This is a genomic window from Treponema denticola (genome assembly GCF_024181605.1).
Classification (GTDB): Bacteria; Spirochaetota; Spirochaetia; order Treponematales; family Treponemataceae; genus Treponema_B; species Treponema_B denticola_B.
On the sequence record NZ_CP054477.1, the window covers coordinates 57,672 to 115,342 of the forward strand.

53 protein-coding genes and 1 tRNA gene (2 of these 54 cut by a window edge) are annotated in these 57,671 nt (G+C 38.1%); 29 read left to right on the forward strand and 25 right to left on the reverse strand.

Annotated features, from left to right (window positions below):
• From E4N80_RS00290 to E4N80_RS00310, 5 genes are all read right to left on the reverse strand, one after another.
• Positions 1-690, reverse strand: partial view of a leucine-rich repeat domain-containing protein gene (locus E4N80_RS00290; protein WP_253701071.1) — the 5' portion only. The gene continues 585 nt to the left of window position 1, outside the view; the window shows 690 of its 1,275 coding nt (coding positions 1-690); the start codon lies at positions 688-690; the stop codon falls past the left edge of the window.
• Between the two features lie 584 nt (positions 691-1,274).
• Complete coding sequence (locus E4N80_RS00295) at positions 1,275-2,129, reverse strand: IS3 family transposase (protein WP_253698524.1); 855 nt, start codon at positions 2,127-2,129, stop codon at positions 1,275-1,277.
• Positions 2,130-2,176: 47 nt separating this feature from the next.
• The gene (locus E4N80_RS00300) at positions 2,177-2,455 is read right to left on the reverse strand and encodes a transposase (RefSeq protein ID WP_253698525.1); all 279 of its coding nucleotides are present in this window, start codon (positions 2,453-2,455) and stop codon (positions 2,177-2,179) included.
• 76 nt (positions 2,456-2,531) lie between these two features.
• Positions 2,532-3,242, reverse strand: coding sequence for a DNA-binding domain-containing protein (locus tag E4N80_RS00305; RefSeq protein WP_253699612.1), 711 nt, complete (start codon positions 3,240-3,242; stop codon positions 2,532-2,534).
• Between the two features lie 195 nt (positions 3,243-3,437).
• Positions 3,438-4,520 carry a leucine-rich repeat domain-containing protein gene (locus tag E4N80_RS00310; RefSeq protein ID WP_253699613.1) on the reverse strand — a complete coding sequence of 361 codons (1,083 nt, stop codon included), beginning with the start codon at positions 4,518-4,520 and terminating at the stop codon, positions 3,438-3,440.
• A gap of 784 nt (positions 4,521-5,304) precedes the next feature.
• On the opposite strand from E4N80_RS00310, the gene E4N80_RS00315 reads away from it, so the two are divergent.
• The 8 genes from E4N80_RS00315 (at position 5,305) to E4N80_RS00350 (ending at position 13,116) form a co-directional block, all read left to right on the forward strand.
• Positions 5,305-6,363, forward strand: coding sequence for a pyridoxal phosphate-dependent aminotransferase (locus E4N80_RS00315; protein WP_366797052.1), 1,059 nt, complete (start codon positions 5,305-5,307; stop codon positions 6,361-6,363).
• Between the two features lie 69 nt (positions 6,364-6,432).
• Positions 6,433-7,773, forward strand: coding sequence for a flagellar biosynthesis GTPase FlhF (gene flhF, locus E4N80_RS00320; protein WP_253699615.1), 1,341 nt, complete (start codon positions 6,433-6,435; stop codon positions 7,771-7,773).
• Between the two features lies 1 nt (position 7,774).
• The gene (locus E4N80_RS00325) at positions 7,775-8,668 is read left to right on the forward strand and encodes a MinD/ParA family protein (protein ID WP_253699616.1); all 894 of its coding nucleotides are present in this window, start codon (positions 7,775-7,777) and stop codon (positions 8,666-8,668) included.
• Positions 8,669-8,709: 41 nt separating this feature from the next.
• Positions 8,710-9,384: a hypothetical protein gene (locus E4N80_RS00330; protein ID WP_253699617.1), complete on the forward strand. Its 675-nt coding sequence runs from the start codon at positions 8,710-8,712 to the stop codon at positions 9,382-9,384.
• Between the two features lie 25 nt (positions 9,385-9,409).
• The gene (gene whiG, locus E4N80_RS00335) at positions 9,410-10,198 is read left to right on the forward strand and encodes an RNA polymerase sigma factor WhiG (protein WP_253699618.1); all 789 of its coding nucleotides are present in this window, start codon (positions 9,410-9,412) and stop codon (positions 10,196-10,198) included.
• 8 nt (positions 10,199-10,206) lie between these two features.
• Positions 10,207-12,177, forward strand: coding sequence for a FapA family protein (locus E4N80_RS00340; RefSeq protein ID WP_253699619.1), 1,971 nt, complete (start codon positions 10,207-10,209; stop codon positions 12,175-12,177).
• On the forward strand, positions 12,158-12,496 hold the full coding sequence (locus E4N80_RS00345; protein ID WP_253699620.1) for a hypothetical protein: 339 nt from the start codon (positions 12,158-12,160) through the stop codon (positions 12,494-12,496). The genes E4N80_RS00340 and E4N80_RS00345 overlap by 20 nt, the downstream gene beginning before the upstream one ends.
• Entirely contained in the window at positions 12,493-13,116 is a 624-nt protein-coding gene (locus E4N80_RS00350) for a hypothetical protein (protein WP_253699621.1), read from the forward strand. Before E4N80_RS00345 ends, E4N80_RS00350 begins: the two co-directional genes overlap by 4 nt.
• Here the strand turns inward: E4N80_RS00350 and E4N80_RS00355 are convergent.
• Positions 13,113-14,003 (reverse strand): DUF4349 domain-containing protein, encoded by an 891-nt coding sequence (locus E4N80_RS00355; protein WP_253699622.1) that lies wholly within the window; start codon positions 14,001-14,003, stop codon positions 13,113-13,115. The genes E4N80_RS00350 and E4N80_RS00355 overlap by 4 nt on opposite strands.
• Positions 14,004-14,181: 178 nt before the next feature.
• Between E4N80_RS00355 and E4N80_RS00360 the strand changes: the two genes are divergently transcribed.
• A complete protein-coding gene (locus E4N80_RS00360; RefSeq protein WP_253699623.1) occupies positions 14,182-17,766 on the forward strand; it encodes an alpha-amylase family glycosyl hydrolase in 3,585 nt (1,194 codons plus the stop codon).
• Here E4N80_RS00360 and E4N80_RS12900 read toward each other — a convergent pair.
• The 3 genes from E4N80_RS12900 to E4N80_RS00370 are packed head-to-tail and all read right to left on the reverse strand — an operon-like array spanning position 17,763 to position 20,127.
• On the reverse strand, positions 17,763-17,897 hold the full coding sequence (locus tag E4N80_RS12900) for a hypothetical protein (RefSeq protein ID WP_002673521.1): 135 nt from the start codon (positions 17,895-17,897) through the stop codon (positions 17,763-17,765). The two genes, E4N80_RS00360 and E4N80_RS12900, sit on opposite strands and share 4 nt — an antisense overlap.
• A gap of 5 nt (positions 17,898-17,902) precedes the next feature.
• Positions 17,903-19,216, reverse strand: coding sequence for a PALP domain-containing protein (locus E4N80_RS00365; RefSeq protein WP_253699624.1), 1,314 nt, complete (start codon positions 19,214-19,216; stop codon positions 17,903-17,905).
• Positions 19,217-19,236: 20 nt separating this feature from the next.
• Entirely contained in the window at positions 19,237-20,127 is an 891-nt protein-coding gene (locus E4N80_RS00370) for a DUF2156 domain-containing protein (RefSeq protein ID WP_253699625.1), read from the reverse strand.
• A gap of 145 nt (positions 20,128-20,272) precedes the next feature.
• Between E4N80_RS00370 and E4N80_RS00375 the strand changes: the two genes are divergently transcribed.
• Both E4N80_RS00375 and E4N80_RS00380 read left to right on the forward strand, forming a co-directional pair.
• A complete protein-coding gene (locus E4N80_RS00375; protein WP_253699626.1) occupies positions 20,273-21,094 on the forward strand; it encodes a DUF2715 domain-containing protein in 822 nt (273 codons plus the stop codon).
• An 86-nt stretch (positions 21,095-21,180) separates the two neighbouring features.
• Positions 21,181-21,888: a DUF2715 domain-containing protein gene (locus E4N80_RS00380; protein ID WP_253699627.1), complete on the forward strand. Its 708-nt coding sequence runs from the start codon at positions 21,181-21,183 to the stop codon at positions 21,886-21,888.
• A 118-nt stretch (positions 21,889-22,006) separates the two neighbouring features.
• On the opposite strand, the gene E4N80_RS00385 is transcribed toward E4N80_RS00380, so the two are convergent.
• Positions 22,007-23,347 (reverse strand): tetratricopeptide repeat protein, encoded by a 1,341-nt coding sequence (locus tag E4N80_RS00385; RefSeq protein WP_253699628.1) that lies wholly within the window; start codon positions 23,345-23,347, stop codon positions 22,007-22,009.
• A 135-nt stretch (positions 23,348-23,482) separates the two neighbouring features.
• Here E4N80_RS00385 and E4N80_RS00390 point away from each other — a divergent pair, with 135 nt between their 5' ends.
• The 4 genes from E4N80_RS00390 (at position 23,483) to E4N80_RS00405 (ending at position 28,806) form a co-directional block, all read left to right on the forward strand.
• Positions 23,483-25,468, forward strand: coding sequence for a DUF4139 domain-containing protein (locus E4N80_RS00390; protein ID WP_253699629.1), 1,986 nt, complete (start codon positions 23,483-23,485; stop codon positions 25,466-25,468).
• A 72-nt stretch (positions 25,469-25,540) separates the two neighbouring features.
• Positions 25,541-26,323 (forward strand): CDP-alcohol phosphatidyltransferase family protein, encoded by a 783-nt coding sequence (locus E4N80_RS00395; protein WP_253699630.1) that lies wholly within the window; start codon positions 25,541-25,543, stop codon positions 26,321-26,323.
• Between the two features lie 93 nt (positions 26,324-26,416).
• A complete protein-coding gene (locus E4N80_RS00400; protein ID WP_253699631.1) occupies positions 26,417-27,937 on the forward strand; it encodes a glycine hydroxymethyltransferase in 1,521 nt (506 codons plus the stop codon).
• 137 nt (positions 27,938-28,074) lie between these two features.
• Positions 28,075-28,806: a carbon-nitrogen hydrolase family protein gene (locus E4N80_RS00405; protein WP_253699632.1), complete on the forward strand. Its 732-nt coding sequence runs from the start codon at positions 28,075-28,077 to the stop codon at positions 28,804-28,806.
• Positions 28,807-28,887: 81 nt separating this feature from the next.
• On the opposite strand, the gene E4N80_RS00410 is transcribed toward E4N80_RS00405, so the two are convergent.
• Positions 28,888-30,402 carry an IMP dehydrogenase gene (locus E4N80_RS00410; RefSeq protein ID WP_253699633.1) on the reverse strand — a complete coding sequence of 505 codons (1,515 nt, stop codon included), beginning with the start codon at positions 30,400-30,402 and terminating at the stop codon, positions 28,888-28,890.
• Positions 30,403-30,551: 149 nt separating this feature from the next.
• Here E4N80_RS00410 and ileS point away from each other — a divergent pair, with 149 nt between their 5' ends.
• Genes ileS through E4N80_RS00430 form a run of 4 tightly spaced genes read left to right on the forward strand, consistent with a single transcriptional unit; the run spans position 30,552 to position 35,309 of the window.
• Positions 30,552-33,854 (forward strand): isoleucine--tRNA ligase, encoded by a 3,303-nt coding sequence (gene ileS, locus E4N80_RS00415; RefSeq protein WP_253699634.1) that lies wholly within the window; start codon positions 30,552-30,554, stop codon positions 33,852-33,854.
• Positions 33,838-34,683: a TP0453 family lipoprotein gene (locus tag E4N80_RS00420; RefSeq protein WP_253699635.1), complete on the forward strand. Its 846-nt coding sequence runs from the start codon at positions 33,838-33,840 to the stop codon at positions 34,681-34,683. The genes ileS and E4N80_RS00420 overlap by 17 nt, the downstream gene beginning before the upstream one ends.
• A gap of 14 nt (positions 34,684-34,697) precedes the next feature.
• Positions 34,698-34,943, forward strand: coding sequence for an FmdB family zinc ribbon protein (locus E4N80_RS00425; RefSeq protein ID WP_253699636.1), 246 nt, complete (start codon positions 34,698-34,700; stop codon positions 34,941-34,943).
• Between the two features lie 6 nt (positions 34,944-34,949).
• A complete protein-coding gene (locus tag E4N80_RS00430) occupies positions 34,950-35,309 on the forward strand; it encodes a zinc ribbon domain-containing protein (protein ID WP_253699637.1) in 360 nt (119 codons plus the stop codon).
• 4 nt (positions 35,310-35,313) lie between these two features.
• On the opposite strand, the gene E4N80_RS00435 is transcribed toward E4N80_RS00430, so the two are convergent.
• From E4N80_RS00435 to E4N80_RS00455, 5 genes are all read right to left on the reverse strand, one after another.
• On the reverse strand, positions 35,314-36,567 hold the full coding sequence (locus E4N80_RS00435; RefSeq protein ID WP_253699638.1) for an HD domain-containing phosphohydrolase: 1,254 nt from the start codon (positions 36,565-36,567) through the stop codon (positions 35,314-35,316).
• Between the two features lie 65 nt (positions 36,568-36,632).
• Entirely contained in the window at positions 36,633-37,922 is a 1,290-nt protein-coding gene (locus tag E4N80_RS00440; RefSeq protein ID WP_253699639.1) for a cobyrinic acid a,c-diamide synthase CobB, read from the reverse strand.
• 3 nt (positions 37,923-37,925) lie between these two features.
• The gene (locus E4N80_RS00445) at positions 37,926-38,594 is read right to left on the reverse strand and encodes a precorrin-2 C(20)-methyltransferase (RefSeq protein WP_253699640.1); all 669 of its coding nucleotides are present in this window, start codon (positions 38,592-38,594) and stop codon (positions 37,926-37,928) included.
• Between the two features lies 1 nt (position 38,595).
• Entirely contained in the window at positions 38,596-39,351 is a 756-nt protein-coding gene (locus tag E4N80_RS00450; RefSeq protein WP_253699641.1) for a sirohydrochlorin cobaltochelatase, read from the reverse strand.
• Positions 39,352-39,498: 147 nt separating this feature from the next.
• Entirely contained in the window at positions 39,499-40,743 is a 1,245-nt protein-coding gene (locus E4N80_RS00455) for an MFS transporter (RefSeq protein ID WP_253699642.1), read from the reverse strand.
• Positions 40,744-40,884: 141 nt separating this feature from the next.
• Here E4N80_RS00455 and E4N80_RS00460 point away from each other — a divergent pair, with 141 nt between their 5' ends.
• The 8 genes from E4N80_RS00460 to lplA all read left to right on the forward strand — a co-directional run bounded on the left by E4N80_RS00460 (position 40,885) and on the right by lplA (position 47,539).
• A complete protein-coding gene (locus E4N80_RS00460; protein WP_044957574.1) occupies positions 40,885-41,250 on the forward strand; it encodes a GntR family transcriptional regulator in 366 nt (121 codons plus the stop codon).
• A 17-nt stretch (positions 41,251-41,267) separates the two neighbouring features.
• A complete protein-coding gene (locus tag E4N80_RS00465; RefSeq protein WP_253699643.1) occupies positions 41,268-42,137 on the forward strand; it encodes an ABC transporter ATP-binding protein in 870 nt (289 codons plus the stop codon).
• Between the two features lies 1 nt (position 42,138).
• Positions 42,139-42,831 (forward strand): hypothetical protein, encoded by a 693-nt coding sequence (locus E4N80_RS00470; protein WP_253699644.1) that lies wholly within the window; start codon positions 42,139-42,141, stop codon positions 42,829-42,831.
• A 167-nt stretch (positions 42,832-42,998) separates the two neighbouring features.
• A complete protein-coding gene (locus E4N80_RS00475; protein WP_253699645.1) occupies positions 42,999-43,199 on the forward strand; it encodes a hypothetical protein in 201 nt (66 codons plus the stop codon).
• A 55-nt stretch (positions 43,200-43,254) separates the two neighbouring features.
• Entirely contained in the window at positions 43,255-43,992 is a 738-nt protein-coding gene (locus E4N80_RS00480) for a DUF6895 family protein (protein WP_253699646.1), read from the forward strand.
• 123 nt (positions 43,993-44,115) lie between these two features.
• Positions 44,116-44,712, forward strand: coding sequence for a hypothetical protein (locus E4N80_RS00485; RefSeq protein WP_253699647.1), 597 nt, complete (start codon positions 44,116-44,118; stop codon positions 44,710-44,712).
• A gap of 62 nt (positions 44,713-44,774) precedes the next feature.
• Positions 44,775-46,475, forward strand: a complete 1,701-nt coding sequence (locus tag E4N80_RS00490; protein WP_253699648.1) for an ABC transporter ATP-binding protein — start codon at positions 44,775-44,777, stop codon at positions 46,473-46,475.
• 68 nt (positions 46,476-46,543) lie between these two features.
• On the forward strand, positions 46,544-47,539 hold the full coding sequence (gene lplA, locus E4N80_RS00495) for a lipoate--protein ligase (protein WP_253699649.1): 996 nt from the start codon (positions 46,544-46,546) through the stop codon (positions 47,537-47,539).
• A 1-nt stretch (position 47,540) separates the two neighbouring features.
• On the opposite strand, the gene E4N80_RS00500 is transcribed toward lplA, so the two are convergent.
• Genes E4N80_RS00500 through E4N80_RS00515 form a run of 4 tightly spaced genes read right to left on the reverse strand, consistent with a single transcriptional unit; the run spans position 47,541 to position 51,306 of the window.
• Positions 47,541-48,143 carry an ATP-binding cassette domain-containing protein gene (locus E4N80_RS00500; RefSeq protein ID WP_253699650.1) on the reverse strand — a complete coding sequence of 201 codons (603 nt, stop codon included), beginning with the start codon at positions 48,141-48,143 and terminating at the stop codon, positions 47,541-47,543.
• Entirely contained in the window at positions 48,127-48,519 is a 393-nt protein-coding gene (locus E4N80_RS00505) for a DUF1667 domain-containing protein (RefSeq protein WP_253699651.1), read from the reverse strand. Before E4N80_RS00505 ends, E4N80_RS00500 begins: the two co-directional genes overlap by 17 nt.
• A complete protein-coding gene (locus tag E4N80_RS00510; RefSeq protein WP_253699652.1) occupies positions 48,512-49,840 on the reverse strand; it encodes an NAD(P)/FAD-dependent oxidoreductase in 1,329 nt (442 codons plus the stop codon). Before E4N80_RS00510 ends, E4N80_RS00505 begins: the two co-directional genes overlap by 8 nt.
• The gene (locus E4N80_RS00515) at positions 49,837-51,306 is read right to left on the reverse strand and encodes an NAD(P)/FAD-dependent oxidoreductase (RefSeq protein WP_253699653.1); all 1,470 of its coding nucleotides are present in this window, start codon (positions 51,304-51,306) and stop codon (positions 49,837-49,839) included. Before E4N80_RS00515 ends, E4N80_RS00510 begins: the two co-directional genes overlap by 4 nt.
• 114 nt (positions 51,307-51,420) lie before the next feature.
• Here E4N80_RS00515 and E4N80_RS00520 point away from each other — a divergent pair.
• Positions 51,421-51,493, forward strand: a tRNA-Lys gene (locus tag E4N80_RS00520).
• Between the two features lie 9 nt (positions 51,494-51,502).
• On the opposite strand, the gene E4N80_RS00525 is transcribed toward E4N80_RS00520, so the two are convergent.
• From E4N80_RS00525 to E4N80_RS00540, 4 genes are all read right to left on the reverse strand, one after another.
• Positions 51,503-52,486: a Fic family protein gene (locus E4N80_RS00525; protein ID WP_253699654.1), complete on the reverse strand. Its 984-nt coding sequence runs from the start codon at positions 52,484-52,486 to the stop codon at positions 51,503-51,505.
• A 50-nt stretch (positions 52,487-52,536) separates the two neighbouring features.
• Positions 52,537-53,454 carry a M28 family peptidase gene (locus E4N80_RS00530; RefSeq protein ID WP_253699655.1) on the reverse strand — a complete coding sequence of 306 codons (918 nt, stop codon included), beginning with the start codon at positions 53,452-53,454 and terminating at the stop codon, positions 52,537-52,539.
• 22 nt (positions 53,455-53,476) lie between these two features.
• Entirely contained in the window at positions 53,477-55,315 is a 1,839-nt protein-coding gene (gene pepF / locus E4N80_RS00535) for an oligoendopeptidase F (protein ID WP_253699656.1), read from the reverse strand.
• An 80-nt stretch (positions 55,316-55,395) separates the two neighbouring features.
• Positions 55,396-56,235, reverse strand: a complete 840-nt coding sequence (locus E4N80_RS00540; RefSeq protein ID WP_253699657.1) for an SH3 domain-containing protein — start codon at positions 56,233-56,235, stop codon at positions 55,396-55,398.
• 115 nt (positions 56,236-56,350) lie between these two features.
• Between E4N80_RS00540 and E4N80_RS00545 the strand changes: the two genes are divergently transcribed.
• Positions 56,351-56,932 (forward strand): 2'-5' RNA ligase family protein, encoded by a 582-nt coding sequence (locus E4N80_RS00545; RefSeq protein ID WP_253699658.1) that lies wholly within the window; start codon positions 56,351-56,353, stop codon positions 56,930-56,932.
• A gap of 133 nt (positions 56,933-57,065) precedes the next feature.
• Here E4N80_RS00545 and E4N80_RS00550 read toward each other — a convergent pair whose 3' ends face one another.
• Positions 57,066-57,671, reverse strand: partial view of a S8 family peptidase gene (locus E4N80_RS00550; RefSeq protein ID WP_253699659.1) — the 3' portion only. The gene runs 1,953 nt beyond the window's last position; only the last 606 of its 2,559 coding nucleotides appear in the window; the start codon falls outside the window, past its right edge; the stop codon is at positions 57,066-57,068.

The window sequence follows — 57,671 nt, forward strand, 5'->3', positions numbered from 1 at the left end:
TTCAGGCGCTTGGGTTAAGCCTTCGCAGTTGTAAAAGCAGCTTTTCATATTTGTAACGCCTGCAGGAAGCACAGGCGCTTGGGTTAAGCTTTGGCAGTCTCTAAAGCAGGCTTCCATATTTGTAACGGCGGGCAGTTTGCCGAACTTAAGCGCAACTTTTTTAGCCGGGTTATCGTTTAGGACTTTTCCGAGCGGGCTCGGGCGATAGGGCGAGTGGGTAGCCTCTCCTTTTAAGTGTTCCGCCTTAAGACCGGTTACTTTGATGTAATAGTTGCCGTCGCCTGCCGGTGTACCGCTGTTTAGATAAGCAGCCAAGGTTGCGCCGTCTGTGCCGAACGCAACGCTTTTATACCGGCTAAAGTTTACCTTTACCTCCGTTTCGCCGGTAATTTGTACCGTTGCGGTAGTATCGCCGTCCTTGCCTCCTGTTTTAAACGAACCGCCTTTAATAGTCCATTCATCGGCGTAATGCTCGGCAGCCGTTACCGTTGCCGTAAAGGTTACGGTTGTGCCGTACGGAACCTTGCTGCCCGAAGTAATTTCGGTACTGCCGGCCATTGCTTTAAGCTCGCCGTTTGCAGGTGTGCCTTCTACGCTAAAGGTTACCTTTTGCGGTCCCGGAGGCGGTTCCTCCGCTTTAGGTTTTGCCCTTTGCGGGCAGGCTGTAAATATAAGTGCGATGAGCAGCATAAAAGCCGCTCCCAAAAAGGCGTGTGCCTTATGTTTTGTTTTAAACTTTGTCATATTTTAACTCCTTAAAAGTTATCTTTTTCATTGTTTTAAGGGGGTGTTCCCCCTTGAACCCCGTGTTATAAGGGGAGCTGCGCCCCCCTTAGACCCCCGGCTTTTTGTAGGGCGGTTTTTTTTCTTTTTTATCGAGAAAAAGAAAAAAAGCCCCCTACAACCCCAAAAAAAGAAAAAACGCGACCAAAGGGGACACCCCTTTGGAATCCCCGTTTATAGGCGGGGTTCTTAGGGGCAGAGCCCCTAAGCGGTTCTTTTGAAGATGGGTGGGGTCATAGGGGAGGGAAAGAAACTTGATCCGAAAAAGTGTCTTCCCTCCCCTAATTTGACTAGTCCCAATCCAAAAGGACTTTATCATTACATTGGTAGACCGGCTACCATTATGCTGGTAGACTGCCCACCATTATGTTGGTAGACTGCCCACCATTACGCTGGTAGGGTGTCTACCATTATGCTGGTAGACTGTCCACCATTATGACGGTTGAAAAAGTCAATAATAGTGCAGACCCTAAATCCCCTAAAGTTGTAGTTTAAGCTGCCGGTTTTAATAAGCCGGCTTCAAACAGTTCCCGATAAATCATAGGAGGATAACCTTGCAGATTCATTGTGGTAATCCTTCGTCGGTTGTAGTAGACAATAAACCTCCAGACGATTTTCTTTACTTCTTCCCTTTTTAATTTTGTTGTATCTATGCGGTATAGTTTCTCCTTCTTCAGCGTCGCAAAAAAGGATTCCATCCTCGCATTATCATAACACTTTCCCACACCGCTCATGCTTTGAATTGCATGACGGCGAGCCAATTCGCTTTTATATGCCTCGCTCGTGTATTGAGAGCCTGCGTCACTGTGATGTATGAGCCCATCATCCGGCTTTCTTAATTCGTATGCCTCCTTTAGAGCTCTTATACAAAGCTCTTTTTTCATGTTATCGTCCATTGCAACTGTGATTATCTCTCCTGCAAAGCAGTCCATTATCGGTGCAATATACAGTTTTCCGTCTTTGCACGGAACCTGCGTTATGTCGGTCAGCCATTTCTTGTTAGGCGCATCTGAACTAAAGTCTCCTTTCAGAAGATTTTCAGGCCGTTGCGCCTTTCTGTCGGCTTTGGTAAGCCCATCGGGACTTCTTCTGCTCTTATGCAGCAGGTTTCCCTTCCTCATCGCTCTTATTACAGTCGAGCGAGAAACTTTTATACCTCGCTGCTCAAGTGCCAATCGTATCCTTTCTATCCCGTAGTTATCGTTTTCAGGATCCTCTGAAAGAATCTTGTGTATTTCGACCAGAAGAAGTTGCCAGCTTTTTATTTTGTTACGGTTCCGTTTCCACTTGTAAAAGCCCGTCTCGCTCACCTTTAGGGTACTGCACATCTTCACAATTGACCACATTTTTTCCTTTGCGTTTTCCAAAATGTAGCTGAATAACCCTTGCGTGCTTACTTCTTCCGGTCTACGACGAAAAAACCGAGAGCGTCCTTGAGGATTTCATTCGCTTTTTTCAGCTCCTGTATTTCCCGCTGCATCTCAAGTTCCCGCTCGTTCAACGGACTTTTGTCCGATGCGATTCTTTCTTCCTTCGCCTTTCGGCTTCTCACTTTTCTCCAGTCTGCAATCGTGTGATAACTGATTCCCAGCTGCTCGGCTGCCTTTTTCACTCCTATCTCTTCCGACAATAGCAGTGCCTGTTCTTTAAATTCTTTACTGTACTTGACCATATTTTCCCTTCCTTTATTTTTCGGGTTTTTAGGTCTGCACTTTTATGATAACGGATCAGGTAGACCGGCTATGTTTTTATGCGGTAACGGTAAGCGGTTTGGCAAACCGTCCGGTTTTGAGCGTTTTCAGTTTTTTACCGCCCATATCTATTTTCGTCCTTACCTCTATGTAGTAGGTGCCGGCTTTAAGGCCCGCGGGGATGATGGCCATGAGGCGGGCGGGTTTGTTTTCGGCTATTACTGTTGCCCTCACCGCTTCTCCCGTTTCGGGTACAAAGAAGATGCCTTGAGCCGCGTCTTTTGCATCGAATTTAAGGCGGCTTCCTACCAGCTGGACGACCCCGCCTTTGGTAAGTATTTCGTTTACCTTGCCCGATACGACGTCGGTAACTTCCGTGATATACGGGTCGGTGCTGGCTCCTTCGGTTTTTTCGCATTTGACTTTTGAAGCAGCATCGCGAAGGAGCGTGCCGGCGGTTATGTTCAAGTTTACCGTGTGCCGCTTTTTATCGAAGCTGTCGTTTGCTCCGTCAAATACGCCGGATATGCTCATCGAGGTGTTCATAAGCGGTGTGTTAACGGCCGAGCCGTCTTTGATAATGGCACTTACTACCTCTCCGTAGACTTGCAAGGTTGCCGCCACATCCGCACGCGTGAGCGTGGTACCTTTTTCCATCATCAGGTCGATAATCTCGTCAAGAGTGTACGAGCGCACATCAGCTGCCTGCGCCATGTAGTCATCGGGTGCAGGCGTCAGTAAGTTTTCGCGTAAAGAATATTTAAGCATAAAATCTCCTTAGTTTAAGGGGGTGTTCCCCCTTAAAAATCCCCCGGGTTAGGGGTGCTTTTTTCTTTTTTCCGACAAAAGAAAGAAGCACCCCTATGACCCCGAAAAAAGAAAAGTGCGGCTTAAGGCTCCGCCTTAAGAATCCGGCTTGTTCAAGGTTCGGGGGTTATTCTGTATTTTTTGGATTGACGGGTCTCAATCCGTAACCCCTTCAAACTTTTTTCTTTTTTCCTCATCGTCGGCACCGGGAACAGCCATACTATTAAGCGCGTCAGCTGTAGTGTAGTTGCCGTAATACGCTTGCGGTACTTTTATGCTCTTTTCGCGGAGGGCAATGCAGTCCTTGAATGCACTGCGAAACTTACCGGCACCATAATTGCATTTAAGCGTAACGGAGGTAAGCACTTTACAGTTGAAAAAGCAGCCTGACATCTCCGTAACGCTTGCCGGTATTGCCGGCGCCTTTGTAAGACTTGTGCAGCCCCGAAAGCAGCCTGCCATGTTCTCAACGCCTTCCGATATTGCCGGTACCTGCGTAAGACTTGTGCAGTTTTGAAAGCATTGGCTCATATCTTTAACACTTGCCGATATTGATGCCGGAGCCTCTGTAAGACTTGTGCAGTTTTGAAAGCATTGGCTCATATTTTCAACACTTGCCGGTATTGATGCCGGAGCTTTTGTAAGAGTTGTACAGTTTTGAAAGCAGTAGCTCATATCCTTAACGCCTTTCGGTATTGCAGGCGCCTTTGTAAGGCTTGTACAGTCTCGAAAGCAGTCGCTCATCTTCGTAACGCCTTCCGGCAGTACCGGCGCCTGCGTAAGGCTTGTACATGAGTCAAAGCAGCTGGTCATATCCTTAACGCCTTTCGGTATTGCCGCTACTCCTACAAGGCTTGTGCAGCTGTAAAAGCAGAAGGGCATATCCATAAGAGCTGATATGCTTCCGCCTAATTTGAGTGCAACCTTTTTAGTCTGGTGGGCTTGCAGGATTGCTCCGAGCGGGCTCGGTTTAGTGGTATGTCCGGAATCATCCCCTATTAAGTGCTCCGGTTTAAGACCGGTTACTTCGATGTAGCTTACCTCTGTAGCAGAAGCAGTGTTTGTAAGGTATTCTGCAAGTTTGTCGTAGGCGACGGGTGTGTACTTAGGCGGTGCCGACGGTTCGGCCGGTTTAGGTTTTGCCTTTTGCGGGCAGCCGGTAAACAGCAGTGCGATGAGCATCACAAAAGCGGCTCCCAAAAAGGCTTTTGCCTTATTCTTTGAATTAGTTGTTTTCATTTTGAAAACCTCCATAAAAAGTTGTTTGTTTTTCAATTTTAATCGAATTATCCAATTACCCAATTAATAATTATCCATCATAATATTACAATTTTAGTATCTTATCCATAAAAACCAGTTTATACGGGTAAAAAGAACCAAAGTTACCAAAAAAGAACTTTGGTTACCCGCTGAAAAATGTACATCCGTGTACATTTTTCAGCTTCGAGTTTGCGTTGCAAACTCGTAAGGCGTGGAACCAGCGGCATCCGTGCCGCTGAAGGATCGTACATCCGTGTACATTCTTGAGCATCGAGTTTTGCCTTACGGCAAAAAAAACGCACAAGGGCGGTAATCCTGTCCTTGTGCGTGTCAAGTGTTTTACTTCACTTTTACGATAACGGTTCAGTTTGAGAATTGTTTGTAACTGCTATGGGTGAGCTTCTCTGTTATTAAGTGTACGGTATAGCATGGTTTTACTTTGCGGGCTTCGTGTTTTTTTTGAATCTACTCCGCCTATTTGCAAAAAGGCTATTCAAAAATTGCCGGGTATCTGCCGTATTCCCCAACGGTTGACATTATTATCAAAAAAATACTAAAATGTTCTCTAACAAAATTATAAAGCGAGAAAAGGTTATTATAATAAAAACAACCATATTTTTAAGGGGCACACCCCTTAAACTACAGGTGGAAATGTTAAATCTTCAAACTTCTTAATACTTTGCTCTCTTTGCAGTTCAAGTTATTTGCCATTCTCTTAAAAATCTGTTATAATCCTTAAAGATAATTTAAAAGGCGGTATGGTTTGGAACACGGCGGGGTTTTGTCCTATAAAAAAAAGGACGAAGTTTTAATCGATTTTAGCAGTAATATAAATCCTCTGACGGCACCTAAGGGCTTAAAAAAGGCCTTAAGTGCATCTTTTAATAATCTTTTGGTTTATCCCGATATCCGTTACCGCTCGTTAAAAAAGATAACGGCTCAATACTTAAAATGCAGACCTGAAAATATTGTTTTGGGGAATGGGGCTGTAGAAATAATCGATAATTTTTGTTCAATGTTTAAACGAGTTGTTTTATGCACGCCTTGTTTTTCGGAATACGGATTAAGGGCCCTTGTTCATAATAGACCGGTTTTAGAGCTTCCTTTTCTTCCGGATTTTTTGCCCGATATTGCCGGTCTTGAAAAAAAACTGAAAGCAGGTGACCTTCTCATATTGGGGAATCCGAATAATCCCACAGGCTTAAGAATAGAAAAAACGGCTCTTTTACAAATTTATTCTCTCGTACAAAAAACAGGTGCGTTTTTACTTTTAGATGAGGCTTTTTACGAGTTTTGTCCGCCTGATTATGACAGCATAGTTCTTTTTAAAAAAGACGGCTATAAAAATATCTGTATAATAAGGGCTGCAACCAAATTTTTCGGCCTTCCGGGGATACGCCTAGGTTATGCCTGTACTTCAACCGATATGGCTGCCGCTCTTTCTAAAATCGAGATGGCTTGGCACATAAACGTCTTTGCAGAAGCTGCCGCTCCTGCAATCTTTTTTGATAAGGACTTTATAGAAAAAAGCAAGGCCTATATTCAAAAAGAAAGAGCTTTTTTGCTCGAAAATATCGAAAAGCACGAAACAAGCGGAGAGATAAAATTACAGGCCTATAAAAGTCAGTGCAATTTTATTCTTCTTAAAGTTTTAAATGCAAAAGATACAGATGCTTTAAAATTCTTTGAAAAAAAGGGAATCTTAATCAGAACCTGCAGCAGTTTTAAAACTCTCGGAGATAATCATATCAGAATTGCCGTCCGCTCTCATAAAGATAATTGTAAATTTATTAATGCAATTAGCTCTAAAAAGTCAAAATAAACATCCCGTATCTGTATTGTAAAATTTATAAAAATGTTTTATAATGGCTTCGGGTGGTATAAAGTTTATATGGAAACATTTGTCGAGGAAGCTTCAACATACGAAAAGTGTATTCAAAAAATTCAAGAAAAGTATGGGCCTAATATAATGATTACCCGCCGCGAGGTAAAAAGAAATGAAGGTTTCCTTAGTCTTTTTAATAAAGAAACAATAAGGTTAAGTTTTAATATTCAAAATGAAGCCTTCATTCCCAAATTCTCGAACAGTGAAGAAGAAGTAAAACCTAAGTCAACTGTTGCTCCCATAAAACCATATTCTCCGGCAAATCTTGCAGAAGAGCGTTTAAAAATAATGAAACTGGCTGCGGCTCAATCGGAAGAAATGGCCGAGAAGATGATGCCCTATATCGAAAAGCTTGAAAATCAAAGTTCTTCTCCCATAAAAACCGATATTGAATCTAAAGAGTTAAAAACCCTTGCAGAAACCGTCGGCAGGCTTGCAGAAGAAATAAGGCTAAAGAATTCTCCATCCCAAGAACATGAAAATATTTCGAAAATTGCGGCTATTTTGGAAGAAAATGATTTTACCGCTAAATATATCCGCTCCATAAAAGAAAAAATATCTAAAAATTTGAGTTTAGCCGAATTAAACGATTTTGAGCTTGTCCAAAAAAAAGTTTTGGATTGGATAGCTTCTTCCATACAAATAAAACTTGAAGAAACAAACAATGATGATTCCGCTAAAAAGCAAAAACTTATTGCCTTGGTTGGGCCTACAGGTATAGGCAAGACTACAACCCTTGCAAAACTTGCCGCCTATTATATTCTGGCTGTTTCTAAACTTGAAAAGCGTTCCCTTGATGTGAGGGTTATTACCCTTGACCAATTTAGGATAGGAGCCGCTTTTCAAATAAAAAAATACTGCGAACACATGGGTATTCCCCTTATCATAGCAACCGACCCATTAGATTTACACAAATATCTCGATCTATATAAGGATTCTGCCGATATTATATGTATAGATACGACGGGGAGAAGTCCGACCGATCCCGAAAAGATACTTGAGATGCAAAAATATTTTGATGAGATAGAACCGGGCAGGATTGAAACCCATCTTGTAGTAAGTGCTGTAACTAAGGCTGCCGACATAATCGAAATAATAAAACAATATTCTGTTTTTAATTTTTCGAGCCTTATAGTTACAAAACTTGATGAAACGGCTCATGTGGGCAGTATTGTCAGTGTATTGGATGAATACAAGATTCCCGTCGCCTATATAACCGAAGGCCAAACAGTACCCAAGGATATAGCTCGGGCTTCCAAGCTCGTTTTGTTAAGAAAACTTACAGGGTTCTCTTTGGATTATATCAATGAAAATTTCAATGACGAAATTTCTATAGTATGGAGCTAAGATGACGGATCAGGCAGAAGATTTAAAAACATTAATGAAAAATAAAAACAGCAGTGATAAGGCTGCGCTTTCAAACATTCCTCCTAAAAGGAAGACAAGGATTATTGCCGTAACCAGCGGAAAGGGCGGGGTCGGAAAAACAAATATTTCAACAAATATGGCTATTGCTTATGCCAAGATGGGAAAAAACGTTATTGTAATCGATGCGGATCTTGGCCTTGCAAACGTAAATGTTATGATGAACATAATTCCGAAATTCAATCTTTATCATGTAATGAAAAAACAAAAGAAAATGTCGGATATCATAATCGATACGGAATACGGAATAAAATTCGTTGCCGGAGCTTCAGGTTTTTCAAAGATTGCAAATATGGAAGAAGCCGAAAGGTCCGATTTTATTAAAGAATTGTACACCCTTGCAGAGGCGGATATAATAATAATCGATACCAGTGCCGGTGTTTCAAAAAACGTTCTCAGCTTTGTTGCAGCCGCTGATGAGGTAGTGGTGGTTACCACTTCGGAACCTACGGCTATAACCGATGCTTACGGAATTATAAAAATAATCGCAACCGAAGTTGAAAACTATGATTTAAACCTAAAAATGGTTGTAAACCGCGTAAATTCCGCCCTTGAAGGAAAAAAAATAGCCGAACGCATGATTCAGATTGTTGCCCAGTTTTTAAATTTAAAAGTCGAGTACTTGGGCTTTATTTACAATGATCCTGCAGTTGAACAGGCTGTTTTAAAGCAAAAACCCTTCTTTATATCTGCTCCGAAAAGTAAAGCGGCGAGTTGTTTGCGCCACATAGTTGCAAAACTTGAAAAAACGGATTATAATGAATATTCAGGCCTTTCCGGCTTTTTACAAAAGCTCTTTGGAAAAAAGTGGGAATAGGTTGAAGTTTTTTAATTTAAAATTAGGAGGTTATCAGAGTCGTGGCAAAATTTAAAATTCCCCTTATATGTGCACTAGCTGCTTTGGCTCTGTCTTTCCTATTAGGGCTGATAAGCGGGGTTCGCTTTTCTACAATACTCTTGCGTTCACTTATCATCTCTTTGATAAGCGGAGGTTTTGTTTTAGGGGCTCAGATTCTTTTGGAGCATTTTGTGCCGGATCTATTTCAGCCCGTTAATGCTGAGGGATCGGCAAAAACAGAAACCGGCAAAAATTTGAATATAAGTATTGACGAACCTGTAGAAATGCCGTTTATAGGCGATGAAGAAAGAGCCGATCTGGAATCGGATATGATGGAGTCTGAATCGGCCGATGAAAATTCGATATCGGATGATACCAAAGAACTAAGTGATGCGGACTTGATCGATGAAGATTTTGAGAGTATAAAGGATGACTCACAAACTTCTACATCAAAAAATAGTGTTTCGAATGAAACCGAAAAAAAACAAGAAGACAATACTGTAAAAGAATTGGAAGAACTTCCCGACTTGCAGGATTTTATACCTGAAGATGAACCGGAGGATGGCGATGATCAGATGGACTTTACTCAAAGAGGGACAGCTGCATTTGATGTATCAACGGATTTAGCCGGTTCAGGGATGGATACGAATACTATGGTAAATGCTATTCGTACTGTGCTTAAAAGGGAATCATAAATTAAAAAAATAAAAGGTGTGGGTAATGGCAAATACGGATTATGAAAATATACCTGAAGAAAAACTTTGGGAAAAATACAAAAAAACCTCAGATCCTAAAATCAGAGAATATTTTATTTTAAAGTATGCTCCATTGGTAAAATACGTCGCCGGAAAAGTCGGTATAGGAATGCCTACGAATGTAGAATTTGACGACTTAGTCGGTTACGGTGTGTTCGGCCTTTTGGATGCTATAGAAAAATATGATCTCGATAAAAACGTTAAATTTAATACCTATGCCGTCAATAGAATAAGGGGCGCTATATTCGATGAGCTGAGGTCTATAGACTGGGTTCCCCGCTCGGTACGTCAAAAGAGCCGCGAAATTGAAGAAACTATAGCCGACCTAGAAGCTCGTTTAGGCCGCTCCGCCTCAAACGAAGAAATAGCTTATGCAATGGGTTTGGATATTGAAGAATATAATTCTCTGCTGCTTAAAATATCTGCAACCAGCGTTGTCTCTTTGACCGATTTACGGTTTTCTAATGATGACTCGGAAGAGTTTTCAGTAGGAGACATAATTGAAGCTCCTTCCTCTTTGAATCCTGATGTAATTGTAGAACGTGAAGACATAAAACGGGTAATAGTTGAAGCTATTAAAGAATTACCTGAAAGAGAAAAAAAAGTTTTAATTATGTACTATTATGAGGATATGACTCTCAGGGAAATAGGAGAAGTTCTTCATGTAACCGAATCCAGAGTTTCTCAGATACACACGAGCGCAAATATAAAACTAAGAGCTAAGCTTTCTAATGTTACAAAGGGCATAAAATAGGGGGGATTATGGTTAGGCTTAATCAAATACAGGAAAAAATGTCTGAAATGCACGAACTGGATTCCGGGCGTTTTTTTGTTGATATAAGCGGAGAGACCCTTGATGAAGCCCTTGCAAACGCAGCTATACAATTAGGGATGCCCGTTTCATCGATAGACTATGAGATTTTGCAAAAAGGTGCTTCCGGTTTTTTTGCTATAGTCCCAAAAGAATGGAAGATAAGAGCCTACGAAACCATAAAAATAAAGAAATCGCAAAATATCGAAGAAGAAAAGGTTGAGACAGAAGATATAATTGAAGATGGGGTAATTATCAATAAAGACGGAATGGGATATGTTTTCTGTGCAGCCGACGGTATTTACTTTAAGGTAACGGCTCCATCGGGTACAGGCCGTGCTTTTGATATAAAGGCTGCTAGGGACAGGTTTAGGGATAGGGCTCTCCCCATTCCGGAGGACGATATTCTTTCTCCCATATTGGAGGAGAAAACCGGAGAGTATGTCAGGGTGGCTCCTTATAAACGGATACCCGGCAATGATGCTGCAATGGTTGTCAACATAAGCGATGACGAAATGAGGGCTTACCTATATGTTACGCCCCCGACAACCGGAGGTGTTGATCTTTCGGCAGATACCATTATCGCATTTTTGAAGAATAACAGAATAATAGTCGGGATAAATGAAGAAAGAGTCAAACAATTTCAAGATTCTCCCGTTTACCGCGAAGATTATCTGGTAGCGGAAGGCATAGCTCCTCAAAACGGTGCCGATGCAAAGATTATTTATAATTTTGAAGTGGATAATACACAAGTCCGTTTGCAGGAAACCCGTTCCGGTCAAATCAATTTTAAGGAATTGAACCTTATTCAAAATGTTGTCGAAGGACAGCCGGTAGCTCAAAAGGTTCCTGCTCAAAGAGGAAAGGCGGGAAAAACCGTTACAGGAAAATACCTTGAGGCCATTAACGGAAAAGATGTTGCAATGCCCGTGGGCAAAAATACAAAGATTGCTGCAGATGGTTTAACTATAGTTGCCGAAGTAAACGGACAAGTTCTTTTAGTAAAAAATAAGATTACCGTACAAGAAATTTATGTAGTTGAGGGCGATGTTTCAATCAGAACAGGAAATATTACATTCTTGGGTTCGGTCTTTGTAAACGGAAACGTAGATGACGGCTTTGTTATAAAGGCTTCGGGAAATATAGAAGTTAAGGGCTCGGTCGGCAGGGCAGAGCTTGATACCGAGGGAGATATAGTTGTAAGTCAGGGTATCATGGGCAAGGAAGGCGGCGTAATAAGAGCTGGTAAATCTATCTGGTCTAAATTTATTCAAAATACCGATGTTGTTGAAGCCGGAGACATGGTAATTGTTTCAGATGGTATTATAAAATCGAATGTAATGGCTAACCGTAAAATTATATGCCGCGGAAAGAAGGCCGATATAATAAGCGGCAATCTAAGTGCTTCCGAATCTATTTCGGCAAGGAATTTAGGAAGTGTTTCAGGCGGAAACGATCTTATGTTAAGTGTAGGCTTCGATCCCAAAAGCAAGGAACGCTTAAACTTCTTGCTGCAAAAACAGGAAATGGATCAAAAGAGCTTGGAAGATATAAAACTTAATCTGATGAGTCTTGAAGAACTTAAATCCAAACGGGGAGAGCTTCCAAAAGATAAAGAAGAAAACTATAACAAGATGAACGAGTATAAATATACTCTTCAAACCGATATTCACGAAGTAGAAAAAGAAATTACCCAAATAAAAGAATATTTAAATACATTGAAAAATCAGGGCCGGGTTTCCGCTTCCGGACATGTATATCCGGGAGTACGCATAGTTATACGGGATACCACCGAGGATGTAAGAATGGATTGTAAGGCGACTACATTCTATCTTGACAAGGGAATTGTGCGTTACGGAAAGTATCAAGAAGAGAACGAAGAGGATTTTAAGAAGGTTCCGAGTGGCTATTCAACCAATTGATCTGCAAACTCTATATGCTCAAATGGCTAAGGTCGGCAAACAGCAAGGGGCTGAACAACAGCTTGCTTCTATGGTAAAAGATGCCCAACAGCAGCAAAATAAAATTGATGCAGAAAAAAGATTGAGTACCGTTCAGCTTGTAGATTCCGACAGTAATAAAAATCTTAGAATTAATAAGGACGGCAAGTCTCCCGATGAGGACAATAGGGGAGGAGAACATCCCAAAAAACAGAACACGGCTCAAACCGAGCAGGAACTGGATAATGAAGAATATATAAAAGACCCTTCTTTGGGACAAAGAGTGGATATTTCGGGATGATGACTGTTATTGCGATTGTGTTATTGGTATTAAATATTTTTTTAATCTTCTTTTTTTATTTTAAGTTTAAAAATCAATTTTCGGATAGAGCTTCGATAAATAATATAAAAAATGAAACTCAAAAATTGGTGGCTCAAATTGCTTTTCAAACCGATCAGTCCGTTACAATAATGGAAGACAAAATTAAGGAAGTGAACAGCCTTATCCTTGAGCTGGATAAGCGTATATTACTTGCGGGAAAAGAAGAAGAAAAAAGGAGCGCTGCCGAGAGAGTTTACGAAAGCCTTGCAGAGGCGGCTAAAGCTAATGCCTTTTCGGGACTTGATCCGGAGGTTTTTGCAAAAACTAAAAAGCCCGTAATTTCAAACGAGAGCGTAAGAGAAACAGAGCGTTCAACAGAAGTGAATAAAAAAGAAAATCCTCCTATCGATAACGAACCTATTAAGATATATACAAAACAGATTCTGGCCCCTAAATCGGGAATTGTCCCCGACCAAACTGCTTCAATGAAGGAACAGATAATTGAAATGGCTAAAAAAGGCCTTTCAATAGAGCTGATAGCCGAAAAAGTTCCCCTTCCCACCGGCGAAATAGAGCTTATAATTTCAATGAATACCTAATTATCTAAAGATTTTTCCTTTGATCTTTTTTTATTGCGTCTTTTTTTGATTATAATTACCGCAACAGCTATAATTATAAGTATAAATATCCAAAGATACAGGATGCCGATAATTATATCGCTAAAAAGACCTATTCCTTCCTTTACGGCATTGAGGGCCTTGGTGAAGAAGGAAGGCCTTGCTATACTGCTATTGATAATTTGGTACATTGAAATATTTAAGGTGCTGTAATTTACGGATTTTTGTAAATAACGTAAACGGCCTTCAATAGCTTCAATATCGGAGCGTAAATCTTGAATTTGGGTTTGCACTTCTAAAATGTCTTTTACCGTTTTTGCTTGGCTTAGAATTTTTAAATAAGTTTGTTCGGTTTCTTTTTTTACCTTTAACCGGGCAAGTCCGTCTACAAATTCTTCCGTAACATCTTCAACCGTAATGTTTTTATTATCAAGTTTTTTAATACCTATAGTAAGCTCATTTAAAAGATTATCAAAATTTTCTTTTGGTATTCTAATACTGATTGTCTGCCTAATATTAGAATGAAAATGCTGTTCATCTTCTTGACTTATATAGGCTTGATATTTTGTTACAAGGTTTTCGATTGTTTCCCTTGTTCTTTTTATATCATCAGTTTCAAATTCTATAAAACCTGTTTTTATAAGTTTTCTTTCGACATTGCCGTTATCTAAACTTGCAGTATTTATATCATCAAACTCTTTTTTGTCTTCCTTAAAGGCTGAATCGGATGATGAACTTTTGGATTCGTCCATGTAACTTTCGGATCGGGCACTTTTGCCTGTTTCATAAGCCGCTTTTTTCCCGCCGCAAGAAAGAAAAAGATTTAGTACCAGACTTAAACATAAAAAAATAAAGGCCTTTTTTTTCATCTTATTTATCCCCCATCGGCAAAAGTTTAACATAATTTATTTTATTTTACAATGGGAGCCGTTAAGAAGTGTACAAGGATGTACGTTGCTCAAGTGTTTTGCAGTTAAACAAAAAAAACTGTGTTCCCTTACAAAAATGCTTCACGTGTGTTATAATACAATCGATGAAGGAGCAGCTATGAGTACGGACTTTTTTTTTCAAGAAATGGAATTTCACATTAATGGAGATGTCCGCAAAAAGTGTAATTTAAAGTCTTCTCTTTTTTCTTCATGCGGAAATGTCATATTTGAAAATATTTCCGAAGTTCATAATTTTGTGTTTAATTTTAATTCTCTTGTAAACGCAGGTCTTTTTGGAGAAGGTCAAGCTCATTTAAAAGCAGGCGAATTAAATGCGATGGGAATTTTAGATGAAGTTCTTCATTATGTTTTAAGGCTTTACCGTCAAAATATTGATGCCGATTTTTTTGTTAAAGGATATGAATTTATCGAAGAAGAATTTAAAAATAAAAGTCTTCACAGTCTTGATTTTTTATTAAAAGAGTTTTGTAAAGATTTCCCCCCAAAGGATGTTTACACGGATAAGCTCTCCTTAGATGAGTGGTTTGAATCAAATGACAGCTCATCAAATGTACCCAATAAAGTGCTGGCCTTTGAAGAGTTTATTTTACTCTGTCTTGCAAATAGAAATCCTGCGAATGCACAGTTTGAGGTTTTATTTAATGATTCAAATTTAAAAACAATCGATTCATACGGTATTTTTTGGGACAGGATAAAAAAGTGGTCAAAAAAAAATAAGCCCATAGGAAGCCGATTAGGAAAAGAACAAAGCGGCCTTGATATTCTTTCTTTTTTGGAAGAACCCATTAAGCGTTGTCCAAATAGCATTTTAGACCAGCTTAAATATATAAAAGAAAACTGGAGCCGGTTTACTCAAAATCTTTTGCTTAAACTTTTGGGTGCCGAGGACTTAATAAGAGAAGAAGAAAAAGCCGGCTGGGCTCCGCCTCAAGGAGGCAGCTTTGATGCTCCGGTCTACACATTTGAAAATTTGTTAAAAGAATACGAGGCCTTCACTCCCGATAAAAATTGGATGCCCAATTTGGTTTTAATAGCAAAGAGCACTTTGGTTTGGCTGGATCAGTTAAGTAAAAAATATTCCGCACCGATTACACGTCTCGATCAAATCCCAGATGAAGAGCTTAAATTTTTTGCAGATGCGGGAATTACGGGGCTTTGGTTAATCGGCGTTTGGCAGCGTTCCGAGGCGAGCCGCCGTATTAAAGAAATTTGCGGAAATCCTGAAGCTGCTGCAAGTGCATACAGTATCTATGACTATGACATTGCAGAAGAACTAGGCGGCTGGCCGGCTCTGGCTAATTTACGGGAAAGAGCTTGGAAATTCGGAATCAGAATGGCAGCCGACATGGTTCCCAATCATACGGGCCTTGATTCCAAATGGATTATGGAAGACCCGAATCTTTTTTTGCAGACAGGGGAGTCTCCTTTTCCTGCCTATAATTACGATACTGAAAATCTTTCCCGAGACGGAAGAACAAGCGTTTATCTTGAAAACGGTTATTATTCAAAGACGGACTGTGCCGTGGTTTTTAAGCGTATCGATAACTATTCCGGGGATGTACGTTATATTTATCATGGAAATGACGGCACGGGACTTCCCTGGAACGATACGGCTCAAATAGATTTTTTAAACAGTGAAGCCCGCGAAAAGGTTATTCAAAAAATTCTCCATGTTGCAAGGAATTTTCCCATCATACGCTTTGATGCCGCTATGGTTCTCGCTAAAAAACATATTCGCCGCCTCTGGTATCCGGCTCCAGGTTCAGGCGGAGACATTGCAAGCCGCTCCCGCTATGCCCTCTCTATTGAAGAATTTGAAAGGAGAATCCCCGAAGAATTTTGGAGAGAGGTTGTAGACCGCTGTGCAAAAGAAGCCCCCGACACCCTCTTACTTGCCGAAGCCTTTTGGATGATGGAAGGCTATTTTGTCCGCACCCTCGGAATGCACCGAGTATATAATTCCGCCTTTATGAATATGCTCAAAAAAGAAGAAAACGCAAAATATAGGGAAACCATAAAAAATACCCTTGAATTCGATCCTGAGGTATTAAGGCGTTATGTCAATTTTATGAATAACCCTGATGAAGAAACTGCCATAGCCCAATTCGGAGACGGAGATAAATACTTCGGTGTCTGCACGATGATGTCGGCTATGCCTGGGCTGCCTATGTTCGGGCACGGTCAGCTAGAGGGCTTTACCGAAAAGTACGGCATGGAATATAAAAGAGCTTATAAGGATGAAGCTGTAAACTCCGGCCTGCTTGAAAGACATAAAAAGGAAATTTTTCCTCTTTTAAAAAAACGCTATATTTTTTCTGATGTTGAAAAATTTAGACTATTTGATTTTTGGAATGAAGGAAATGTAAACGAAAATGTTTTTGTTTGGTCGAATTTTTTTAACGGAGAGCGCTCATTGATTTTTTACAATAATGCCTATGAAAGAGCATCGGGCTGGATTAAGCTTTCGGCGGCCTTTGCCGTAAAAAAATCGCAAAATGAAAAAGAATTAAGGCAGGAAAATCTTATGGACTCTCTTAATTTAAATTCGGGAGAGGACTATTTTACGGTGTTTTATGAACAGCGTTCTTTCTTATTCTTTTTAAGAAAAAATTCCGAGCTTGCCGAAAAAGGCTTTTTTGCAGCTTTGGACGGGTATCAATGCCAAGTATTTTTAAATATCAATGAGATTAAGGACGATGAGGGCTATTATAGGGAGCTTTATCAAAAAGTGGATGGGAGGGGTTTTAAAGATATTGAATTTGAAATAAATAAATGTAAGTATGGCGCTCTTTACAATACCATTCACGACTTATGCGCTAAAGACTTATTCCCTCAAATTTCGGATTATTGTGAAACCTATAAAAAAGAAACAATTGAAGATGTATCAGAAAAACTTTACCCGAGATTATTGAATTTTTTTACTACCTTTGAAGAAGTGTTTTTTAAAACCTTTCCTTATGATGAAGAAAAAGAAAGCTTAAACAGTCTTAAAGAAAAAAATAAGATCCGCGCTTTGTGTTTTAAAAATTCGATAGATTGCTTTTTATATCTTTGTTCAAATGAGTCTTCTTTGATTGATGAAAATATTAAGGACGAAAGGCTTAAAACCCAAGAACGGCTCTTTATAAATGCTCTCAAGTCTTTGGTTTTTGACACAAAAGAGAATGTACTTTTGTATACGGCAGGCCTTTTATTGTCGGCTCTGTTTAAATTTTTTCCTAAAGAAAAGATTAAACTGTGTCGTTTTGATTCTGCTCTTACCGAGCTTCTTTGCTCTTTCGGTGTTCCGGAATTAAATGCAAAAAGCTCCTTATTTTTGTTAAGCCGTTTATTTTGCTTACCTGAAACTGAGAAAGATTTTTTTGAAAATTCGGGTTCAAGCAAGGATTGCGTTAAAGACTTTATGGATTTTTGTGTACATGATGAAGTGCTAAAAAACTATTTAGGTTTAAACGAGTGGAATGGGGAGCTTTGGTTTAATAAAGAATCTACTGAAAGGCTGATTTTAATTTATATTTTGTTTAAACTTGTATGGAAAGATTGGCCTGAAGATGGTGTACATAAATGCAACATTTTATCTTTAAACTTTTATGCAGGAATTTATTCGGATATGACCAAGATATTTTCAGCTGCCGAATATAAGCTGAAAAATATTATTGATTTTTCAAGTCAAAAGACCTAGTCTTTTTCGGCATTTTCCTCTGCGTATTTTTTAAATTCCTCCTCACTCATTTTATCCGAATAAATAGGGTAGAGGGCTTCTACCAGTTCTTCAAGTGTGGGGAATTTGGCTCCATCAAGTTTATATGACATAAAAACTACCTCTCCATATATTCTAGCATATTTTCTATTTCTTTTTTAGATGGCTGTATCTTTTTTATATTTTTTATAGGTTTATCCAAACCTTTCATGTATTCAGGTTGAGTAGGCTTTTCACCGCAGGCATCCTCGATTATATCGGCTTCAAAGGCAGGATGATCCTTTGAAATAAGAACAATGGTTTCAGGCCCCTTATTTTTTAAAATTTTACTTTTTATGGCGGCTCCATAGGCTGCGGCTGTCGAAGTATCTATCATAATTCCATATCTTTGATAGGCCTTTCTAATAAGCTCCTTATAGTCTTTAGGATCTACCTGTTTAGGAAAAATTAAGGCCTTCATAATTGCCGGGCTTATTTCAAAAATCTGTTCCAAGCGCTCAATATTTGAGGGGCTTACAGGATCCGCGGCACTTCTTTGGCTCAAAGGAACTTCCATAGTTTTGCAAAAGCAGTCTCCGTCCTTGTCTACCGAAAGTTCAGGTGTAGAATCGGTTATAAACCCGTTTAATGAAAGGCCGCTCTTCCATGCAAAAAGTCCCGCCGAAAGGTTTCCGTAATTACCGGAGTGGAGGGCATAATAGATTTCGCCAAAAGAGTGTTTTTTAAAGCGGGTAAAAGCATAAAAATAGAAAAATATTTGGGGCAAAAGTCTGCCTATGTTTACCGTATTTGCCAAGGTAAGGCTGTATTTTTCTACAAGATTTCTGTCAAGATATATGGCTCTTTTTAAGTTTTCGACATCCTTTACATCTCCATCACATTCTACGGAGTAAATAGAACCTCCGTTTTCGGCTAAATATTCTTCCGGTATACCGGATGCATAACCTTTGGGATGTATTAAAAGAGTCTTCACTCTTTTTTTGTTCCAAAAAGCGGCTGCCATGCTTTGACCGTTCTTTTTGGTTCCTGTTCCTAAAACTATGGCTTTTTTATCGGTTATAGTTAAAATATGTTCAAGAACTGAAGCAAACCATAAAAAGCCGAAATCTCTGTGGCAGCCTGTAGGACCGTGAAAAAGGTCCAGCAAAAAGAATTTTTCGTCCAGTTGGCGCACTCTGGGGCTGTAGTTCCCAAAAGCTGAAACGGCAATACGTTCCGAAACGGCAGGGCTGAATTCTTCTCGTAGGATTGCAGAGGTTAAGGCTCCCGCAATAGATGTAAAACTTGAAGTTTCGTTAAGGTGATAGGCCCAATCGCTTAAGTCTAGGGCATCTTTCGGAATATAAAGCCCTCCGTCAGCAGGCATACAGTTTGTTACTGCCTCATAAAAGGATACAATCTTATTATTGTTTCTTGTACTTACTAAATCCATGTTTTTCTATTGTATCATATTTAAGATAAAATTCTATACTTTTTTATAAATTTTATCGGTTTATATGTCATTTTTGCTTGTCTTAAGCCCTCATCCCCTAAATCCTGCTCTCTGTTGATAAATTCTATGTATTCGGGCAGATAACCTGCAAAGGCATAATTGATGTACTGAAAACTCCCTTTGTAAGAAGCCAAGGCTTTTTCAAATAAAATAACGGCGGTTTTATTGTTTTGTGTTATTTCTGCAAGAGTCCAAGCCACAGGTTCATCCCAAACATAGAGAATGATGCCCATCATTGAGGTTCTGCTTAAGATTGATAGGGCTTCTAAGGCTGCTTCATAGTCGGAATTTTCAGGATTTGAGTCCGGTTTTGTGCTGTTCCATTCTTCAAGGACTTTTTTGGCATCTTCCACATTTTCGAGAGTAAGAGGTTCGATTGTTATTTTGTCATAAGATTTCTCAAACTTGTTTATATGGGTCTTTTTTTTATGAAAATCCTTACCCTTTAACTCGGCCAAATCCTTTCTGAGATAAACATAGTCAAAATTATCCCTGTCCTCTTCGATTTTTAGTTCTTTTAAAAAAGGCAGATTGAATACATTTGTGTTATTATCTAAAAAAGATTTTGAAAGAATCATCCATTTTTTATATTTTGCCAATAATTCCTTTGTTATTTCGACATCTACCGTACAGCATGGGGTTATAAAAAAGCTTTCGCCCTTATATTCCCCTATTATTATCAATAATTTTTCGGTTTTTGTTACCTGATATTTATAATTATGTCTAAAAAGGTATAAATTTAAAAAAGTAAGCTCCGAGATTCCGTCAGGAAGCCTTTTTAAGTAAAATTCCATTTCGGACTGCATGTCCGGCGAAATGGGTGCAAATTCGGGATACTGTGGTATACTCATGCATATATCCTACTATTTTTAAGAAAAAACGGCAATAGATATAAAAAAATACTTATATCTGATTGAAAATATGTTAATAGTGGGCTATACTTATATAAAATATGCGATTATGCGTTTAAATAAAATTTTATCTTGGAGGATAATTATGAAAAAAATTCTTTTTATTATTCTGGCATTGAGCTGTATGTTTTCATTATCGGCCTTTGATTTTATGGATATTTCCGGTGATGTCGGTATCGGTTATATGAACCATAATATGGTGACAGTTTATAAAGATGCTCTTAAAAATAATTTGGCAGATGGTTTAGGAGCTGCTCTGGGGCCAGGAAACCTTACTATGGATGCTCCAAGGTCCGTGGATTCATATAATGCTTTGGCTATAGGTGTAAAGCTCAAAATGGATTATTTATATGCCAATATCAGTATAGGTTTCCCCTTTACACAAATACCTACAGGAGAAGATCCTCTAGGTCAAAAATTAAAGGAAATTGATGCGACAAATAAGTTGGATAACTCCGTTATTGTAGATAGTCAGATTGGATTTGGAATAAATATTTTAAAGAGCTCTCCTCTAAATTTTTTTGTAGGCGGAGGACTTGGTATAAACTATATTCAGACAAAAAGAAAGCTTCCCGATGAATACGTAAAAACGATAACAGATCCTGTTACTCATGAAGTTTTAGCAAAAGAACTTAATGAAACACGAAGTATAGCAATGGCGGGGCTTGGTATAAATGTAGCTGTAAACTATTATTTTACAAAAAATATAGGTATTTCCTTTGATATTAAAGATACCGTATATTTTATTCCGATGTCAAACCAAAGGTATTATAAAGGAAAAGCAATAAACGGAAGCGGTTTTACCTATACAATCATCAAAGAGAAGAAACAGGATATTCAGTCCCTTATAAAATATTCATGGGCCAACAACCTTGCATTAAGATTGGCGGTAGCTTTTAAGCTTTAATAAAATTGTAACAAATTCCGGTTATCAGGAGTTTTGAATATGGTTCTGTTTTATAAACAGAAAATGTGTTTTATAGGAGGTTTATTATGAAGCACAAGAAGATAGTCTTAGTTTTGATTATTTCGGTTGCATCTGCTGTTTTTGCATTTGCAGATTTTGCAATTTCGTTCGGTCCTGCCTATACGAATTATTTTGTTCACACTAAAAATGATAGTAATTGGGGTACAGTCCATGCTGATATACAAAAGGCAGTACAAGATCTTAAAGATGAAAAGAATAATGCCGCAGGACTTGCTGTCGACCTTAGAGCGGGTTTTATTTATTTAATGTCCCAAATTGCCTTTCCCGGAAAAAACCATAGCGATCTTGTAAAGGACTCAAGTGCTGAAAAAGATAAGTTTTTAGTGAAGAATGCCTTTATCCTTGATACCCAGCTTGGAGCAGGTATAACTTTGTTTAAAAAAACAAGGTTTAACCTCTTTTTGGGAGGCGGTCTCGGTTTAAATGCTATGAAGGCTACTCAGTCTATTTCTATAGCTGGTCAGAATCTTAGTTACGACAAATTGGATGTCATGTTCGGTGTAGGCGTAAATGTTTTAGCAAGTTTTTACTTTACAAAAATGATAGGTATTTATGGGGGCATTGCCGATACTGTTTATTTTGCTCCTTTAAAAGTTAAAAAAACATTTAAAGTTGGAAATCAAGAATATACGGTTTCCAACACTAGCAACAACATAAAAGAGGTTATTGCTAACAGTGTAAACTTAAAGTTAGGCCTTTCTATCAGGTTATAGATTTTAATTATTTTACACAAAAAGGCAGTCCTTCAAATGGGCTGCCTTTTTTTATTCGTGCGGATGGTTTAATAGCCCGACGCTTGCGTCGGGCTATGTTGATTGAGTAAACTGCGTTTTATTTTAAGGAGTTTAAAACGTTTGAAAGCCTTGTTTTATCGTATAAGTCTAAAGGTCGCCCTTCAGAGAACCTAACAGCTTCTTCGGTAAAGGTTCCGGCACTCATACAAATTCCCGTTCCGCCTTTGACTTCTTTTAGCCGTGCATGCAGTTCTCTAAGCAGCAACTCACCTACCGTTCCCTGCGATCTAAAAAATCTAAAAATAACCGTATCCGAAAATCGAGAGGTATCTATTTCGGCAACTATATCGGTATAAGCTGCCAATACGGAAATATCCACTATTTTTACCTTAGCTTTCGGATAAAAACGGGCTACGATTTTGCGGCAAAGAGCTACGAATTCACTTTGACCTGACATTAGGTATATCTGTAAGTTTTTGTTTTTGTTTAATTCCTGATATCTCATTATTAAGGTCGCCGCATCCTTATATCCCGGGCTTATGGACTGGATTTCTTTTAAAAGATGAAGGGCTTGACCTATTTCTTGAGTTTTTATATAGGCTTGAGCTAGTCTGTATTTTAGCTCATTAGAAATATCCAAAGGTGTTCCGGTATGCTTTAAGCCTATTTGGAAGTCTTCAATAGCTCTTTCCAACTGATCGGCCTTTGCTCTTATCATACCTGTGTATAATGAGGCTTGAGGTCCGAAAACAGGATCTACTCTAAGATGGTTTAATATCTTTAAGCATCGGTCAGTCGCTTCCGTTTCATAAAAACATTCGCCCATTGCAAACAAAACTTCCTTATCATCGGGTTTAAAATCCAGGGCTTTTTTTAAAGCCGGAAGGGCTTCAGCGTATTTATGTAAGTACTTAAAAGTATATCCGAGGTACTTTGTTGCCAAAAAGCTGTTTGGTTCAAGTATTAAGGTTCTTTTGAAAAATTTAACGGCTTTTTCATACTCTTTTTCGAGATAATAGATATAGCCTAAATTATAGCTTACATCGAGATTTTTAGGATTGATTGTTTCTGCAAGAAGAAAGCCTTTTTTTGCCTCAGGGAGTCTGTTTGTTTTCAATGCACAGATACCGTATCTGATAGCAATATCCAGCTGTTTGTTCATTTCGAGCGGTTTCATTCTGTCCAGTAAGGCCGAGTATGCCATATATGCCTTTTCCCAGTCTTGGTCTTGATAATAAATATCTCCCATTATATATAAACCTTCGACATCATGAGGGTTTTGAGCTAAACGGCGTGAGGCTTCTTTCATTAAACCGGCTCTGCCTTTAACTTTCTTTCTTCCTCCTGAAGATGAGGATTTGCTTCGTGTAGCTACAAGGACAAGGATAACAACAGCGATAATAATAATAAAAAAAGAAATAATAATAGTCGATACCATTCTCCTATTATGCGTTTTATTTTAAGATATGTCAATGGAAGATGAATTGAATTTTTAATAATACTATAAATCTACCCTAGCCAGCACCTCTCGTATGTGATATAATGGGGGAGATACTATTTCCTTGGAGGAGGTATGAAAAAATTATTTTCTATGTTGATTTCATTAATGTGTATGACTACGGTTTTTTCTGATTCTGTAAATGAGTTTAATGAGGATGATCTTCCTTTAAAAAGAGTGACCCTATATTCCTCAGGCGTTGCTCATTATGAGCATGAGGGCAGGGTGAAAGGCAACGGAAAAATAGAGATGTTGTTTTTGCCTTCCCAGATAAGTGACGTGCTAAAATCTATTTTTGTAAAAGATCCTGCTGCAAAGAATTTATCGATAAATTATCAATCGGAAGATACCCTAAAAAAAACTATGCAAAGTTTAAAGATAGATTTATCTGAAAATGACTCTATTTTTAAGATACTTAACTCGCAGAAGGGAGCCGAAATTGAAATTTATACGCCGAGTAAGATTACCGGTAAAATTTTAAGTGTAGATAAAATTGAAGACTCTAAACCGGATATGATTTTGTCGATTGCTGCGGCAGACGGTGTTAAGATAATATCCTTAAAAGATGTACAATCTTTTAAATTTACGGAGCCCCAAAGGAATGAGGACTTACAAAAGGCTTTAAGTCTTATTTTGGAAGCTTCTGCAAAGGAAAGGAAGCTCATTTCGATTGATATAGAAGCTGCCGGAGAGCGTAATATAGGGCTTTCTTATGTTATGGAAGCTCCTATTTGGAAGCCTTCGTATAGGCTTGATATGGGCAATACAAGTGCAGCTTTTCAGGCTTGGGCCATAATCGATAACTCTACGGATCTTGATTGGAAGGATGTAAAACTCACCCTTACAAGCGGCCGTCCCGTAGGATTTAGACAAAATTTGTATGAACCCTATTATACCGAGCGAGAAACTATTCCGATTCTTGCAGGTCAGACGGCCGATATTGAAACCTTTGATTCCGCTTATGATGACGATATGGCTTATGAAGAAACTATGCCCATACCGCTGATGGAAAAAAGGGCTTATGCAAAGGCGGCTGCTCCCTCCATGGACGAAGCCAAGGAATCTTCTTATTTTGAAAATCAGACTATTGCGAAGAGTAGTGCGGGGGAAATGTTTGCCTTCAGCCCTGTAAAGCCTGTTAATTTACCTAGGCAGAAGAGTACGATGATTCCTCTTAGCCTTGCATCGCTTCCTGCGCAAAAATACTCGGTTTTTTCGAGTATACCTTATGGTTCCGATGTTCATCCTAAGTTGTGTATCAGTATCGAAAATAATTCCGGTCTAAAGTTCCCTGCAGGGCCCATTACGGTTTTTGAAAATGGAGAGTACTCAGGCGACGCTATTTTGGAATTTTTACCGGAAAATGAAAAACGGCTCATAGCCTTTGGTGATGATATAGATGTGCGGGGAACAAAAACCGAGGATTTTGATGAGCATATTCATAGTCTTAAAATAGTAAAAGGCGTTTTAACAAAAAGGTATAAGTCGTCTAAAAACTCTGTCTATACTATCAAGAATTCTGCATCAAAAGAACGCTCCATTATAGTTGAACATTTTATAAGCTCAGGTTTTAATCTTGCCGATGAAAAAAAATTGCTGGAAAAAACATCGAATAAGTACAGGTTTAATATCAAGGTTAAGGCTAACTCTCAAGAAAAACTTGATGTAGTTGAAGAAAGATTTTTTGAAGAAATTATCCAAGTTAATATGATGGATAATAATTCCATGATAGCTATTTCCTCCAACGCTAAGATGCCTGAAAAGATAAAAAAAGCTTTCAAAGATATTTTAAATGAAAAGGTAAAAGTTGATAAGGCCCAAATTGCCTTGAATAGCTTACAAAATGAGCAAAAAAATCTTAATGCCGAGCAGGATAGAATCCGTAAAAATCTTCAAGCTGTCGGTTCCGAGACCCAACAGGGAAGGATGTTTTTAGATAAACTTTTGGAGATAGAAAATTCTTTGGAGAATTTAAAGAAGAAAATCGGTCAAAGTGAAAAAGAATATTCTAACCTGCGATCCGCTTTTTTAGAATATGTTGAAAAAATTAATATAGAATGATTATTTTTTATGTTGATTCATTATGAAAAAGAAAAAATTGTAAATAGAAAATAGAATGCGGAGTTGCTTTTTATGGAAAAAAGAATCGGAAGGTTGATCTTATTTTTTTGGCTGTTTCAATTTTCAGCTGTTTTTGCAATTTATAAGATATTTAATACGGATACTGAGATTTTTAGTGCATTTTTGATACATATAACTCTCTGGCATTCGTTACTTTTGTTTTTTTTAATTCTATACAAGGGAGATTTTATAAATGTTGGGACTAATCTTGTGCTTGAGAAAATTAATCTTGCAAATGGAATTACTCTGTTCCGCATAAGTTCGGTTCCTTTAATAGCCTTTCTTTTAAAACAAAATTCGATAGAACAGATAAAAATAATCCTAGCTGTTGTTTTAATCTTGGTTTTTTTGACGGACTTTTTTGACGGTTTTATAGCCCGTAAATTTAATCAAGAAACAAGGATCGGCCGTATGCTGGATTCTATGAGTGATTACTCTCTGCTTGCTCTTATTTCGATTGTATATTATCAGCTTGGTTTATTGCCTAATTGGTTTTTCTATTTGATTTTTGTAAGATTAATGTTTCAAGCTTTGGGAATGCTTTTTTTTATATTATTAAAATTTCCTGTTGAAATAAAATCTACAAGGGGCGGCAAGATAACAATAGCGGCGACTATGATTCTTTACAGCCTCAAGGTGCTGCAATTTTTTGTTCCTTTTTTTTATAACTTTAAACAATTATTTTTAATAGGAGAATATTCCTGCGGTTTTATTATTTTTGTATTTTTGTTTGAAAAGATATTTATTTTCTATGATCATTATAAAAAATACCGCAAAAGGAATAGAGAAACTTAAATCTCAATACTCAAAAAGGCTAGAATATAATTTTATAAATTGTTATAATATTGAAGTTATAGTATAAAACACAGTTTTGATAGGAGTTATAATATGAAAGAAGGTTTAAAAAAATACCTTGAAAAGGAAGGCTCAAATGCAAAGTTAGCTATGGTTGCATATTTGGCCAATTTGGATCAGGTCGCATCCGTGTATCCTGAGGTTGCATCAAGTATTGTAAAAGAAATAGAAAATCAGCGAAGTCACTTAAAACTTATCGCCAGCGAAAACTATTCTTCATTGGCTGTGCAGGCTGCTATGGGTAACCTGCTGACCGATAAATATGCCGAAGGCTTCCCCGAACACAGATATTACGGAGGATGCGAAAACGTCGATGCCGTTGAAATGGCTGCCTGCGAAGAAGCATGTAAGATTTTTGGAGCCGAGCACGCCTATGTTCAGCCCCATTCAGGTGCTGATGCAAATATCGTAGCTTATTGGGCTATCTTAAATGCCAAGGTTGAAGAACCCTTCTTAAAGAAATTTGAAACGGTTGTAGACGGAAAAGTTAAAAAGATGAGCCTTGAAGGTTTGAACCATGAGGAGTGGGAAGAATTACGCCATGCTCTTGGAAATCAAAAACTGATGGGCTTGGATTATTATTCGGGCGGACATCTTACCCACGGCTATGTTCAAAACGTTTCTTCAAAAATGTTTAAGACATGCTCATATACGGTAAACAAAGAAACCGGTGAGCTTGATTATGCCGAAATTGAAAAAAGAGCGATGGAAGAAAAGCCTTTGATTCTTTTGGCAGGATACAGTGCCTATCCCAGAAAAATTAACTTTAAGAAATTTAGAGAGATTGCGGATAAATGCGGAGCCGTTTTAATGGTTGATATGGCCCACTTTGCCGGTCTTGTTGCAGGGAAGGTTTTTGAAGGCGAATATAACCCCGTTCTTTGGGCTGATGTGGTAACAACTACAACCCACAAAACTCTTCGAGGCCCCCGCGGTGCTATGGTTCTTTGTAAAAAAGAATTTGCCGAATTTGTTGATAAGGGATGCCCCCTTGTAATCGGCGGCCCTCTTCCCCATGTTATGGCTTCAAAGGCTGTTGCCTTCCGCGAAGCAAGCAGCAAGGAATATCAGGACTATGCACACAATGTCCGCGATAATGCCGCTGCCCTTGCTGAAGAATGTATGAAGCTCGGAATGAAGCTCCAGACAAACGGAACAGACAATCACTTAATGCTGATTAATGTAACAAAATACGGCTTAAACGGCCGCCAAGCGGAAACTGCAATGTCCGAGTGCGGCGTAACCCTTAACCGAAACAGCTTACCCTTTGATCCGAACGGACCTTGGTGGACAAGCGGTTTACGCGTAGGAACTCCTGCAGTAACAAGTCTTGGAATGGGTAAACCCGAAATGAAGCAGATTGCATCAATTATCGACAGGGTATTGAAGGCTTCAAAACCCGGTGTAACAAAGAGCGGAGCTCCCAGCAAGGCTAATGTAGTTGTAGACCCTGCCGTAAAAGCAGAGATACAAAAAGAAGTAGATGCTATTTTACATAAATTTGTTCTTTATCCCGAATTGGATTTGGACTATTTAAAGAGCATCTATTGCTAAAACCGTCTTTTGATTGAAACAGGGGGCTCCGAAAGGCTTTTGCTTTATATCGGATGCCCCTTTTTTTATGGAGGATGGATAAACAGTTCGGCAGAAATTCAGCCTCACTGTTTATCGTTAGTGTATAGGAGGAAAGTATGAAAATCGGACTTTGTGCATCGGAAAATATAGATAATGATATTGATTTTAATATATCGCAAATCGAAGGCTTTATAGAAAAGACAAGGTCTGAAAAGCCCGATCTTCTTCTCTTTGGAGAAAGTTTTTTACAGGGCTTTGATTCTCTTTGTTTTGAGTATAAAAAAGATATTTTGACAGCTCTTCAAATCAACTCGGAACCCATTGCAAAGATTCGTTCAATTACCCAAAAAGAAAAAACAGCCATAGGTTTCGGTTTTATCGAAAACGATCATGGTGCTATTTTCAGCTCATACATAATATTAGGAAAAAACGGAGAAATGCTGTGCCTTTATAAAAGAGTTTCCCAAGGCTGGAGAATTGAAGGTACCTGTGCCGACTATCGTGAAGGGAAAGCGTTTTTTGAGTTTGATTTTGAGGGTAAACGCCTTGCCGTTTTTATCTGCGGAGACTTATGGGAAGATAATCTTTTAGAGCCTATTATAAACCTCAATCCCGATGCCTTTTTATGGCCGGTATTTTGCGGTTATACAAAAGAAGAATGGAAAAACGGTGAAGGCTCTGCCTACGCCGAAAGAACTGCAATCCTCGATAAACCTGTTTTATTTATAAACTCCCTTGTAAAGGAAAATGCTCCGGCTATAGGAGGCGGCGCCTTTGTATGGCATCACGGTAACCTCATAAAAGAAATACCGATGGGCGAAACAGGCTTTTTGTTATACGAAATTTAACATGACATTGGAAAAATATAAGCCGCTCTTTAATTAGTAATTTGAGCGGCTCTTTACTTAATAATTTGAGCGGCTCTCTACTTAATAATTTGAGCTTGAAGAATGGCTCATGTCTTTTAAGACAACATCGTGAGGTCCGCCTTCAATGATACTTGCCGAAGAAACTAAAGTTATTTTTGCATCACGCTGGAATTCCGGAATACTTAAAACCCCGCAATTACACATTGTTGAGCGTATTTTGTTTAAGGTTACCGCAACATTATCGTGGAGTTTTCCTGCATAGGGAACGTATGAGTCTACACCCTCTTCAAAAGAAAGCTTTTTCTCTCCGCCCGAATCGTATCGTTGCCAGTTCCTTGCCCTCGCAGAACCTTCGCCCCAGTATTCTTTCATATAGTTTCCGTTAATCAATACCTTATTTGTAGGGCTTTCGTCAAAGCGGGCAAAGTAGCGTCCAAGCATACAGAAGTCGCTGCCCATAGCTAGGGCTAGGGTTATGTGGTAATCAAAAACGATTCCGCCGTCGGAGCAGATAGGAATATAAACGCCCTTCTTTTTAAAATATTCATCCCGGGCCTTGGCAACCTCTATTAGGGCAGTGGCCTGACCTCTTCCTATTCCCTTTGTCTCACGGGTAATACAGATTGAACCGCCTCCTATTCCAACCTTTATAAAATCGGCACCTGCATCCGCTAAAAAATTAAAGCCGTCAGCATCTACAACATTGCCGGCCCCTATGGGAATTGAATCTCCGTATTTTTCTTTTACAAATTTAATAGTTTGCTTTTGCCAATCGCTGAATCCGTCCGATGAGTCTATACAAAGTACATCGGCTCCCGCTTCCACAAGGGCGGGGACTCGTTCTTCATAGTCCCTTGTATTTATACCGGCTCCTACCATGTAGCGTTTTTTTTCATCAAGAAGTTCGAGCGGGTTTTCCGCATTGCTTTCATAATCCTTTCTAAAAACAAAGGCAACAAGACAGCCTTTTTTATCAAGAATCGGAAGCGAATTGAGCTTATATTCCCAGATAATGTCTTGGGCTTTTTTTAAGCTTATCCCTTCTTCGGCAACATGGAGGCGTTCGATAGGGGTCATAAATTCTTTTACCCTAGTATTTAAATCGGTATGTCCTATGCGGTAATCCCTTCCCGTAACCACACCTAATAGCTTTCCGTGTCCTGTTCCGTCATGGGTTACGGCAACGGTAGTGTGGTCTGTCCTGTCCTTTAAGTCTAAAACATCGCTTAAAGTTTGCTCAGGCGTGAGGTTTGAATCGCTTTCGACAAAACCTGCTCTATAGTTTTTTACTTTTGCTGCCATCTTGGCTTCACTTTCAATTGATTGCGAGCCGAAGATAAAGGAAATACCTCCTTCCCGTGCAAGTGCAATAGCCATATTGTGATCGGAAACGGACTGCATAATCGACGAAACAAGAGGAATATTTAAGCTGATTTTAGGCTCTTTACCTTTTTTATATTTTGTTAAAGGCGTTTTAAGAGAAACCGCCTGAGGAATGTGCTCGATTCCCGAAAGGCGCGGGACCAATAAATATTCGCTGAATGTATGCGAAGGTTCATCATAAAAAAAAGCCATAGATCACCTCAAAAATAAATTTGTTAATACTATAATTTTTTTGAAAAAAAATCAAGAACTTTGAATTTTTTAGTTTGACGGAGGCGTTGTACAATTTAAAAAAAAATAGTATAATTCTTAACTATAATTTTTTATTTTGGAGTTTTTTAATGTATAAACCCGTAGACCCGAAGGTCGATTTTGCAAAACAAGAAGAAGATATCTTAAAATTTTGGCAAAAAAACGATGTATTTAAAAAGTCCGTTTTATCACGTGACGGACGGGATAATTATATTTTCTTTGACGGCCCGCCCTTTGCCACAGGGCTGCCTCACTTCGGCCATTTTGTTCCCGGAACAATTAAGGATATTATTCCGCGATATAAGACAATGAAGGGCTTTAGGGTTGAACGCCGCTTCGGGTGGGACTGCCACGGTCTTCCCGTTGAAAATTTGATTGAAAAAGAACTGGGACTCAATTCGAAAACCGATATAGAAAAATACGGTATAGATAAATTTAACGAAGCCTGCCGTGCAAGCGTTTTGCGTTATGTAAAAGAGTGGAAACAAACGATTACCCGCTTAGGACGCTGGGTTGACTTTGAAAACGATTATAAGACCATGGAACCCGCCTTTATGGAATCTATTTGGTGGATTATGAAAAGTTTGTGGGAAAAAGGTCTCTTATATGAGGGCTACTATATTCTCCCTTATTGTCCGAGGTGTTCTACGGTTCTTTCAAACCATGAGCTTAACTTAGGCGGATATAAGGATGTTCACGACCCTGCAATAACCGTACGCTTTAAGGTTCTTTCGCCTGTAAAGACTTCTCCTGCAGGAAAGACCTTTGAGGGGAAAAACGCTCTTCCTTCCGATACCTATCTTTTGGCATGGACAACCACTCCTTGGACTTTGCCGAGTAACCTCGGTCTTGCTGTGGGTGCGGAAATCGACTATGCCTTAATAGAATATGATGGAGCTCACTATATAATGGCCGTGCCTCGGCTTGAAGCCTATTTTGCAAAAAGCGGAAAAGAAGAAGCAAAAGAGTATAAGCTGATTTGGACAAAGAAGGGTGCAGAACTTGAAGGCTTAAGGTATGAGCCCCTCTTTCCTTATTTTAAAAACCTCGCCGCAGATGAGAATGGAAAAAACGCTGAAGCGGGGCATGGTGCCTTTAGGATTTTGATAGGCGACTTTGTTACAACCGAGGACGGAACGGGAATTGTTCACACGGCTCCCGGCTTCGGTGAAGACGATAACAGGATATTTAAAGATACCGGAGTTCCGACTATTTGTCCGGTTGATGCTGAATGTAAATTTACTCATGAAGTTTCCGACTACCAAGGCCTTTTTGTAAAGGATGCAGACAAGCAAATTATGGAAAGGTTAAAAGCCGAAGGCAAGCTCTTTAAGCGGGCTCAGATTTTACACTCCTATCCTCATTGCTGGAGATGCTCAAGCCCATTGATATACAGGGCCGTTGCAAGCTGGTTTGTTTCGGTTACAAAGATAAAGGATAAGCTTCTTAATGCTAACTCAAAAATAAATTGGCAGCCCGATCATATAAAAACAGGCCGCTTTGGAAAATGGCTTGAAGGAGCCCGTGACTGGGCTATCAGCCGAAACCGGTATTGGGGAAATCCCATTCCTATTTGGAAGTGTGCCGATTGCGGCGAAACAATTTGTGTAGGAAGCAGGGAGGAGCTAAAAGAGCTTTCAGGCGTGTTCCCTGAAGATATGCACAAGCACTTTGTCGATAAGATAAATATTCCGTGTAAAAAATGTAATGGAACAATGAAGCGTGTGCCTGAAGTTTTGGACTGCTGGTTTGAGTCGGGTTCGATGCCCTATGCTCAACAGCACTATCCTTTTGAAAACAAAGAACACTTTGAAAAAAACTTCCCTGCCGATTTTATTTCCGAAGGTTTGGATCAGACCCGCGGATGGTTTTATACTTTAACGATTTTAGCGGCAGCTCTTTTTGATGAGCCGGCCTTTAAAAACTGTATTGTAAACGGACTTGTGCTTGCCGAGGACGGTAAGAAGATGTCAAAGTCCTTACGCAACTACACCGACCCTAACGAGGTTATAAAACAATTCGGAGCCGATGCCCTTCGCCTCTTTTTGATGAATTCAAATGTTGTAAAGGCTGACGATTTAAAATATTCTGATGAAGGAGTGCGGGATGTTCTTAAAGGAATCTTAATTCCTTTTTGGAACAGTTACAGTTTCTATATAACCTATGCCAATATCGATGGAATAAAGCCTCCTCATAATGCAAAGGTTGACGGAAAGGATGAAGGTGTAGAAGAATTTTTAGCTAAATTAAATAATCCCTTAGACTTGTGGATCTTATCGGTAACCGAAAAGCTTGTTGCCGACGTAACGGAAGCTCTCGACAAGTATGATCTTGCTCAAGCTATTCCGCCGATGGTTGAATATATTGACCTTTTAAATAACTGGTATATCCGCCGTTCCCGCCGACGCTTTTGGAAAAGCGAAAATGACGGGGACAAGGCTCAAGCCTATGAAACCCTCTACCGTGCCTTAAAGAAATTTTCTCTTGTTGCAGCTCCGGTAGTGCCGTTTATTACGGAAAGCATTTGGCAGAATTTACGGACCGAAAGCGATGCTCTTTCTATCCATCTTGCAGACTATCCCGAGTACAACGCAAAGATAAGAAACAGTGAGCTGGAATTTAAAATGAAGACGGTTCAAAAGGCCGTTTCAATGGGAAGAGCCCTGCGTTATCAGTTTAACTTAAAGATAAGGCAGCCCCTAAAGGCAGTCGAAATAGTAACTCTCAATCCCGAAGAAAAAAGAGTTCTTTTGGAAATGGAAGAAAGCATAATCGAGGAACTCAATGTTAAAGAGGTTATCTTCCACGAAAAAGAAGATGAGCTTGTAGAATATTCGGCCAAGGCTAATTTTAAAGTTCTCGGAAAAGAATTAGGCCCTCTTATGAAAAAGGCTGCTGCCATAATTGAACAGATGAATTCAAGTGAAATCCAAAACATAATGGAGGGAGCTACTTTAAGTATCGACATCGAAGGAAAATCGGTAGAAATAACCGCCGATAAAATTGTGATAAATAGAATCGAAAAGGCCTCCTTAAAAATAGTAAATGAAGGAACCCTAACCGTAGGTCTTAATACCGAGCTGACTGAAGAACTTTTAATGGAAGGTTATATTAGGGACTTGGTAAGAGGTATTCAGACCTTGCGTAAGGAATGCGGCCTTGATGTTACCGATAGAATTAAACTTTATCTTTCAGCCTCTCAAAAAAATGCCGATAATAAAGAGCTGGAAAAAGCTTTTGAGCTTTTTAAGGACTATGTTTGTGATGAAACCTTGACTGTGCAATCTTCTTGGCTTAAAACCGGAGAATTGACAAAGCTCGGTTCCATTAAAACAAGCCTTGTTGAAGCCGGCGATTATGAATGGGAGATTGGAATTGAAAAGAATAATTAGAAATACCCTTGCTGTACTCATTTTTATTTTGGTTTTTGCTTCATGTAAGACTGCACCGCCTCTTCCCGGAGTAGTAAGTCCCTTCGGTATGATAGGCGATGGTGCCGATATGTATATTTATATGCCTATCGAGAAAAATAAAAAAATAGCAGAACCTATTTTGGCTTCTGTCGGCGGAGACTCCATGAAACAGGCCTTGAGCCGAACCACAGCCGTATATTCGGGGGTATTTATAAAAGACAGACTTACGGAAATCAGGATTTGTTCTACCGGTAAATATCCGTATGGAGTGACTGACAGCATTTTTAAGAAGAATAACGGATGGGAACCTAAAAAAACAAAGGAAAAGTATAAGTATTATAAGTCGTCCTATGTTGATGTTTCAATTCCTTCTCCTCAAATAGCCTGTCTGGTTATGGGCCCTGATGACAGGCAAAGTATGGAAGTTTTTTTAGGAAAGTTGAGTAAACCTGAGGAAGCCATTTTTCCGCAACGGTTTGATGACCTTGTAAATTCCGGTTCTCAGGATATAGGGCTCTTTGTAAAAAACGGGGACTTTTTTTTAGGACAGATAATAGGGGTTCAGCTTGGGCTTCCTGTCGGCGTAATAGAGATGTACTTAAAAAAGAATTCGGAAGTTGAAAATGAATATCTTTATGATTTGAGTATTGAAACACAAAACATGATGACGGCTTCCTTATTGAAATTATTTTTTAAAAAACAGCTTAAGGCTGATGTAAGACTTGAAGAAAATAAGCTGATTATAGAAAACAGACCAGTTACTGAATCTAAAATTATTGAAATAATAAAGTCTTTATATAATTATTAAATGGGAGTTTAAAGATGCCAACATATGAGTATGTTTGCGATTCTTGCGGTCATGATTTTGAGGTTTTTCAGAGAATGAGTGATGAACCCGTATCTGTTTGCCCCGAGTGCGGTAAGCCTGTAAGAAGAGTTATTTCGGGAGGCTTAGGAATTAACTTTAGAGGATCCGGTTTTTATGTAAACGATTCTTCTTCTCCAAAGGCTGCATCAGGCGGTTGTTCGGGTTGTTCTTCATCTTCATGTTCAACATGCAAACACTAAGGTTTTATGGGAAAGATAGAAAAAGGGCATTTGCCTAAGTTTTTTTGTGAAAACTGCGGGCAAGAGGTAAAGCGTAACACAAAGGTATGTCCCCATTGCGGACGTTTTTTCGCTTCGGTAAGATGCCCTTCTTGTAATTATATGGGGCATACGGATGAATTTGTAAACGGATGCCCCTCTTGCGGCTTTGCTATAAGCTCTGACTCTAATAAGAATACAAAAAAATATCATAGGAATAAACTAAAAGAATACCGCACAAATTATAAATCCAATAGGTATGATGATCCTCTTCCTTGGTGGGTTTACAGCCTTGTCATAGGCTCTTTGGGTTTATTGATTATCTATATATTTTATTTTAGAACTTAAAAAACTACTCATCTGTAAGATGGGCTTTAATTGCTTGGATTCTGTCAAGCACTTCAAAAAAGGCTTTTGCTATTTCCGGATCGAATTTCTTTCCGCTCATTTTTTTTAATTCTTCAAGTATGTCTTCTTCGGTCCAAGAGTCTTTGTAGGATCGTTTTGAGGATAGTGCATCGTAGACATCGGCCATTGCGACAATTCTTGCACCAAGGGGAATTTCTTCTCCTTTAAGTCCTTGTGCACAGCCTGTTTTTTTATCTTTTTTTAGCGGGGCTCCCGTTTCTATATCAATGTGGCCGGGATAACCTGTTCCATCCCAGTTTTCGTGATGGCGCAGAGCTATTTCCATTGAGAGTTTATCAAGAGGGGAATCGTTCCCAATGAACAAACGGGCTCCCAACCATGTATGGGTTTTCATAACCGAGAATTCTTCATCGGTTAACTTTCCGGCTTTTTTTAAAATCAGATCCGAAATTGCAACCTTTCCAATATCATGAAGCATCGATGCAATTTTTAGCGAGTCACGGTATTTTGTTTGTTCGGACATAGGAATGCCGTTATTAAATGCCCATCTATCATAAATTTCAACCGAATAGTTCGCAACTCTGTTTACATGCATTCCCGTTTCTCTCGGGTCGCGTAATTCAGCCGTTTTGATCATACGCATAACCATTGCCCTTGTTACAAAAGCATGTTCAAGGGCTATTCCCGCGTTTGAAGCAAAATGACTTAAATAAATTTCATCATCGTGGGAAAATGTTTCCAGTTTGCCGTATTTATCAAGAGCGTTTAAAACTTGAATGACTCCCAAGACCATCCCCGACATAGAAAGAATGGGGATGGTTAAATTGGAAACGGTCTTATAGCCTGTTTTTTCATCCGTAGCTTTGCCGAACTTAAAAGGCTTATCGGCATCAATATTGTAGACATCCGGAATATTTATAAGTTTTTTTGTATTTGCAGCATATCCGGCTATTGTATAATTGTCTATAGGAAAATCGAAAAAAATGTAAGGAAGCTTTGTTCCTGCCGGAAGTTTTTTTTGCAGGGTGTTATTCTGTGCATATCTTATGGCAAGTCTATCCCCTTCAGCTATATATATTGAACCGGCATCGGCATTTACAACACTCCGAGCCTCGGTAAGTATTTGTTCTAAAAGAACATCAACGTCTTGAACGCTGTGTATCAAAGATTCCGTTTCGAGTATTTTGATGAGAATTTGTTCTTTTGACAGCTCTTTATATTTATTTTTTTCTGCCATAACTGTATTGTATTATATTCTAAAGAAAAAGTCTATATTTTTTTTAGAAAAATAAAATTTACCGTCTAATTTTGTATCAGATTATAAAAATTTTCAAGATTATATATAAAATGGATGTTTTGAAAAAGGCCTAAACAGTTTTTGTATACATAAGCATCTTTAAAACTCAAAGTTGAACAAGGTTTTTTAACTGTGAAAATAGGAAGAATTTCGGTTGTTGCTTTTGATTTATGATATTCGGCTGCATTTAAGATTGTTCCTTTTTTTCCTAAAATACAGTCCTGCATAAATTCAAGCTGTTTATATCCGAAATTTTGCAGGGTGCTTGTGCTCTCAACCGAACCTTGAAAAATTCCGCACATTTTAAAACCGTCAAGTTCTTCAAAAAGATAGGATAGCCCTTCGCCTTCAGCTAGGATTTTTCCGCCGTCTTCAGCAAACTTTTTGATTGTTGTTTTTATTTTAATATTTTGAGAAAGAGCATCCCTGTATTTATTTATTTGGCCGCTTCCGAAATATAGAAAGCCGCAGTCCGGCAGCTCCGTATCTTTAAGGGGAGAAAAATAATTTATCTCAGTGCTGTTTTCAAGTAAAAAGATATTTTCGGAATAATATAAATTAAAGGCCTCATCCATTGCGATTGCAGTGCGTGTATTCGTTTTTTTTATTTCGATCTTGTTCCCTGTTTTAAGAGGCTGAAATAAGTTTAAAAGTTTTTGAATATCTATATTTTCTTTTACAATTTTATATAGAACATCTAAAAATTTTTCATCTTTTAGCCGTTCGTCTATGTCGAGGCCGAGTCCTGATTCTTCAATTTCAAATTCGGAAACTTTAGGAAAAAAGCCTAAGACTTGCAGTTCAAGATTATCCTCAATCATTTTTTTATAAAGAGGAAAAAGTTTGGGGCTGAGTTTATTAAGTATAATTCCCCTTATTCTGTTTTTTGAAAATTCGATCATTCCTTTTAGTTTTGGAATAAGCGTAAACATTTCACCCTGAGGTGCGTAAACCAAAACAATATCGCTTCCGATTTTTTCTGCCGTATCAAAGGAAGAATTTTCCGAGGTAGTTCCCATTCCGTCGAAGCAGCCCATCACTCCCTCAATAAGGGCGTATTCCGAGTTTGAAATATTGAGAGAAAACTCCATTCCATTTTGACCCATCATAAAGGGGTCAAGGTTTCCGGCTCTTTTGCCTGAGATGATTTCCAATATTTTACGGTCAACTTGATCGGGGCCTGTTTTAAAAGCGGAAATATCAAAGCCTTCTTTTTTTAAAGAATAAAGAAGGGCTGAAGATATGATAGTTTTTCCCGAATTGCTGTTCGGGGCGGAAATCATTATGCCTTTCATCTTCTAATTTCCTTTTTGTTTGCGGGCGATGATTAAGGATATATAATCTTCATCTTCTAAAATTTTTTCTTTTTTATCTTTGGGGAGGATTGATTCATGTTCCATTGTTGCTCTTTTTATATAAACATAGTCAAATCCGTTTTTTTCAAATTCTTTTAGTATAAAATTTTTTTGTTTAGATGTTTTTAAAAGAGCTATAGATGAAGATGAATTTAAAATTTTTTCATTTAAATGATCGGTAATTGTAAGCACCTCAGCTTTTTCGGCAAGAGGAATTTGTGCTCTTCCTGCAGCAGCCACTGCAGAAGGAATTCCTGAAATAATTTGCAAATTGATTTCCGGTATTTTAAAATAGGGCATCATGTAAATAAATGTGCTGTATATCATAGGATCGCCTATAGTTAAAATAACGGTATTCGAATTTTCTTTTGTTTTTTTAAGTATTTTTTCGGCTTGAATTTTATAATCATCTTCAGATACAAAGCCCATAGGAAAATCAAGAAACAAAACTTCTTTGTTCTTTATAAAATCTTTTACCGTATCTAAGGCCATATTTTTTCCCTTATTGTTGGGAGCAAAAATGAGGTCTGCATTTTCAAGAGCTTTTACTGCCTGTAATGTAAGATACTCCGGAGAGCCCGGACCTGTTCCTACTGCGAAAATATTTTTCATTTTAACCTCTACGGCAATTGATTGTATTTTCTAAAGAATTATAAAGTATTTCGCGGATCATAGGATATTCGCCCAAGCCTTTTAGATTGGCATTAACCTCGTAACCTGCATTTTTTAAAATGGTGTACCAGCTGTCTTCTTCATCTCCTGCCATATCGTTGTGGGCATGGTCGCCTGCAACCATCATGAACGGATAAAGCTCAATTTTTTTTATTTTGCGTTCGGCAAGAATAGGTAAGATATCCTTTAGCTCTACGGAGCCTTCAACTGTTCCTATCAAGACATTTTCAAGGCCTTGCGAATTGAGTTTATTTTGCATGATCTCGTAGAATTTATCTGCCTCATGTGAAGAACCGTGTCCCATAAAAACTATTGCCGTATCATCTTCGGGCTTTTTTAATTCGAGAGCTTTTATAATTTCATCTAAGTCTGCATTTTCATGTAAGAGGGGTTGACCCAAAACTGTATTTTCAAATTGCAGCTTTTCATATTCTTCTCCCGGAATTATGTGGGTCGGCTGTATGTAAATTTCGGAGAAGCCTTTTTCTTTTAGTTCTTGGATAATCTCTTTGGGAGATGCAACATTGATGGAGTCTCTTTTTTTAAGAATGGCTCTAACCATGTTTGAAGTATAGGCTTTAAAAATTTCATAATCTTTAAACCTGCCGGCTGCTTCTTTTTCTATAGTATCAATAGTTTTTTCTCTTGTTTCGGCATAGCTTGTACCGAAACTTGCAATTACGATGGCCTTTTTCATTTTTTTTCCTTTAGCTGTTTTCAATCAACTATCTGACAAGTATAATGAGAATGGACTCAAAAATCAAGACCGCGATAAGAATTTTAACTCTTTAACCGGTCTTGATTTTCAATATAAGTTTTTACGATTGAGGGAGTGTTTGAATGCTTATTGATTATCTACATAATCGGGCAGCCTTTTTTCGATGCTTGTTACGGTTTTGTTTAAACGCATGAGAAGACAGCTTATAATCAGCAAGATTCCAGATATAATAAAGATGAGGCCTATGCCTCTGCCCTTTTCATTCATAAGAGGTTCAAAAACATAATCGGCAAGGGGGCCTGCACATAGATATGCAATCGGTGTAATTGCCGCTAAAATGGCAGTCATAAGAGCACCGACTCGTCCTAAAACATTTCTTTCTATCTTAATTTGAAAAATAGACATGAGGAGAGTGTTTACATATGGAACGGGAAACATAAAGATAAAAAAGCCGCCCGTAATGATAATCCGGTTGACTGTTGTTCCTGAAATTATAGGCCCTATGCTGCACAAGGATAATATTAAAAGAATACGTTTTATTTTATTTTTAGTATCGGGGATGAGGCTTGAACAAAGTCCTCCTAAAAGCATGGCAAGGCCTATACCGGCTTGTACATTACCGTAAGCTTGAGAGTTGTAAACACTCATCATAAGCGGGCCTAACAAAATCATTGAAAGGTTTGCAATAAAATTTAAAAAAGCAAAAAAAACTATCAGCTGCATTAAGCCTTCTTTTTGTATAAGATATTTCCATGCATATTGCAGATCTTTAAAAGCTGCTAAAACTAAAGAGTCCTTTGTTTTTTCGATTGAGGGCTGAGGTATTTTTATAAAAGCAATGGAAGCTAAAGCAAAAAAGAATGAAACAAAGTCGATGATAAATAATCCTTTTAATTCTATCAGAGGATATAAAAAGCCTGCAATAACAGGAGCTAATAAATTTTGTATTGCAGATGAAAACTGTAAAAGTCCGTTAGCTCGTGTAAGTTTATCGGAAGGTACAAGCATGGGGATAGATGCACCAAAAGCCGGATTCTGAAAGGCGCCCAATGTCCCTGAAATAAATACCAACGGGTAGACCATCCAGAGTTCAAGTTTGTTAAAGATGAGAAGGGTAACTATTAAAATTTTTAAAAAGGCATCGATACTGTCGGTAAGGAGAATAATAGCCTTACGTTTTTTTCTATCGGCAATTGAGCCTGCAAAAGGGGCAAACAATAAAGCCGGTAAGACCGTGCATACTGCACTCATTGCAAAAGATGCGGCACTCCCAGTTTTTTGAAAAATCCATATTCCTAGTCCGAAGGCAGAAAGAGCCGAACCTAACATCGAAATAAATTGTCCGAACCAAATAACCATAAATGTCTTCATTGTGTTTCTCCTTAGAGTAATTTATTCTATGCTTTTTATATAAATTGTCAAGAAGTTTTTATTTTTTCAATTTTCCTCTTGACAAAGATTGTTATTCTGTATATATTTAATATATACAGAATAACAGGAGGCGGAGTAAGAGTGAATATTTTTTTAAATAATTCTTCAGGGATTCCTCTTTATGAGCAGCTTTCAGAACAGATAAAAAATCAAATTTTATCAGGCTCTTTAAAAAAAGAGGAGCCGATGCCTTCGATGAGGGCCTTGGCAGCCTCTTTGCGTGTGAGCGTCATCACTACAAAGCGGTCTTATGAAGACTTGGCCCGCGAGGGCTTTTTGTATTCGGTTCCTGCGAAGGGGTATTTTGTTGCCGATGTAAATTTTAAAAAGATTGAAAAATCAATAAAAAAAAGCATTGAAGAAAAATTAAAAGAAGTTTGCGGTCAAGCAAAAAAAATTAATCTAAATGCTGAGGATTTATATGAAATCCTTAGGCGTATTTATTAGGCTTATAGGGGGTGTTTATGATATCCGATGATGTATTAAAAATCGAAAAACTTAAATTTTCGATAGGACGCGGTAAAAAAGCTTTTTCATTAAACGATATTTCTTTTTCGGTTCCGAGGGGCTGCGTTACGGGTTTGATAGGAGAAAACGGTGCAGGGAAAACAACCCTTATCCGCCTGCTTCTTGATATGTACTTGCCTGAAAGCGGAAAAGTTTTCCTCTTTGGTGAAGAGCTTAAAAGAGAGAATATAGAAATAAAGGAAAAGATAGGTTTTGTTATAAACGATAATTTCTTTTCTCCATTATATACGGCTAAAAAGGCAGGAAAATTTTTAGCGGGAATTTATAAAAATTGGAATCAGGAGCTTTATGAAAAATATCTAAACGATTTTAAAATTCATCCTTCAAGATTTTTGGCTGCCTTGTCTTCGGGAACTATGCAAAAGCTTCAAATTGCTATAGCCCTCTCCCACGGGGCAGAGCTTTTGATTTTAGATGAGCCTCTTAATTTTTTAGATCCCGTTTCTAAAAAAGAATTTTTAGATCTTTTAAGAAACTTTATGCTCGATGAAAATCATTCGATTTTAATTTCGAGCCATCAAACAAATGAGCTTGAAAAAATTTGCGATGAGATTATTTTTATAAGCGAGGGTAAAAAAGTTTTTGATTCTTCTTTAGAAAATATAAATAAAAATTACGGGCTTTTAAAAATAGATGAAAAAGCTTTTAAGTCATTGTATAGTAATGATTATATCGGTTATAGAAAAACCGACTATGCTTATGAGGTTTTGGTTTCGGATAAGGGAAATCAAAAATTCACCGGAATGGTTTGCGAAGATGCAAGTCTTGAAGATATTATGTATTTTTATACGAGGAGAAAAATCTAAAATGAAAAAAACAAAGGCTATAATATTTAATTCTATGCATAGTGTAAATTTTGTGTTGGGCGGAATTTTTTGTTTAATAGGTTTTATCGAAATGATTATCGGTATGCTGATTCCAATACCATTGGCAATGAAGATATTGTTTTTTCAAGGTTTAATATTTTTTTGTTATGGCCTTATTACAAATCAGTTTAGTCTATATGATCAAACTTTGGTTTTTATCTTAACGCCGGTAAGGGGAAAAGAATTTTTTAAAGCTAAACTTATTTATTCGATTTTTACTTCCTTTTTTGCGCTTATGTTTTTAGGTCTTATTTTATTTTTAATAAATATTTTTATTCCGATATGGGATCTTAAATTTATGATTTTTATAGGGCACATTTTGTTTCCGTTTATAATTGCTTTTAGTATGATCTTATCAGCCTTGTCCATTAAAGGCGGCCTTCTCAGATTTATTATTATGATTGTAGGATACGGCTTATTTCCTTCATTATCTATGATGATGATTTCAGATTTGCCTAAATTGGAATTGATAAAATCTTTTTTTGAAAGAGTATCGTATCCTTTGTTTCTTCTTGCGGTTTATATTATTTCTTTACTTATTATTTTAATTTCTTATTTTATAGGTAAAAGGAATTTTAATAAATTCAGGTTTAAAAGTTTTATGATTATAAATCAACGGAACAGGAGGGGATAAGGAGAATTAGGGAGATTTGAAACTTTATAAAAACTGATTTTGTCCATATTATTACAAATTTTAAGATTTTATTAAAAATATAATATTTTTGTAATAAAGACTTGACTTTTTTTGTGGGGGGGGGTATAGTTATTTCCAAGGATGAATTTTAAAGATAAGGATAGGAAATGCTTAAATTTTTTAAAAAGGTATTTAGACCCTATGCGAAAAAAAGATTTTCAACTGATGATCTATTGACCGAAGCAATTTTTTCCGGCGGTATTTTTATCGCTAATAAAGATAATCATTATATCCTTGTACAGTGGGCTGATGACCTTGTTGAAAATATAGATAATTTCGTTTTGAACACTGTCATTCCTTTGGTGTAAAATTATGTATCAGAATTTAAGTAAAAAATCGTTAAGTTGGATAAAATCTAATTTAATGACTTTTCTAAAATTGGCAAAAATCTCATATAAATTAGGTTTTGTGTATAAAGTCTCAGCCGAATTGCTTTTTACTTTTATTTTTAAAAATCATAATGATGAATTAGACAGCGAAATATCTTTTAAATTAAAAAACATCCAAAAAAAGAAACCGATTTTTAACAGCATTTCACAAAAAGATTTCGGCAAGATCATTTTAATGATTTTTTTTAATAAAGAGCAAAATTTTACAAAAACGGCATTGGATAGTGTAAATTTATTATCGTATAGAGAACAGCTGGAATTTTCTATGTATCTATCTTTATTAAATAATTCTCTTTCAATTAAATTGCCGGATGACAAGATACTGGAAAATACTCTTATACATCAAAAACTTTCAGTCTGCAATTTTGAAATAATGGATATATATGAACTCACGCATGAAATTATGTATCTCACTATGTTGGGAAGGAGTAAACATCAAATTTTATCGGATAATTTAGAATACCTGCGAGCTGTTATTCACAGTCTTTTAGATAGAATGATAACGGAAAAAAATATAGATTTAATTGCAGAATTAATATTGGTAAGTCAATTATTGAATATTGAGCTTGACGGAAAAATAAAAGACAACTCTTATGTATTGTTGGATGCTTTTTTGGAACAAAATATAAATAAGTGCGGTATAAGTATAATACTGAATAAGCAATTTAATAAGATATATCATCAAATGCTTGTTATTTCTTTATTGAGGTAAAACATTATGGACTTACATTTATACGAAAAGTATTCAAAAAAGTATCACAAAAAAGCAAGATTAGGTATAACATTAAAAACATATTTGCTATCTATTAAAACTTTTTCAATTTATACTAAACTTATGGGTAAAGATGCTTTTTTTTGCCCTGAAGTAAATAATTTTTTTTCAAAAAAACAGGTTAGTGATTGGCTAATATTTAAAGACATCCCTCGCTCATATATCTTTAATTATATAGCTGCCGGCCGTTTATTAAGCGATACACAGTTTAAAGAATCTTTTTTAGATACTCCTATTCCTGAGTACATAGATAAAAAAGAATTTTTAACTTTTACCGAAGATCCTGCCGCCGGATTATTAAAGGACCTTATTCAAAATAAACATCTTGAAAATTTAGATTATTATAAAAATTTGATAAAAATAATAAACGGCAAAAAAACTCCTTTTTCTTTTTCTGACATTTATTTTTTGTTGTGTTTTTCTGCCGCGTTTTCAAAAGAAGAATTATCGGCTTTAATATCGGATATAGAATTTTCATATCATTATAATAATTTAAAAGAAAATGCGGAATATGAACTTCTTCTTTTAATGTTTCTTATAGAAAATTCTGATATTAAAGATAAAGAAAAAGATTTAAAACTCATTTTAAGAAGATTCGATAAATTATCTTTTGATGGTAAATTTATAATTACGGCTTTATTGCACATATACCGCTATTGAATATTTATACTGAAATTGATAAGATGGCTTTGTATAAAAGTTTGTTGAGGAGAACTTAATTTATGGATAAATCGGCATTTAAGAAGTTAAAAAAAAGGGTTCCTATAAATGTGGGATCTATTGTTTTTGCCTGTGTCTTGGTCGGACTTGGAACGGTTGTAAGTTTTGCAATCCCTTGGTTTGCTAAACTTATTTTAGATGGAAACGAAAGCAAACAATATCTTATAACATTAACCTGTGCGGTTTTGGTGTCGGCAGCGGTAAGCGTTATAGGCAGATATATATTTAACAAATGTGCAATTGTGTGGATTTCTAAGCTGCGTTCCGGTATTGCAGACCATATTTTCGGTGTTAAAATGAAATTTTTTAACAAAAAAAATTCCAGTGAATTAAGCAGCGAGATATTAAACTTTACCGAAAAAATAAAAGACCTGTTTACTTCAACTACAATGCATCTGATATCGATAGCTATAAGTTCCATAAGTGTTGCGGTTCTTTTTGTTTTAAGCTGGAAACTCACATTAGTGATGATGGGTTCTTTGCTTGCTCTTGTTATAGTTATTTCACCTATCAGTTCTATGAACTCTAAGGTGTACAAAAAAAATCAAGAAGCTCTCAATAAGCTTATCGGTGCGTTAAGCAGTATTTTTTTAGAAATAAAACTTGTTAAAAGTTATACAGCCGAAAAAACCGAAGCAACGCGGATAGGTAATTTAAATACGGAAGTAAAAAAATTATCGGTTAAATCCGTTAAGATTGAAGCCGGTATAGAGCCTGTCATTATGACAATCTTTATACTAAATTTGTTTTTTATCTTTGTATACGGCGGTTCGTTGGTTGCTAAAAATGAAATGACCATAGGTGCTTTGATCGCATTTTGTTTATATCTTTTTCAAATAATTACACCCATGGTTAATATAGGAAACTTTTTTAAGGACATAAAAAGCTTAAATGAAATATCGGATAATATCGTAAAAATATTTGAACTTGAAACCGAAGAAACCGGAACAAGACCGGTGGGCGATGTTTTAAAAACCGAAAGCATTAAATTCGATAATGTTTCATTTAAATATGATGACGAAGCGGTAATTTTAAAGGACTTGTCTTTAGAGATAGAGCCTAAAAAAACTATAGCCATTGTAGGCCCGAGCGGAAGCGGTAAGTCTACTCTTTTTAGTTTGTTGGAACGCTTTTATAATGAGTATGAAGGAAGGATCAGTATTGGAAACACCGATATAAACGAATTTGATTTAAAGGACTGGCGTAAAAAAATAAGCTATGTTCAGCAAATAAGCTCAACGACAGAAGACAGTATTCTTAACAATCTTACTTACGGGAATGACGGCCCTGTTCCATCCGAACTTGTAGAAGCCTCTCTTAAAAAAGCAGGTATATATGATTATGTAAACAGCTTACCCGAAAAGTTAAATACCATTGTGCAAGAAAAGGGAAGCAACTTTTCAAGCGGACAGCTTCAGCGCCTAATGATTGCACGGGCCTTAATCAAACAGCCGGATATTCTCCTCCTTGATGAAATAACTGCGAGCCTGGACAGTGAAAATGAACTTTTGGTAAAAACTACTTTAGATTCTATAAAGAACGAAAAAACTATAGTAATCATTGCTCATCGTCTTTCAACGGTAACCAGTGCGGATAAGATTGTATTTTTGGACGGAGGTAAGATAACCGGAATCGGTACCCATGAGGAGCTTTTAAAAACTCATGCTCTATATGAAAAATATGTAAATAACCAATTGATATAGGGTGACTCTAAAACTTCTTTTGGAATTTCTATATTGAATAAAAATTTATTTTATTGTACAATGCTTTTATGAAATACTTAGAAACTTATTCAAATGATCCTGAATATAATTTGGCTTTTGAGGAATATTGTTTTAGGCATCTGCCGCTTGAAAACGATGAATACTTTTTTTTATGGCAGAATGGGCCTGCCGTAATTATAGGTAAAAATCAAAATGCTTATCAGGAAGTAAATGATGATTATGTGAGTGAGCATAATCTTAAGGTTGTCCGCCGCATAACCGGAGGCGGGGCCGTATATCATGACCTCGGCAATTTAAATTTTTCTTTTGTTGCAAAAACAAAGGAAAATCAAACGATTGATTTTAAACGCTATTATATTCCGATTATAAATGCCTTGGAAAAAATCGGCGTTAAGGCGGAGCTTTCCGGCAGAAACGATGTTACTATAGACGGACAAAAATGTATCGGTGCTTCACAGTCGGTTTGGCAGGGAAGAGTTTTGAGTAACGGCTGTATTCTTTTTGATGTCCGCTTGGAAGAACTTTCAAAAGCTCTTAATGTGCGTAAAGAAAAGCTTGAATCAAAGGGCGTAAAAAGCGTTCGAGCCAGGGTTACAAATATAAAGCCCCACTTAAAGCGGGATATTTCGGTTTCGGATTTTAAGGCCGAATTATTAAAAGCTATCTTTGACCTTGAAGGTCAAGAACCTGTAGAATACAAACTTTCCGCCTCGGAGCTTGAAGGGGTAAAAAAAATATATGCCGAAAGGTTTTCCCTTAAAGAATGGAACTATGGAGCTTCTCCCAAGGCCGAATACTCCCACTATGAAAGGTTCCCCATAGGAAGCATTGAGGTGTTTTTTAACGTTAAAAATGCAAAGATTTCCGATTTAAAAATTCACGGAGACTTTTTCGGTACAAAGGATGTTGCCGAAATTGAAAAACTCTTGGAAGGCTGCGAATACGAAAAAAATGCCGTAAACAAAAAACTTGCAGAAACCGATTTAAAAGCCTATTTCGGTGCAATCGAAAAAGACGAATTTATTGGAATGTTTTTTAGATAAACTATATCTCAATTATCTTGTCGGCGATTTTTTTTGCAAAGGGTGCATCGTGGGTTACGCAGACTGCGGTGCGCTTTTCTTTTTTGACAATCGATAAAAAAAGATCGGCAACCTTGTACTTATTTTTTTCGTCGAGGGAATCGAATGCTTCATCGAGAAGAAGAAGCGGCGCGGGATAGCTTAGCGCTCTGGCAAGTCCTGTTCTCCTTTGCATTCCTCCTGAAAGCTCGGCGGGTAAAAAGTTTTCAAAGCCGGAAAGGCCTAAAGCTTCTAAATAAAAAAGAGCCTTTTTTTTATTTTCAAGTTTTGAAGAATTTTTTGAATCCAAAACATATTCTATATTTTCTACGGCAGTTAGATGAGGAATAAGGCGCATGTCTTGATAGGCCATTGCATAGCTTCCGCGAGCCGGCCGATTTTCTATTCTTCCCGATTTTAATTCAAGATTCCCTGAAATAATTTTTAAGAGGGTAGTTTTTCCGGCCCCCGATTCGCCTAAAATACAGGTAACTTTTTGTGCAAGGATTTCAATATTGAGGTTTTGAAAAACCTTATGCTTAGAGTAATAAAAGGTTCCCTCATGTATTTTAATCGGCCTTTCCATTTTTAACCCTTACTGAGCGGCTTGCGACTATATCTATTCCTGTGTTCAGCACATTTTCAATTATCACATCGCCCATCTTTTTAGGAGCTTGAGTTTTGACGGTGTTTATTTCTTTCATTACATCGAAGATTAAGGCCTTAGGAATTGGGCTTGAGGTTTTTACGGGAAGGGAGGAAAGAACTCCGCCCTCGATTATTACGGTCGAGCTGATGTTTCTTCTAGGGTCCTTAATTTCCTGCATTGCGTAAAGTTCGCCGCCCTTGCATAAATTTCCTGTAACGGTAATTTCTCCCGACTCTTCTTTAAATACCGAAAGTTTACAGCCCCGCGGACAGGACACACATGTAAATTTTTCTTTTATCAATTCTCTATTCATCTAAAATTACCTCCGCAGTTATGTCTTGGGTTAGGGTCTTTAAAGTAATAAAGTTTAAGGGAATGTTGATCATCTCGGACGGAACCATCTGACTTGTTTTCTTTTGTGCAAGAATTTGTTCACCCGATTTAATTATCAGGCGGGCATTTTTATAAACCGAGTCAACTCTCATAAAGAGGGATGCTCCGTCGATGTTCCCCGTATTTATTTTATTCGGAACAATGTAGCGGATTCCTTTTTTAGCTATTGTTTTAATAAAAGCGGAGCCGGAGGTATTTGTGCCAAATTTGTTTTCCGTGCTTTCTCCCTTTTTATTTTTTTGAGCAAAAAGGGCTGCGTTTTTTCCGGCAGTTCTGCTTTCTTTTGTAACAAAGTCTACAATGTCATGAACATGTAGAACATTTCCGCAGGCAAAGATTCCGCTTGTTTCGGTTTCCATTCCGTTATCGACAAAGGCTCCGTTCGTTATCGGGTTGAGAGCTACGCCTGCCTTTTGGGTAAGTTCGTTTTCGGGGATTAGACCTACGGAAAGGAGCACCGTATCACAGGAAAATTCTTTTTCGGTTCCGGGGATTTCCTTAAAGGAAGAATCTATTTGGGCTATTGTAACTCCCGTAACCCTGTCCTTTCCGCGGACGCAGGATATGCTGTGGCTTAAAAAAAGAGGAATACCGTAGTCTTCAAGGCATTGGGCTATGTTCCGGTTTAGGCCGCTTGAGTAGGGCATGATTTCGACAACTGCCTTTACCTTGGCTCCTTCTAATGTCATGCGGCGGGCCATGATTAAACCGATATCTCCTGAGCCGTAGATTACTACTTCTTTTCCGACAGAAAGACCTTCGATGTTCATAAGGCGTTGGGCCATGCCTGCATTAAAAACGCCGGATGGGCGGTAACCTTTTAGTGCGATGGCTCCTGCCGTGCGCTCTCGGCAGCCCATAGCAAGCACTACGGCTCCGGCTTTTATTTTTTTTAATCCTTGTGTGCCGATGATGGTAATTTCTCTTTCCTTTGTTAAGTCTATTACCATTGTATTGAGGAGGATATCTATGTCCTCTTTTTTTACCATGTTTATAAAGCGTTCTGCATATTCGGGACCGGTTAATTCTTCTTTAAATTCGTGAAGGCCGAAGCCTGCATGAATACATTGATTTAAGATTCCGCCGAGTTCAAAATCCCTTTCTATTATAAGAACGGAAGATGCTCCGTTTTTTTTGGCTTCGAGGGCTGCCGCCAAACCTGCAGGGCCTCCGCCTATAACGGCGACCTCGTATTCGTTATTGCAATTGCTGCAATCTTTTTTATCGTTTATGTTTATCATTCCGCACCGCCCTTTAGTTTTCCGTAAACAATCGGAGAATTTCTTCTGTCCTTTTGAATTTTTTCGATAGGGATTTTTAATTCTCTTGAAAGGATTTGGAGAACATGGGGCTCGCAAAAGCCTCCCTGACATCTTCCCGAACCGGGGCGTACCCGCCTTTTTATGCCGTCAACCGTGCGGGCTCCCGCAGGGCGGTGAATGGCCTCGACGATTTCTGCTTCGGTTACGGTTTCGCAGCGGCAGATAACATGGCCGTAGAGCGGATTTTCTTTTATAAGAGAATCCTGTTCTTCTGCACTAAGCTCGGCAAAATGTCTGATTGCTCTTCGATTTTCGTTAAAATTTTTCTTTTTATTGAAGGGGATTTTTAAGTCATCGGCTTCTTTTTTTACGAGCTCTGCAACATATTCTCCGATGGCGGGAGCCGAGCTCAACCCAGGCGATTCGATTCCGCCTGCGTGTATAATTCCCTTGGAATTTTTTGAAGCATATATCATAAAGTCTCCCGTATCGGGTCTTGCCCTGACCCCTGCAAAAATACGGATGGTGTTTTTAAAATTGAGGGAGGGTACGGTTTTTAGAGCCTTTTCTTCTACCTGAGCCAAACCTTGGGCTGAAACGGATGTGTCTTCGGCATCGTCGATATTTTCTGCTGAAGGACCGACTAAAAAATTCCCGTGATAGGAGGGAAGAACTAAGATGCCCTTTCCCATCTTTGAGGGGGCCTGAAAACAGATGTGATTTACAAGCTTGGTATAGCTTTTATCAAAGAGGCGGTATTCCCCGCGGCGGGGGAGAATTTTAAAGTTATCATCTCCTGCCATCTTTGCAATCTTATCGGAGTAAAGTCCCGCTGCATTTATCACCAGCTTGGTTTTAAAAACATTTTGTTCCGTTTTGCTTGATTTGGTTTTAATTGTATAGGCTTCATTTTCTTTTTCAATTGCGGTAACTTCGTTTTCGGGAAGAAAGTCAACTCCGTTTATTACGGCATTTTCCATAAAGGCTGCCGTCATATCGAAGGGACAGATGACTCCGGCTGTTCCGCAGTAGAGGGCTCCCAAGGCTTCTTTTGAAACATTGGGTTCTTCCTTTAAAAGCTTTTCCCTGTTCCAGATTTCCAAGCCTTCAACTCCGTTTTTTAAACCTCGTTCGTAGAGGGTGGAAAGTTCTTTTTGATCTTCTTCGTTAAAGGCTATAACCAGAGAGCCTAATTGTTTAAAGCGCAGATCCAATTTTTCTTTTAAGCTGCGCACTAAAAAATTACCTCTTACATTTAGCTTTGCCTTTAAAGAGCCTTCCTTTGCGTCATAGCCCCCGTGAATAATTCCGCTATTGGCTTTGCTTGTACCGCAGCCGAATTCCAATTCTTTTTCGAGGACGGCTATTTTTAATTCGTACTTGGAAAGTTCCCGTGCAATGCAGGCGCCTACGACTCCTGCCCCAATGATGATTATGTTGTACATATCCTTTGATAATATCACTATTTTGAGGCTTAGTCTATATGAAAAAAAACGATTTTTCTTCGGTATAGCATTGACTTTTTTTTTAGATTCTTATATAATCAAGACTCGTTTTGCGGGCCATTAGCTCAGCTGGTAGAGCAACAGACTCTTAATCTGTGGGTCGCAGGTTCGAAGCCTGCATGGCTCAAATTTTTGACTATTTTTTATCTACGATTTGCCAATAGCCGTTTTTATCGGCACCGATGCGTTTGATTATACCTGCTTTTTTTAGCTCCGAAATTTTTCGGCTTATGGTTGCCCTCGATTTTCCCATTTTTTCGGCAAGCTGCTCATACGATATTTCAGGATTTTCTTTTAGGTATTTTATTATCGGATTTACAGTCTCATTTACAGTCTCATTTACAGTCTCATTTACAGTACTCTTTTTGCGGCTATTTTTCATTGTTTTGACTATTATTTCAAGCATAAAATCTATAAAAATACCCGAATCGTTTTTATCCGTGCTTTGCTCAAGTGCCTTATAATATGCCGCTTGATTTTTTAAAATCATATTTTCGATGGGGAGGTGAATAAATATAGGATTCCAATCTGCAAGAATTCTGGAGTGCCATAAGCGTCCCATTCTTCCGTTTCCGTCTTCAAACGGATGAATAAACTCAAACTCATAATGGAAAACGCAGCTTTTTATAAGGGGATGGTAATCGCTATTTTTAAGCCAATCAAATAGATCGCTCATTAAAAATGGAACTCGATCGGCTGGCGGGGCTATGTGACTTATGCCGTTTTTTCCGGCTATACAGACTCCTCCTTTTCTAAAGTGTCCCGGATTATCGAGAAGACCCATAGTCAAAATTCCATGAGCCTTTAATAAGTCTTTTTCTTTATAAGGATTGAAGGACATACATTTTTCATAAACCTTAATTGCATTTTTTACTTCTTGAATTTCTCGCATGGGAGCTATAACATGTTTCCCCTCAATTAAGGCAGTAACCTGTTCTTCGGTTAATGTATTACCCTCAATTGCAAGAGAGCCTTGTATCGTTTTCATTCGGTTTATTTTACGCAGTCTTACACCGTCTTCTTGTTCAAGTCTTATTTTGAAGCGTTCAATGTCTGCGGATATTTGAGAAATCAAATTTATAGCTTTTGACGTAATTTTAAATGGAGGTTCGTAACTCATACCCCTCTATTATAGAAGATTTTTAAGATATAGTTAAGGGGTTTTAAATTTTAGCGGTAATTCTCTGCCAAGGCTGTAAGATATTTTTCGGTGAGGGTAAAGGCTTCGCTATTAAGAGTTTCAATCTTGTCATCAGCGGTATGCATTAACTGCCATGTAAATGGAATTATTTTTTCGAAGGGGGAGCCTTGAGGCGGTTTTTGATTTTTTATTACCATGTCCGTGAGCTCGCCCATGGCAGTTTTGTTTTGTCCGGTGAGTTTTTCTTTCGGGAGGCAGTGTAAAAGAGTCTCGGCTTCTTTTCTTGGAAGAACGGTTATGACCTGTGCAAAAAGGCCGGCAGCGATAAAGCCTGCATTGTCGCTGTAAGCCGTAAGCATTGAAAGCCATTGATTGGGACAAGCTCTTTGAGCTAGGAGTTCGGCCCTCTTATGCAGCTCGTCGAGCCTCTTTGTCTTTGCTTTATCCCGTCCGAAAATTCCGGAACGTGAAAGGATTAGGGTATCGCCCCTTCCGCACATATCGAATACAAAGATATCGTCCCCATCCATTTTAAGCTTTTTTAATCCTGTTCCGAGAGTGTATGCTCCTTGTTCTTTAAGGCCTGCGGCTCCTGCTTCTTCCCCGTCCGTAAAGATGATTTTTATGTTGTGAGGTTTTGTGTAAGAGCATAGTTTTTTTGCAAAGTTCATGAGGATAAAACAAGAGGCTGAATTGTCGTTAGCTCCTTGGGTATCGGGAGCCCTGTCATAGTGGGCTGTAAGGGTTTTCATTTTAAAGTTCTTATCATAAAATTGTGCAGGGTATTTTATGATGATGTGTTTTTTTTGTGCAAGGTTTACTATGCTGTGGGGAACATTGTGAGCACTTAACCACTGCGATATAAAATCACAGCGGTTAAGGTCTTTTTTTAAAAAGGCTTTAAACAAATCGGAATTAAGCAGCTTATCTTCATTTTCCTTAATCATCTTTGTTAAAGTCCCTTGGGTTTTATTTTTTTAATTCTTCAAGAGCTTTTTCGAGTTCGTCTACAATCTTTGCAAAGTTATCGCATGCTGCCTGTACCGGAGCCGGACTTGCCATATCGACACCTGCAAGTTTTAAGGATTCAATCGGATAGCGTGATCCTCCCGATTTTAAGAACTTAAAGTAGTCTTCTCTTTCTTTGTCGCCGCCTGAGCAAACTCTTTCGGCAAGAGCCATCGAGGCTGAAATACCTGTTGAATATTTGTAAACATAGAAGGCTCTGTAAAAGTGAGGAATCCTCATTCCTTCCAAATCGCTTACATCTTCAAATACCATTTCGGGACCGAAGTAGAGCTCCAAAAGTTTTCTGTATTCGCTTCTTAAATTTTCGACCGTAAGAGGTGTGCCGCTTTCGACGAGTGCGTGAGTAATTTTTTCGTACTCTGCAAACATGGTTTGTCTGTAGAGGGTTGCAAGAATATCGGAGGCTCTGACGCTCAAAAGATAGGCTCTCATTTTCGGGTCGGTACTTGTTTTAAGCATGTGCCTGAATAAAAGCTCCTCGTTAAAGGTAGAGGCAACTTCGGCTTCAAAGATTGTGTAGTGGTAGCAGGGGTAGGGGTTGTTTCTTACCGAATACCATGAGTGCATGGAGTGCCCGCCCTCGTGTACAAGGGTGAATACATCACGGATAACATCTTCTTTGTAGTTCATAAGAATGTAGGGATCGCTGTCATATCCGCCTGCCGAAAAGGCTCCTGAGCGTTTGCCCTCATTTTCGTATTTATCTACCCAGCCGTTTAAAAGGCCGTTTCGGATTGTTTTAACATATTCTTCTCCGAGAGGTTTTAGGGCATCGGTGATGATGTCAACGGCTTCGTTATAAGGGGTAATTTTTTTTACCTCGCTGACTAAGGGCATGTAAACATCATAGTGGCGGAGTTCTTTTAGGCCTAAATGTTTTTTTAACATGCTGTAGAATTTATGTAAGGGTTTTAAATTCTTATGAATGGTATCTATGAGGTTGTCATAAACGGCTGTAGGCACCTTGTCTACATAGAGGGATTTTTCTCTGGCAGAAGCATAGCCCCGTATTTTTGCAAGGGCGACATTTTGCTGAACCTGTCCCGTGTACAGGCTTGCGATTGTATTTTTATGTGCACCGTATACGCCGTAAAGCTGCTTATAGGCTTTTTCCCGCAGAGCTCTGTCGGGATTTTGCATAAACTTTGAATAAGAAGATTGAGTTAATTTTATGTCTCCTTCTTTTGTTGTGATTGTACCGAAATCAAAGTCTACGTTGGTTAGAACCGAAAAGGCTTGGCTCGGTGTGCCGTGGGGCTCGCTTAAAAGGCTTAAAATCTTTTCTTCCTTGTCGGAAAGGGTGTGGGGTTTTAGGTGCAAGGTCTTTTCTAAGGAAACCTTAAAATCGGCAAAGCCTTTTCCTGTGGGGCTTGAAGGGTCAATCCATGAGCGGATTTTTTCTTCAGGGATTTCCATGATGGCAGGCATGAGCCAGCTGGTGGCAGCCGAAAGCTCTGTAACGGTCATCATGTATTTACTTATTCGTTTGATGTTTTCGGGGTCGCCCTCGTTTGAAGATTTTTGCAAAAAGGCATAGTTTCCGACCTTTTCCGCAATTCTATCAACCCCCGTTGAAGCCTTTAGGCAGGCAAGCAGGGTTGCCGCATCGATCGTTTCAGGCTTGGAAAAAGCTTCTTTATATTTTAAGATTTCTTTTCCGCCTTCTGGAATAGAAGCAAGGGCTGCTTCCCATTCTTCTTCATTCTTAAAAAGTAATTCGATATTCCATTTGTCGCTTTTGGCGATCTCGGAACGTTTAGGTGTAGTTGAGTTTTTCATATCATTACTATACAACAATGTTGATAAATAGGCAAGAGTCTTAAATCTTTTAAATCTAAGCTATAAACTCTTATGGATATCTACTTATCGGTTTCCACAAAATCTTTTCCGTCCCATAAATATTGTGTAACGGTAATTTCCGGTTTTAAAGGTTTCTCATTTTCCCATTTTGTAACAGTTCTGATGAGCTTTACTCTATTTCCATTAAATTCAAATTCTTCTTCGGTTCCTGACTCCATGTACTCAAAGTCGTTGTGAAGTCCGGTAAAATACTTTAATGAACCATTCGAAAAATAATAATAACTCTCGCTGCTCCAGCCGATACCGCCGTCGCTGAAACCGCTTCTCGTAATAAGAAAGCTTACTTTCGGTATCAAGTTTTCACACACTTTTATCGAATAAGAGGTATCTTCTGATACTTTATTTTTAGAAAAATCCTCCAGAGGAATAGGTTTACTACTCGATTTTTTTATAAGTATATGATTTGTATCTACATTATAAAAACTCTCCTTATAGTCATAAACTCCTACACCCTTTTGTTCAGTAATACACAGACATGCAAAAATCTCATCTTCTCCGTCATTATCGATATCTCCCACGGCCTCTTTGCAGGAAATGTATCTTCCGCATATATAGCCTCTTCCTTTTTCACAAACGATTCTGTACCATGGTGCATAATGCCCTTCCTCTAAAATCCATCCCCATTCCTCCTTACACCCAATAACCTTGACCGCATCACCCAAATTCAGTTGAAAAAGTTTTTCTCCGGAAAGGCTCGGCTCGGCTCGAACATTCACTTTGTTATCAATAACATAATGGACGGAATTGTCATCATCATCTGTGATTATGGCTATGTATTTTTGTGCAAATAAACCTATCGTGCTTGTAAGAAACAGAAAATAAAAGATTAAGTTTTTCATTTTATACTACCTCAAATGTATCATTTTCTATAAGTGTAATATATTATACTTGTTATAAAAAATCAACCTTTGAAATATATAGAAGGATTTGCAATTCTATGTTATAATCACAAGCATGAAGCAAAACAATATTCCGCAGCAAACGCATTTTATAGGTGTCTTGTTGCCGGATGATATAAGTCTTAGCCTTGAAGATTGCCGGCGATATATGAACAGGGCTTACGGGTGTAAGTCAGGACATGGTACTCCAATCCATGTTACTCTTGTTCCTCCGTTCAGATTGCAAAAAGACTATTCAACCGATGATTTAATAAGAGCAATTGAAAAAGAAGTTTTGCCTAAGGGCCTAGGTTTTACCGCTCATATAGATAATTTTGATGCGTTTGGAGATAGAACTCTTTTTGCAAAAATAGTTGCAGATGAAAATTGGACAAGGCTCCGTGATAAAACCGTAAAAGCAATTTTGAACGCCTGTCCGGGCTCTACCAAAAAAGACCGAAGGCCTTTTCAGCCTCATGCCACTGTTTCAAATCGGGATATTCCAGCAGGAGTAACGGCAAAGGCTCTTCAGATTATGAATGAACTGAACCTTGTTAAAGACTTTCCGGTTGATAATATCACGATTTTTGAGCGGAAAGCCAACAGGTGGGAAGCCGCTGTTAGTATGGAATTTAGCATTAGGAAAACCAGATTATAACAGATAATGAGAATATGAGCTTATAAAAGGAGCTATCTGTTTGTATAACTCAAATAACTAAATAAAAAGCTACAACATAACAATTTATTAAATCAAAAAAATGATCACGTATTTCTTAATCAAAACATAAATACTATTGTTTGTTCTCTGGCATTTTGATCTCTATTTCACCACTTTTGATACTCGATTCAATTTCAGTACGTATTGGTTCATAGATTGGTATATCCTGATCAATAGCTTCGAAACTAACTGCTAATGAATACTTTGCTTTAAACAACCCTCCCCAACCTTTATGACCACGAACCGCAATGCAAAAGGCATCACTCAATTGATTGGATTTGATTATACACCAATCCTTTTGAAGGGTTCCATTCTTTCGTGAATACCCCTCTGCTATACCTCGATTAGTTGCTTCTCCTAGCACCCAATTAAAATCGCCATCATCATCAATAATAGCTCCTGTTTCAAAGATACGACGAGCAAATATTTCCGCATTCTCTCCAATCCGACTACAGCACCAATCTAACCATGTTGATAAATATCCTTTTACATAGCGACGAGTCCGCCGGGGGCTCGCTGCATAAGACAGAGTAACTTCGACCAAAATATTATAATCCTCACCAATATTAGATAGTTCTTCCGGGATAGGAACTTGAAAAATATGGGCTTCATCATCCCCAATATCCATGTACGACGGTGTTATTAAGGTTATTCGATACTCGTCATTATGTGTAGCGCG

What these genes read in the sequence shown, in the direction of transcription:
- E4N80_RS00390 (WP_253699629.1), top strand. Translation starts at nt 23,483, where the DNA reads ATGAAAAAATTATTTTCTATGTTGATTTCATTAATGTGTATGACTACG.
- E4N80_RS00375 (WP_253699626.1), top strand. Translation starts at nt 20,273, where the DNA reads ATGAAAAAAATTCTTTTTATTATTCTGGCATTGAGCTGTATGTTTTCA.
- E4N80_RS00435 (WP_253699638.1), bottom strand. Translation starts at nt 36,567, where the DNA reads ATGGCAGAAAAAAATAAATATAAAGAGCTGTCAAAAGAACAAATTCTC.
- E4N80_RS00490 (WP_253699648.1), top strand. Translation starts at nt 44,775, where the DNA reads ATGGATAAATCGGCATTTAAGAAGTTAAAAAAAAGGGTTCCTATAAAT.
- E4N80_RS00530 (WP_253699655.1), bottom strand. Translation starts at nt 53,454, where the DNA reads ATGATTAAGGAAAATGAAGATAAGCTGCTTAATTCCGATTTGTTTAAA.
- E4N80_RS00310 (WP_253699613.1), bottom strand. Translation starts at nt 4,520, where the DNA reads ATGAAAACAACTAATTCAAAGAATAAGGCAAAAGCCTTTTTGGGAGCC.
- lplA (WP_253699649.1), top strand. Translation starts at nt 46,544, where the DNA reads ATGAAATACTTAGAAACTTATTCAAATGATCCTGAATATAATTTGGCT.
- E4N80_RS00365 (WP_253699624.1), bottom strand. Translation starts at nt 19,216, where the DNA reads ATGGATTTAGTAAGTACAAGAAACAATAATAAGATTGTATCCTTTTAT.
- E4N80_RS00355 (WP_253699622.1), bottom strand. Translation starts at nt 14,003, where the DNA reads ATGAAAAAAAAGGCCTTTATTTTTTTATGTTTAAGTCTGGTACTAAAT.
- E4N80_RS00380 (WP_253699627.1), top strand. Translation starts at nt 21,181, where the DNA reads ATGAAGCACAAGAAGATAGTCTTAGTTTTGATTATTTCGGTTGCATCT.
- E4N80_RS00485 (WP_253699647.1), top strand. Translation starts at nt 44,116, where the DNA reads ATGGGTAAAGATGCTTTTTTTTGCCCTGAAGTAAATAATTTTTTTTCA.
- E4N80_RS00465 (WP_253699643.1), top strand. Translation starts at nt 41,268, where the DNA reads ATGATATCCGATGATGTATTAAAAATCGAAAAACTTAAATTTTCGATA.
- E4N80_RS00500 (WP_253699650.1), bottom strand. Translation starts at nt 48,143, where the DNA reads ATGGAAAGGCCGATTAAAATACATGAGGGAACCTTTTATTACTCTAAG.
- E4N80_RS00325 (WP_253699616.1), top strand. Translation starts at nt 7,775, where the DNA reads ATGACGGATCAGGCAGAAGATTTAAAAACATTAATGAAAAATAAAAAC.
- E4N80_RS00295 (WP_253698524.1), bottom strand. Translation starts at nt 2,129, where the DNA reads ATGTGGTCAATTGTGAAGATGTGCAGTACCCTAAAGGTGAGCGAGACG.
- E4N80_RS00305 (WP_253699612.1), bottom strand. Translation starts at nt 3,242, where the DNA reads ATGCTTAAATATTCTTTACGCGAAAACTTACTGACGCCTGCACCCGAT.
- E4N80_RS00540 (WP_253699657.1), bottom strand. Translation starts at nt 56,235, where the DNA reads ATGAAAAACTTAATCTTTTATTTTCTGTTTCTTACAAGCACGATAGGT.
- E4N80_RS00505 (WP_253699651.1), bottom strand. Translation starts at nt 48,519, where the DNA reads ATGAATAGAGAATTGATAAAAGAAAAATTTACATGTGTGTCCTGTCCG.
- E4N80_RS00430 (WP_253699637.1), top strand. Translation starts at nt 34,950, where the DNA reads ATGGGAAAGATAGAAAAAGGGCATTTGCCTAAGTTTTTTTGTGAAAAC.
- E4N80_RS00515 (WP_253699653.1), bottom strand. Translation starts at nt 51,306, where the DNA reads ATGTACAACATAATCATCATTGGGGCAGGAGTCGTAGGCGCCTGCATT.
- E4N80_RS00425 (WP_253699636.1), top strand. Translation starts at nt 34,698, where the DNA reads ATGCCAACATATGAGTATGTTTGCGATTCTTGCGGTCATGATTTTGAG.
- whiG (WP_253699618.1), top strand. Translation starts at nt 9,410, where the DNA reads ATGGCAAATACGGATTATGAAAATATACCTGAAGAAAAACTTTGGGAA.
- E4N80_RS00455 (WP_253699642.1), bottom strand. Translation starts at nt 40,743, where the DNA reads ATGAAGACATTTATGGTTATTTGGTTCGGACAATTTATTTCGATGTTA.
- E4N80_RS00395 (WP_253699630.1), top strand. Translation starts at nt 25,541, where the DNA reads ATGGAAAAAAGAATCGGAAGGTTGATCTTATTTTTTTGGCTGTTTCAA.
- E4N80_RS00450 (WP_253699641.1), bottom strand. Translation starts at nt 39,351, where the DNA reads ATGAAAAAGGCCATCGTAATTGCAAGTTTCGGTACAAGCTATGCCGAA.
- E4N80_RS00445 (WP_253699640.1), bottom strand. Translation starts at nt 38,594, where the DNA reads ATGAAAAATATTTTCGCAGTAGGAACAGGTCCGGGCTCTCCGGAGTAT.
- E4N80_RS00340 (WP_253699619.1), top strand. Translation starts at nt 10,207, where the DNA reads ATGGTTAGGCTTAATCAAATACAGGAAAAAATGTCTGAAATGCACGAA.
- pepF (WP_253699656.1), bottom strand. Translation starts at nt 55,315, where the DNA reads ATGAAAAACTCAACTACACCTAAACGTTCCGAGATCGCCAAAAGCGAC.
- E4N80_RS00525 (WP_253699654.1), bottom strand. Translation starts at nt 52,486, where the DNA reads ATGAGTTACGAACCTCCATTTAAAATTACGTCAAAAGCTATAAATTTG.
- E4N80_RS00385 (WP_253699628.1), bottom strand. Translation starts at nt 23,347, where the DNA reads ATGGTATCGACTATTATTATTTCTTTTTTTATTATTATTATCGCTGTT.
- E4N80_RS00360 (WP_253699623.1), top strand. Translation starts at nt 14,182, where the DNA reads ATGAGTACGGACTTTTTTTTTCAAGAAATGGAATTTCACATTAATGGA.
- E4N80_RS00405 (WP_253699632.1), top strand. Translation starts at nt 28,075, where the DNA reads ATGAAAATCGGACTTTGTGCATCGGAAAATATAGATAATGATATTGAT.
- ileS (WP_253699634.1), top strand. Translation starts at nt 30,552, where the DNA reads ATGTATAAACCCGTAGACCCGAAGGTCGATTTTGCAAAACAAGAAGAA.
- E4N80_RS00410 (WP_253699633.1), bottom strand. Translation starts at nt 30,402, where the DNA reads ATGGCTTTTTTTTATGATGAACCTTCGCATACATTCAGCGAATATTTA.
- flhF (WP_253699615.1), top strand. Translation starts at nt 6,433, where the DNA reads ATGGAAACATTTGTCGAGGAAGCTTCAACATACGAAAAGTGTATTCAA.
- E4N80_RS00350 (WP_253699621.1), top strand. Translation starts at nt 12,493, where the DNA reads ATGATGACTGTTATTGCGATTGTGTTATTGGTATTAAATATTTTTTTA.
- E4N80_RS00400 (WP_253699631.1), top strand. Translation starts at nt 26,417, where the DNA reads ATGAAAGAAGGTTTAAAAAAATACCTTGAAAAGGAAGGCTCAAATGCA.
- E4N80_RS00480 (WP_253699646.1), top strand. Translation starts at nt 43,255, where the DNA reads ATGACTTTTCTAAAATTGGCAAAAATCTCATATAAATTAGGTTTTGTG.
- E4N80_RS00510 (WP_253699652.1), bottom strand. Translation starts at nt 49,840, where the DNA reads ATGATAAACATAAACGATAAAAAAGATTGCAGCAATTGCAATAACGAA.
- E4N80_RS00300 (WP_253698525.1), bottom strand. Translation starts at nt 2,455, where the DNA reads ATGGTCAAGTACAGTAAAGAATTTAAAGAACAGGCACTGCTATTGTCG.
- E4N80_RS00440 (WP_253699639.1), bottom strand. Translation starts at nt 37,922, where the DNA reads ATGAAAGGCATAATGATTTCCGCCCCGAACAGCAATTCGGGAAAAACT.
- E4N80_RS00545 (WP_253699658.1), top strand. Translation starts at nt 56,351, where the DNA reads ATGAAGCAAAACAATATTCCGCAGCAAACGCATTTTATAGGTGTCTTG.
- E4N80_RS00475 (WP_253699645.1), top strand. Translation starts at nt 42,999, where the DNA reads ATGCTTAAATTTTTTAAAAAGGTATTTAGACCCTATGCGAAAAAAAGA.
- E4N80_RS00370 (WP_253699625.1), bottom strand. Translation starts at nt 20,127, where the DNA reads ATGAGTATACCACAGTATCCCGAATTTGCACCCATTTCGCCGGACATG.
- E4N80_RS00470 (WP_253699644.1), top strand. Translation starts at nt 42,139, where the DNA reads ATGAAAAAAACAAAGGCTATAATATTTAATTCTATGCATAGTGTAAAT.
- E4N80_RS12900 (WP_002673521.1), bottom strand. Translation starts at nt 17,897, where the DNA reads ATGTCATATAAACTTGATGGAGCCAAATTCCCCACACTTGAAGAACTG.